A 57,469-nucleotide genomic window follows, 5' to 3' on the forward strand; every position below is an offset into this window, starting at 1 on the left:
CGCCACCATCAGCCCGCCCCCGCGCAGTACCCCGCGCCGGCGCCCTCCAAGACCGCGGTGGACGGCAAGCTGGTGGCGCCGTTCGGCCGCCATCTGGCGTTCGGCACCGACCCGAAGACCCGGATGAACGTCTCCTGGCAGGTCCCGTTCGCCGTCCGGCGCCCGTATCTGCGGGTCGGACTCAAGCCGTGGGAGCTGGACCGGAAGGTCCCGGCGGAGGTCCGCGCGCTGCGCACCCCCTCGCTCGGCCGTCGGCTGCCCGCCGTCGAGCAGCTCTATCTGCACGTCGGCCTGGACGGGCTGCGCCCGGGCACGACGTACTACTACGGCGTCGGACACGACGGCTTCGACCCCACCGCCGCCGAACGGCTGGGCACCGTGGGGTCGTTCACCACCGCGCCCGCCGACAGCGCGGAGCCGTTCGTCTTCACGGCCTTCGGCGACCAGGGCGTCGGCCCCGAGGCGCTGACAGGCGGCCAGGCGGTGCTCGGCCAGAATCCGGCGTTCCATCTGCACGCGGGAGACATCTGCTACGCCGACGACACCGGGCACGGCAAGAAGTCCGACACCTACGACGCGCGCCTGTGGGACCAGCTCCTGGCCCAGACCGAACCGGTCGCCTCCCGGGTGCCCTGGATGGTGACCACGGGCAACCACGACATGGAAGCCTGGTACTCCCCCGACGGCTACGGCGGCCAGACCGCCCGCTGGTCCCTGCCCGACACCGGCCCGGACCCCGACCGGGCGCCCGGCGTCTACACGTTCGAGTACGGGAACCTCGGGGTGATCGCCCTGGACGCCAACGACGTCTCCTACGAGATCCCCGCCAACCGGGGCTACACCGACGGGGCGCAGACGCGGTGGCTGGAGCGCACGCTCAAGCGGATGCGCGCCGCGCGGGGCATCGACTTCGTCGTCGTCTTCTTCCACCACTGCGCGTACTCGACCGCCACCCACGGTTCGGACGGCGGGGTGCGGGAGGCATGGGTGGCGCTGTTCGAGAAGCACCACGTCGACCTGGTGATCAACGGTCACAACCATGTGTACGAACGCACCGACCCGGTGCGGGACGGTTCGCCCACCCGGGCGCTGCGGCTGGGAGAGACGACCGATCCCGTGCGGGACGGCACCGTGTACGTCACCGCCGGCGGGGGCGGGAGGGAGCTGTACGACTTCTCGGCGCCGGACAGCTACGAGGGGCGCATCGAGGAGCGGGACAGCGTTCCCGGCATCCGCTGGGGGGAGGGCCGCCGCGAGGAGCGGGGCGAAGTGGAGTGGTCCCGTATCCGCTACACGGGCTTCTCGTTCCTCGCCGTGGAGTGCGAGGGCGGGCGGCGGCCGTCGCTCTCGGTGACCGCACTGGCCCGCTCGGGCCGCCGCGTCGACCACTTCATGGTGCGCCGCTGACGGGTGAGGGGCTGCCCCTTGCTGCGCGTTGCAGTCTGCGGGAGCACTGTGGTTGCTCGCGCCGTTCCCCGCGCCCCTGAAAGGGCCACCCCCGCAAGCTTGGGCAGTCTGCGCCCTGGGGTACTCCCGGCCGGAGGCTGGGGAGCAGGGTGGGCAAGCGCAGCCCCCCATGCGGGGTACGCGAGCTCCAAGGGCAACCCTTTGCAGCGGCTCGGCGCCCCGGAGGGGTCAGCGGCGGTCGAAGGCGCGCTGCAGCGCTTCAGCTGCCTTGCGGCGGTCCTCTTCGCGGAGGCGGGCGGCAGCACGGGAGCGGCGGACACGAGAGGCGGGAACGTGGGTGGCTGTGGGCGTGGCCATAGGAATGCAACTCCTTCTGCACGGCGCATGACGCTTGACGCAAGACGCGAGGAGAGATCTGCCGGACAGCCAACGGTGCGGGGACAACCGGTGCGGCAGGGATCACCTGCCTGGGACGCACGGGCGCCACATCCGCGAAGCGCTCGGTCGAGCGGGACGATCGGCTTCCTACAAAGATAGAAGGCCTCAGCCGTGATGTCTCGCCAAATAGTTGGGCTTCCTACTATCTGAGACGAGCCCCACATCCGAGCCGAACACGAGAACGGGCCCGGCCCCCTCCGTCCGTACGGCGGAGAAGGGGGCCGGGCCCTCATCGCACAGGGGCCACGGGGGGCATCAGCCCATGTGCGGGTACCGGTAGTCGGTCGGCGCGACCTGGGTCTCCTTGATCGCGCGCGGCGAGGACCAGCGGATCAGGTTGAACTTCGAGCCGGCCTTGTCGTTCGTACCCGAGGCCCGCGCGCCGCCGAAGGGCTGCTGGCCGACGATCGACCCGGTGGGCCGGTCGTTGAGGTAGAAGTTGCCCGCGGCGAACCGCAGCTTCTCGGAGGCCTCGGCCAGGACCGCCCTGTCCTTGGCGAGCACGGCACCGGTCAGCGCGTACGCCGAGGCGGATTCCATCTGGTCCAGCATCGCGTCCCACTTCTCGTCCTCGTAGACGTGGATCGCGATGATCGGGCCGAAGTACTCGGTCTTGAAGACCTCGTTCTCCGGGTCGGAGCAGACGATGACGGTCGGCGAGATGAAGTAGCCGACGCTGTCGTCGTAGGTGCCGCCGACCAGGATCTCGCAGGACGGGTCCGCCTTGGCACGCTCGATGGCGGCCTTGTTCTTGGCGAAGGCCCGGTCGTCGATGACGGCGCCGATGAAGTGGGACAGATCCGTCACATCGCCCATCGCCAGCCCCTGCACCTCGGTGGCCAGCGCCTCCTTGAAGCCGCCCTCCCAGATGGAGCGGGGCAGGTAGGCGCGGGAGGCGGCCGAGCACTTCTGGCCCTGGTACTCGAAGGCGCCACGGGTGATGGCGGTCTTGAGTACGGCCTGGTCGGCCGAGGAGTGGGCGACGATGAAGTCCTTGCCGCCGGTCTCGCCGACGATGCGCGGGTAGGACTTGTAGTTGGAGATGTTCTCGCCGACGCTCTTCCACAGGTGCTGGAAGGTGGCCGTCGAGCCGGTGAAGTGGATACCGGCCAGCTCCGGGTGCGGGATGGCGACCTCGGAGACCTCCTTGCCGTCACCGGTCACCAGATTGATGACGCCCTTGGGCAGCCCGGCCTCCTCCAGCAGCTCCATGAGCAGCACGGCGGAGTGGGTCTGGGTCGGGGACGGCTTCCAGACCACCACATTGCCCATCAGGGCCGGGGCCGTGGGCAGGTTGCCCGCGATGGCGGTGAAGTTGAACGGCGTGATCGCGTAGACGAAGCCCTCCAGCGGGCGGTGGTCCATGCGGTTCCAGATCCCGTTGGGCTGGACCAGCGGCTGCTCGGTCATCAGCTCGCGCGCGAAGTGCACATTGAAGCGCCAGAAGTCGATCAGCTCGCAGGGCGCGTCGATCTCTGCCTGCTGGGCCGTCTTGGACTGGCCGAGCATGGTGGAGGCGGCGATCGTCTCGCGCCAGGGCCCGGACAGCAGCTCGGCGGCCTTGAGGATGATCGCGGCCCGGTCGTCGAAGGACATCGCGCGCCAGGCCGGAGCCGCGGCGAGCGCCGCGTCGATGGCGTCCTGCGCGTCCTGCCGGGTGGCCGTCGCGTAGGTGCCCAGGACCTTCTGGTGGTTGTGCGGCTGCACGACGTCGACGCGCTCGCCGCCCCCCATGCGCTTGACGCCGTTGATGGTCATGGGCAGCTCACGCGGGTTGTCGGCCAGCTCCTTGAGCTTGGCCTCCAGACGCGCACGCTCGGGGCTGCCGGGTGCGTAGGTGTGCACCGGCTCGTTGTACGGGGCGGGGACCTGGGTCACAGCGTCCACGGTTGCTCCTTGTGTCGGGGTCGGGCGGTCGGTCGGTGCCGGCGTCTCGGCTGGGTGGTCGGCGGCGAGTGATCAGCTCCGGGTGATCAGTTCCGGGTGATCAGGGACCTCAGACTGGGTCCTTCCGGGGGACAACCCCCGGACCCCCAGCCGGAGACCTCCCACTGCCGGGTGATCAGCTCCGGGTGATCAGGGACCTCAGGAAGAAGGCCATGTTCGCCGGGCGCTCCGCGAGGCGTCGCATGAAGTAGCCGTACCAGTCGGTCCCGTACGGGACATAGACGCGCATCCGGTGACCCTGCGCGACCAGTCGCTCCTGCTCGGCTCCACGGATGCCGTAGAGCATCTGGAATTCGAAGTCGTCCCGCTTTCGACCGTAACGCTCGGCCAGGTCCTGGGCGATGGCCACCATGCGGGGATCGTGGGATCCCACCATCGGGTAGCCCTTGCCGGCCATGAGGATCTTCAAACAGCGCACATACGCCCGGTCGACCTCGCGCTTGTCCTGGTAGGCGACCGAGGCGGGCTCCTTGTAGGCGCCCTTGACCAGCCGGACCCGGGAACCGTCGCCGGCCAGCGCGCGGCAGTCCTCCTCGGTGCGGAAGAGATACGACTGGAGCACGGCGCCGGTGCCGGGGAAGCGTTCGCGCAGCTGCCCGAGGACGGCGAGCGTGGAGTCGATCGTGGTGTGGTCCTCCATGTCCAGGGTGACCGTCGTACCGGCGGCGGTGGCGGCCTCCACGACGGGCAGGACGTTCTGGTAGGCCAGGTCGTGCCCGCCCGGGAGCGCCTGCCCGAAGGCGGAGAGCTTGACCGACATCTCGGCGTGCTCCGCGAGCCCGGCGCCGGCCAGCGCGTCGCACAGCGCCAGGTAGGCGTCACGGTTGCGGAGGGCTTCCGACCGGTCGGTGATGTCCTCGCCGAGATGGTCGATGGTGACCTGCATACCGCGTCCGGCGAGCGTCGTGACGGAGGCCAGACACTGATCGAGCTGCTCGCCCGCCACGAACCGGTCCACCATCGGGCGGGTGACCGGAGCGGCCGAGACGAGGCGGCGGATGCTGTCGCTGCGCGCGGCGGCGAGGAGCACGGGTCCCAGCACGGGGCACCTCCACGGATTGTTCTTGTGGGCGGCTCGATGACGCGCGCGCAGCGAAGGCGTGACGCGGGAGCCACTACGAAGTTAAGGAGCGTTTCCCCGGCCGGACCATCGACAGGTGTCACGCGTCCGTGGCCCGGCTCTCAGACATCTGTATGAGAATGGTGGCGGCGGCACACCGGCCGCTCTGGCGCGCCGGGTGACGCCGGACGACATCGAGAAACACCAGCACCGGCTGCGGGAGGCCCACGGTATGCGCGAGGACTATCAGGCGCTGATCGACGAGGTCTCCCAACTGCTGGGTACCCCGGCCACGTTGGAGGGCCGGGACTTCTCGCTGATCGCCTTCGGCGCGCACGAGGGCGGCGACGACGAGGAGCAGGCCACCGGGCCCGCGCTGGACTCGGTGCGCACCCGCACCATCCTGCAGCGCCGCTCCACCCCGGCCGTGCGGGCCTTCTTCGAGAGCTACGGCATCGCCCGGGCCGACGGCCCCGTCCGGATCCCTCCCGACCCGGCGGCGGGGGTGGTGCACGGCAGGATCTGTCTTCCGGTGCGCGACCGCGGGGTCGTCCACGGCTACATCTGGCTGCTGGACGACGGCCGGCTGGAGCTGACCGACCCCCGGCTGGCCGCGGCGATGGCGGTCGCCGACCGCACCGGCGCCCAGCGCGCGGCGGACTCCCGCGCCGAGGAGCGGACCGCAGGGCTGCTGCACGCCGCGCTCGCCGAGCGCGGCGGGGCCGCACGGGACGAGGCGGTCGCCGGGCTGCGCACGGCACTGGGCGAGGCCGCGTCCGGGACGCTGGTGCTGGTGGCGGTGTTGCCGTGGCCCGAGGAAGAGGACCCGGCCGCGGCGCCGCCGCCCGCCGCGCTCCCCCGGCTCGCGGCGCAGTGCGTACGGGACGGCGCGCTGGCCGCGCTCGTTCGACTGCGTACCCCGCACGGTCTGGAGGCGGCCCGTACGGCGGCCGACCGGCTGCTGCGCTCCCCCGGCCGGCCCGCGACGCCCCCGGCGGAGTCCGAGCGCGCCGCCCGGCCGGGCCCCACCGCCGGGCTGAGCAGCCCCCGTACCGACCTGGCGGACCTGCCCGCCGCCTGGCGCGAGGCCCGCGCCGCGGCCCGGGCGGCAGCCGCCGCCTCCCGACCGGGCGCCCTCGCCGAGTGGGACACCATCGGCCCCTACCGCATGCTCACCGGCATCGCCCGCACCCCCGGCTCCCCACCCGACCCCGCCGTACGGGAACTGCTGCGCCCCACCCATCGCGAACTGACACGGACAGCGGAGGTCTTCCTCGACTGCGCAGGCCAGGCGGGGCGGGCCGCCGCCGTGCTCGGCATCCACCGGCAGACCCTCTACTACCGGCTCTCCCGGGTGGAGCGCCTCACCGGACTCGACCTGGACGAAGGCGAGGACCGGCTCCTTCTCCATATGGCGTTGAAGACCGAACGCCTGGGCTGAGGCCCCGGCCGCTGCCGCCGGCCCGTGCCGACCGACGGAGGGGGTACGGGGGCCAGGCCCCGTACCCCCTCCGTCACGACGGCGCGCAACCAGGCGCCTACAGGGTTCGGCGGAATCGGTGACCGGCGCGGCCACCGCGTTCGGCGGTCATCACTCCGTGAGGTTGACCGCTCGGGCGTGGGTGGCGCCGATCTCCTCGGCGATCTCGCCCAGCACCGTGGCGCCGATCGTGTCGTCGACGGTGAGCGCGACCAGCGCCTCGCCGCCCTCCTCCGCGCGGGAGACCTGCATACCGGCGATGTTGATGCCCGTCTCGCCCAGGATGCGGCCGACGGTGCCGACGACGCCGGGCCGGTCGCTGTAGCGCAGGAAGGCCATGTGGTCGGCGACGGCGAGGTCCACACCGTGCTCGTTGATGGCGACGATCTTCTGCAGATGCTTGGGACCGGACAGGGTGCCGGAGGCGGAGACCTCCTCACCGTTGGCCAGGGTGCCGCGTACGATCACCACGTTGCGGTGCTCGGCGGACTCGCTGGAGGTCGTCAGCCGCACCTCGACACCGCGCTCCTGGGCGAACAGCGGAGCGTTGACGTAGGAGACCGTCTCGTCCACCACGTCCTCGAACACACCCTTGAGCGCGGACAGTTCCAGCACCTTGACATCGTGCTGGGTGATCTCGCCGTACACCTCGACATCCAGCCGGACGGCGACCTCGCCGGCCAGCGCGGTGAAGATCCGGCCCAGCTTCTCGGCGAGCGGCAGCGCAGGGCGCACGTCCTCGGCGATGACCCCGCCCTGTACGTTGACCGCGTCGGGGACCAGCTCACCCGCCAGCGCCAGCCGCACCGATTTGGCGACCGCGATGCCCGCCTTCTCCTGCGCCTCCCCGGTGGAGGCCCCCAGATGCGGGGTGCACACGACCTGGTCGAAGGCGAAGAGCGGGGAGTCGGTGCACGGCTCGGAGGCGTACACGTCAAGACCCGCACCCGCCACGCGGCCCTCCTTGAGCGCCGCGGCCAGCGCCTCCTCGTCCACGATGCCACCGCGCGCCGCGTTGACGATGCGCACGCTGGGCTTGACCTTGTGCAGCGCCTCGTCACCGATCAGCCCGAGGGTCTCGGGGGTCTTGGGCAGGTGGACGGTGATGAAGTCCGCCACCTCCAGCAGCTCGTCCAGCGAGAGCAGCTTGACGCCCATCTGGGCGGCCCGTGCGGGCTGCACGAACGGGTCATAGGCGACGACCTTCATCCCGAACGCCGACATGCGCTGGGCCACCAGCACCCCGATCCGGCCGAGGCCGACGACGCCGAGCGTCTTCTCGCTCAGCTCGACCCCGGTGTACTTGCTGCGCTTCCACTCGCCGTTCTTGAGCGCGGTGTTGGCCTGCGGGATGTTGCGGGCCGTCGCGACGAGCAGCCCGCAGGCCAGCTCGGCGGCGGTGACGATGTTGGAGGTCGGGGCGTTGACCACCATCACGCCCGCCTTGGTGGCCGCGGGGACATCCACGTTGTCGAGCCCGACGCCGGCGCGGGCGACCACCTTGAGCTTCTTCGCCGCCGCGATGGCCTCGGCGTCGATCTTGGTGGCGGAGCGGACGAGGACGGCGTCCACATCGGCGAGAGCGGGGAGGAGTTCGCCCCGGTCGGCGCCGTCACAGTGCCGGATCTCGAAATCCGGGCCCAGCGCGTCGACGGTCGCGGGCGACAGCTCTTCGGCGATGAGTACTACGGGCTTGCTCACGTGGTCTCCAAATTCTTGGGACGGCGCGTTTTCCCTGCGGATTCCCTGCGGGGGCCGGGGGCTCCTCCCGGACGGAGGCCGGGGGAAGGGCGGGGGGCGGAGGGGCAGACGCACGACGCTGTGAGCCTGTGGCTCCGCAGTCTATCGAGGGTCCCGCCCCCGATGTGGGCGCTTTGCGTCCACATCGCTGTGGGCGGTCGGTCCGCCGGGCGTAACGACCGCCCACAACAGGGCGTGCGGGTTACTTGTCCTCGTCGACCCAGCTCATCAGACCGCGCAGCTTCTGGCCCGTGGTGGCCAGCAGGCTGTCCTCGTCGGCCTTCTTGTACTCGTTGTACTTGGGCAGGCCCGCGTTGTACTCGGCCATCCAGTTGTTGGCGAAGGAGCCGTCCTGGATCTCACCGAGGATCTTCTTCATCTCGGCCCGCGTCTGCTCGTTGATCACGCGCGGACCCGAGACGTAGTCGCCCCACTCGGCGGTCTCGGAGACGGACCAGCGCATCTTCTCCAGACCGCCCTCGTACATGAGGTCCACGATCAGCTTCAGCTCGTGCAGGCACTCGAAGTAGGCGATCTCCGGCTGGTAGCCGGCCTCAACCAGGGTGTCGAAGCCCGCCTTGACCAGCGCGGCCGTACCGCCGCACAGCACGGCCTGCTCACCGAACAGGTCGGTCTCGGTCTCCTCGGTGAAGGTGGTCTTGATGACGCCGGCGCGGGTGCCGCCGATGGCCTTCGCGTACGACAGCGCCAGCGCGAACGCGTTGCCGCTCGCGTCCTGCTCCACGGCCGCGATGCACGGCACGCCGCGGCCCTCCTCGTACTGGCGGCGGACCAGGTGGCCCGGGCCCTTGGGAGCGACCATGCACACGTCGACGGAGGCCGGGGGCTTGATGAACTCGTAGCGGATGTTCAGACCGTGGCCGAAGAAGAGGGCGTCGCCGTCCTTGAGGTGAGGGGCGATCGACTCCTCGTAGACCTTGGCCTGGACCGGGTCCGGAACCAGGACCATGATCACGTCCGCTTCCTGGACGGCCTCGGCGGGCGTGGTGACCCGCAGGCCCTGCTCCTCGGCCTTGGTCCGGGACTTCGAGCCCTCGTGCAGGCCGACCCGGACGTCGACGCCCGAGTCACGCAGGGACAGCGCGTGGGCGTGGCCCTGGCTGCCGTATCCGAGGACCGCGACCTTGCGGCCCTGGATGATGGACAGATCGGCGTCGTCGTCGTAGAACAGCTCGGCCACTTGGGGATTCTCCTTGTGCTGATGATTGGTGCTGCCCAACCTATGACGGCCGGGCGGACGGGGTCGGTCAGGGGCGCTCGATCACGCGGAGCGTTCCAGCGCGCGCAGGCTCCGGTCGGTGATGGAGCGGGCGCCGCGCCCTATGGCGATGGTGCCGGACTGCACCAGTTCCTTGATGCCGTACGGCTCCAGCATCCTCAGCATCGCCTCCAGCTTGTCGGCGCTGCCGGTGGCCTCGATGGTGACGGCCTCCGGGGAGACGTCGACGGTCTTGGCGCGGAAGAGCTGGACGATCTCCACGATCTGGGAGCGGGTCTCACCCTCGGCACGGACCTTGACGAGGACCAGCTCGCGCTGGACCGCGGAGGAGGGCTCCAGTTCGACGATCTTGAGGACGTTGACCAGCTTGTTGAGCTGCTTGGTGACCTGCTCCAGCGGCAGGTCCTCGACGTTCACCACGATGGTGATGCGCGAGATGTCGGGGTGCTCGGTCACGCCGACGGCGAGCGAGTCGATGTTGAAGCCGCGGCGGGAGAAGAGCGAGGCGATCCTGGCCAGGATGCCGGGGGTGTTCTCCACCAGCACGGAGAGGGTGTGCTTGGACATCGTTGGAGTGCCTTTCCGTTCCTGCGTTCCCGGTCAGTCGTCGCTGTCGCCGAAGTCGGGGCGGACGCCGCGGGCCGCCATGACCTCGTCGTTGGAGGTGCCTGCGGCCACCATCGGCCAGACCATGGCGTCCTCGTGGACGATGAAGTCGACGACGACGGGCCGGTCGTTGATGGCGTTGGCCTTCTCGATGACAGCGTCGAGCTGCGCGGGGTCCTCGCAGCGGATGCCGACGCAGCCCATGGCCTCGGCGAGCTTCACGAAGTCGGGGACACGGGTGCCCCGGCTCGGCTCGCCCTCCTCGCCGTTGTGCAGGACGGTGTTGGAGTAGCGCTGGTTGTAGAAGAGGGTCTGCCACTGGCGGACCATGCCCAGGGCGCCGTTGTTGATGATCGCCACCTTGATGGGCGCGCCGTTGAGGGCCGCGGTGACCAGCTCCTGGTTGGTCATCTGGAAGCAGCCGTCCCCGTCGATGGCCCACACCGTGCGGTCGGGCATACCGACCTTGGCCCCGAGGGCCGCCGGCACGGCGTAGCCCATGGTGCCCAGGCCACCGGAGTTGAGCCAGGTGGCGGGCTGGTCGTAGGTGACGTAGTGCGCGGCCCACATCTGGTGCTGGCCGACGCCCGCGGCGAAGATCGTGCCCTCCGGGGCCAGCTCGCCGATGCGCTGGATGACCTGCTGCGGGGACAGGGAGCCGTCCTCGGGCAGGTCGTAGCCGAGCGGGTAGGTCTTGCGCCAGCGGTCCAGCAGGGCCCACCAGTCGGCGTAGCGGTCGCCGGGCTCGCCGGGGTGCTCTGCCGCCTCGGCCTGGAGGGCGACGACCAGGTCGGCCAGCACCTCGCGGGCGTCGCCGACGATGGGCACGTCGGCCGCGCGGTTCTTGCCGATCTCGGCGGGGTCGATGTCGGCGTGCACGATCTTGGCGTGCGGCGCGAAGGAGTCCAGCTTGCCGGTGACGCGGTCGTCGAAGCGGGCACCGAGGGCGACGATCAGATCGGCCTTCTGCAGCGCGGTGACGGCGGCCACGGTGCCGTGCATGCCGGGCATCCCCAGATGCTGCGGGTGGCTGTCGGGGAAGGCGCCGATGCCCATGAGGGTGGTGGTCACCGGGGCTCCGGTCAGCTCGGCGAGCACCTTCAGCTCGGCCGTGGCGCCGGCCTTCAGGACGCCGCCGCCGACGTAGAGCACCGGGCGGCGGGCCTCGGTCAGCAGCTTGGCGGCCTCGCGGATCTGTTTGCCGTGCGGCTTGGTCACCGGGCGGTAGCCGGGCAGCTCGGCGGTGGGCGGCCACTGGAAGGTGGTCCGGCCCTGCAGCGCGTCCTTGGCGATGTCGACCACGACGGGGCCTGGGCGGCCCGTGGAGGCGATGTGGAACGCCTCGGCGATGGTCCTGGGGATCTCGTCGGGGTCCCTGACCAGGAAGTTGTGCTTGGTGACCGGCATCGAGATGCCGCAGATGTCGGCCTCCTGGAAGGCGTCCGTACCGATGGAGCCGGAGGCGACCTGACCGGTGATGGCGACCAGCGGCACGGAGTCCATATGGGCGTCCGCGAGCGGGGTGACCAGGTTGGTGGCGCCGGGGCCCGAGGTGGCCATGCAGACGCCGACCTTGCCGGTGGCCTGCGCGTAGCCGGTGGCCGCGTGGCCCGCGCCCTGCTCGTGACGGACCAGGACGTGCTTGACCCGGGAGGAGTCCATCATCGGGTCGTAGGCGGGCAGGATGGCGCCGCCGGGGATGCCGAATACGGTGTCGGCGCCGACTTCCTCAAGAGCACGGATGAGGGACTGGGCGCCCGTGATGCGGGGGGCTGCCTGGGCCGGAACGGAGTTGGACTGTCCGCTGTTGCGGGCCCGCGGCTGCGGTTTCGGGGCCCCGGTGGCCTGTTCGGTCATCGGCTTATCTCTTCTCGGAGAGTGAGGGTTGACGCTCGTTTTGGGCGGTTTTTTCCAGCTGCTGCTGGTTCGTGCTCAGGTGCTGATGCAACAAAAAACCCCTCGTGCCGTGAGGCAAGCGAGGGGAGCGCGCCGCTGGTGGTCGCGGGACGAGTGGGTCCCGCGGTCAGCCGACGCGCTGTCCAAGTACGAGAATTCGGGTGCGCATGGCACTGACCTTCTCCCCGTCAAGCCCCAGGTGTCAAGCGTGTGGGACGGCCGTCTCAGCATTTGGGCGACGCCGGCGAGTGCGTCAGCTGGTCCGCCACCCCCTCCTGCTGTGCGGGCAGCGTGCCGGCGCCCCGTGCGACGGGCAGCGCCCCCGCGACGGCCACGGCCGCGTCCCGGCCCTCGGGGTGCTCCTCGCCGTACCCGGAGACCCCACCACTGCGAGTGGACTCGGGCACCGCGTAGACCCCGCGGGCGAGCGCCCCACGCAGCCGGTGCTCGTCCAGCGGCCCGGAGAAGACCGCACCCTGACCATGGGTGCAGCCCATCTCACGCAGCAGCGTGGCCTGCTCCGGCAGGTCGACGCCCTCCGCGACGGTGGTCAGCCCCAGGTCCCCCGCGATCCGCAGCAGCCCGGAGGTGATCTTGCGCTGCCGGGTGGACTCCAGGATGCCGTCCGTCAGTCCCCGATCCAGTCGCAGAATGTCCACCGGGAGCCTGCGCAGCGCCGAGATCGCCGCATAGCCACTGCCGAAGCCGTCCAGCGAGATCAGCACCCCCAGCCGGCGCAGCGCGGTGAGCCGCCGCTCCAGCTCGTCCAGCGGAATGCGCGGATCGCTGTCCGACAGCTCCAGGATCAGCGCTCCGGGCGCCCCCGGCACCCCGGCGTTGGCCGCGGGGGCACCCAGCGCGGTACCTCCCGTGGGACCGGGTGCCGCCGCCAGCCCGTGCCGGGCCAGCAGCGCGCCGATGCTGCGCGGCTCCATGCCCGGCTCGGTCAGCCGCCGCGCGGGCAGCCGTACGGTCACCGGTGCGCCGTACCCGGCACGCTGCCGGGCGGCCGCTTGCTGAACCGCCTCCTCCAGCAGCCATCGGCTCACCTCGGCGGCCCGCTCGCCACCGGCCCCGCGCGCCTCCCGCGCCGAGGCGCCCTCGGTGCGCAGGAACTCCGCGGGAGTGAACAGGATGCCCTGGGCCGAGCGCCAGCGCGCCTCGGCCGCGACGGCGGTGATCTTTCCGCTGGCCAGCTCCACGATCGGCTGGTGCAGCAGTGCGAACTCGCCGTCGTGCAGCGCGCTGCGCAGCCGGGCCGCCAGCTCCGCCCGCTTGACCACCTCGGCCTGCATCTGCGGCGCGTACAGCTCCACCCGGCCCTTGCCCGCCTGCTTGGCGCGGTACATGGCCAGATCGGCGTTGCGCATCAGGGCGCTCGGCGTGATGCCGGGCTCCGCGAAGGCGATACCGATGGAGGCGGCGACCCGCAACTCCGTACCGTCGACGCGGTACGGGTCGGAGAGGGTGATCCGCAGCCGGTCGGCGATGTCGTGGATGCGCAGCTCGCGCTCGGCGTCCGGCATCCGTCCGGGCTCGCCGTCGCCGCGGATCAGTACGGCGAACTCGTCGCCGCCCAGCCGCGCCGCGGTGTCACCGGAGCGCACGGAGTCGTGCAGCCGCCGCGCCGCCTGCACCAGCAGCTCGTCGCCCGCCTGGTGGCCGACGGTGTCGTTGACCGCCTTGAAGCCGTCCAGGTCGATGAAGAGCACGGCCGTGCCGCAGTCGCCGCCGCGACGACCGCCGATGGCCTGCCGGACCCGCTCGGTGAACAGCGCCCGGTTGGGCAGGTCGGTGAGTGCGTCGTGCGAGGCGTTGTGCTGCAACTGCGCCTGCAGTCTCACCCGTTCGGTGACATCCCGGCTGTTGAAGATGAGCCCGCCCTGATAGCGGTTGACCGTGGACTCGACGTTGAGCCAGTGGCCGTCACCGTGCCGGAAGCGGCACTCGATACGGGTGCTGGACTCCTGGTCCGCCGAGGTGGCCAGGAAGCGGCGCAGCTCGTGGTTGACCTGGCCCAGGTCCTCGGGGTGGACGAGGGAGGACAGCTCGCAGCCCTCCATGTCCTCCGCTTCCCGCCCGTAGACCCCGGCCGCCGCCGGGGAGACGTAGCGGAGCAGGCCCGTGGCGGCGGTGATCATGATGACGTCGCTGGAGCCCTGGACGAGGGAGCGGAAGTGGTTCTCCTTCTGCGCCAGCTCCCGGGTCAGTGTGATGTTGTCCAGCAGCATGATGCCCTGGCGCAGCACCAGCGCGAGGACGACGGTGCAGCCGGTGTAGAGGACGACGGGGTCGATGTCGTGGCCGTCCACCGAGTTGTAGAGGATGCCCAGCGTGCACACGGCGGCCGCCAGATAGGGCGTCAGCGCGCTCAGCGAGCCGGAGATGGGCCGACTGGGGTGGGTGGCCCGCGCCTCGGCCTGCCGGTCCGTCGCGGCCATCGGCTGAGCGGGAACGGGGTCCGCCTTCCCCTTCTTGTCGTCGGTGGCGCTTCTGCTGCCCTTGCGGGTCTTGCCGACCCATGGCGCGTAGGCGAGGAGCAGCGAGCCCGCGAACCAGCCGGCGTCCAGCAACTGTCCGGAGGCGTAGTGCTCGCGCAGTATCGGCGAGGTGAACAGCGCGTCGCACAACACCGTGAGGGCGAGCGCCCCGATCGCGGTGTTGATGGCGCTGCGGTGCGCCGAGGAGCGCCGGAAGTGCAGCGCCAGCACCATGCTGACGAGCACGATGTCCAGCAGTGGATACGCCAGGTTCAGCGCCGCCCTGGCCACCGAGTCGCCTGCCCAGTAGGACGTGTGGGCCAGCGCCAGCGACCAGGAGAGGGTCAGCAGCGAGCCGCCGATCAGCCAGGCGTCGAGGCTGAGGCAGACCCAGCCGGCGCGGGTCACCGGGCGTTTGGCGAGCACCAGCAGTCCGACGATGGCGGGCGGCGCGAACAGCAGGAAGCAGAAGTCGGCGAGGGAGGGGCGCGGCACCTGCTGGCCGAGCACCAGTTCGTACCAGCCCCATACCCCGTTGCCGAGCGCCGCCATCAGCGAGGAGACCCCGAAGAGCACCCAGGCCGGGCGGCTGGCCTCCAGCCGGGCGCGTGCGGCCGACTCGTAGGCATCCGCCGCCTGGGCGGCCTCCCGCCGCTGAGTGCGCGCATACCACAGGCACGAGCCGCCGGCCAGCAGTGCGGCGGCGCTGAGTCCGAAGTCGCCCATGAAGACGGCGACGGTCTCGGAGCCCCAGCCGCAGGCGGCACCCACGGCGTAGGCCGCGCAGACCACGATGAGCGCCAACTGCGGCAGCACCACCACGCGTCCGCCGGTGTCGGAGCCTCCTCCGCACGGCTCCGACGAGCTCGGCCGTGTCGGCCTGGCAGATGTTCCGCTCCAGTACGGGCCCCGCCTGGGGGCCGTTTCATGGGTGATCATCGCGCCACCCCTGGAGACGGGGGCCACTTGACGGAGCCGGCCCGGCCGTTGCGGGACGCGCTCGGCAGGGTGCCGCAACGCGGGGGTTGTCCTTGGAAGTCGGGATGTCCGCAGGCGCTGTCCTTGCGTCCCGCGCGGCAGTTCGTCCGTTGATCGTGCATTCGCCCGTCGCCCCCCTCGTGTCCGGGTTTCGCCCCCCGATCGGGACGATACACCAGGTTCGTCACTCAGGGACATAGTCCCAATACAGACCGTAACCATAAGAGGGAAGCTCGGTACAGGGTGCAGTCGTACGCATCCGTAGAGTGGCCCCTGACGGCCCGAGGGTGTTTACCGGAACTACGCCACGGCCATCGTGTTCTCCAGCTCCTCACCGGCCGCCCAGCGCCTCAGCTGCGCGACGAGCAGCCTTCTGGCACGGGGGTGGAACGCTGAAGTGATCCCTCCGAGGTGCGGAGTGATCAGCACACCGGGAACCCGCCACAGCGGGTGGTCCTTGGGCAGGGGTTCCGGATCGGTCACATCCAGCGCCGCCCGCAGCCGTCCCGGAACGCCGTCTTCCGCGCCCAGGGCCGAGGCGGGGGTGCCGGTCTCGGCGAGCAGCGCCTCGGTGTCGACCACGGCCCCGCGCGCCACGTTGACCAGCAGTGCCCCGTCCTTCATCCGGGCGAGGAAGTCCGCGTCGACCAGACCGCGGGTCTGATCGGTCAGCGGGGTCGCCACTATCACGACATCGGCCAGCGGGAGCAGCTCGCCGATCTCGCTCAATGGCCGAACCGGACCCAGCGGAGCGTTTCGCGCCGAGCGGGCGACACGGTGCACGGCGGCCACCTCGAAGGGCAGCAGCCGCTTCTCGACGGCCTCGCCCACCGCGCCGTAGCCGACTATCAGTACCGTGCGGTCCGCGAGCGCCGGACGGAACCCCGGCAACCACTCGCCTCGGTCCTGCGCACGGACACATCCGGGCAGGTCACGCAGGGCGCCGAGGGTGAGCGCGAGGGCCAGTTCGGCGGTGCTCGCGTCGTGCACACCGCGGGCGTTGCACACCCGCGTTCCGGTGGGGAGGCGTGGGATGGCGGAAGCGATGTGGTCGATCCCGGCGGTGAGGGTCTGGACGACCCGCACACCCGTCATCCGCGCGAGCGGCCGTACGGCGACCTCGGCACCCGCGTAATAGGGGACGACGTAGAAGGCGCAGTCGGCCGGGTCCGCGGGGAACTCCTGCTCCCCGGCCCAGTAGCGGTACGTCAGGGTGTCGGGCAGGCCCTCGACGCTCTCGGGCGGGAGCGAGAGCCAGATCTCTGTCGCAGCAGCCATGGGGAGAGACTAGTCGGCGGACCGCACCGGCAGGTCCGGGGTGTCCCCCGGACCAGGTCCGGAGGACGGTGTGACAGAAGCAAACGTGTGTGGCACCGGGGGCAACCGTTACGTTGGGGGCCGTCCGGGAGGGAGCGGGAACCAGGTGGAGCGCAGGACAATCGGTGCGGCAGCTCTCGGCGTGGGCGCCGTGGGCCTCGGCTGTATGCCGATGAGCTGGGCGTACTCCACCTCCGAGCAGCACGGTGAGAGCTCGCTGCGCGCGGTGCACACCGCGCTGGACGCGGGGATGTCGCTGCTGGACACCGCGGACATGTACGGCCCCTTCACCAACGAGCTGCTGATCGGGCGGGCGTTGAAGGAACGGCGCTCCGAAGCGTTCGTCTCCACCAAGTGCGGACTGCTGGTCGGCGAACAGCACATCGTCGCCAACGGCCGGCCCAGCTATGTCAGACGCGCCTGCGACTCCTCGCTGCGCAGGCTGCAGACCGAGGTCATCGACCTCTACCAGCTGCACCGCGCCGACCCGGAGGTACCGGTCGAGGAGACCTGGGGTGCGATGGCGGAGCTGGTGACGGCGGGCAAGGTGCGCGCGCTGGGCTTCTGCGCGGTGGGCGCCCGCGCGGACCGAAGGGCGGGCGCCGGTATCCACGACGGGACCATACGACAGCTCGAACGTGTCCAGCAGGTCTTCCCCGTCAGCGGTGTACAGGCCGAACTGTCGGTGTGGTCCCGCGAGGCGCTGGAGACGCTGCTGCCCTGGTGCGAGGCGCGCGGCATCGGGTTCCTCGCCGCGATGCCGCTGGGCAACGGCTATCTGACCGGCGCGCTGACCACCGGGGGCGGTTTCGAGCCCGACGACGTACGGGCCCGGCACCCCCGCTTCACCGCCGAGATGATGGCCGCCAACCAGCCCATCGTCGCCGGTCTGCGCAGGGTGGCCCGCCGCCACGGCAACGCCACTCCCGCGCAGATCGCCCTCGCCTGGGTACTGACCCAGGGCCGCCATGTGGTGCCGGTTCCCGGTACGAAGAAGGCCCACTGGGTCGCCGAGAACGCCCGCGCCGCCGACCTGGCCCTGACCGCGGAGGACCTGGCCGAGATCGCCGGGCTCCCCGCGGCGCAGGGCTCCTGGGAGTGAGGGCCTCGCGGACCCGGGCAGCGCGGGGAACGGCCGGTCCCCGCGTCCCACGGGCGGGGACGGGGGCCGATGTGGTCCCCTGTGGGAGGGAGCCGCTTGCCGAGGATGAGGAGCCGCAGCGTGCGACGTAGGACGGGTGTGAGCATCGGGGTGGCCTGTGCGCTGGCGCTGAGCGCGGGATGTTCCGGCGGAGACGGGGACGGCGACGCGGGGGCGCAGCCCTCCCGGGGAGAAGGGCGCTCCAGCGCCGCCGCCACGCCCCCCGCCGCACCCGCCAAGGGCTCCGTGAAGGTCGACAAGACCCTCACGACCGGGCTCAAGTCCCCCTGGGGCCTCGCGCAGCTGCCCGGCGGCGATCTGCTGGTCTCCTCACGCGATACGGGAGAGATCCTGCGCGTCGACGGCGACAGCGGCAAGAAGACCGAGGTCGGCACCGTGCCGGGCGTGGAGCCCGGTGGCGAGGGCGGGCTGATGGGGCTGGCCGTACCGCCGGACGGGGCGCAGGCCGGGAAGATGGTGTACGCGTACTTCACCTCCGCGTCCGACAACCGCATCGTGCGGATGGTCTACGACGACAAGAAGGAACCCGGCGAGCAGCTCGGCGCCCCGGACACCATCCTCAAGGGCATTCCCAAGAGCCAGCTGCACAACGGCGGACGCATCGCGTTCGGCCCGGACAAGATGCTCTACGCCGGGACCGGCGACGCCGGCGACGGCGAACTCGCCCAGGACAAGGACTCGCTGGGCGGCAAGATCCTGCGGATGACGCCCGAGGGCGAGCCGCCCGGACGCGGCAACCCCGAGCCGGACTCGGTGGTCTACAGCTGGGGGCACCGCAATGTGCAGGGCCTGGGCTGGGACCGCGACAAGCGGCTGTGGGCCTCCGAGTTCGGCCAGGACACCTGGGACGAGCTCAACCTGATCGAACCGGGCGAGAACTACGGCTGGCCGGACGCCGAGGGCAAGAGCGACGACAAACGCTTCCGCAACCCGGTCGAGCAGTGGCGCACGGCCGAGGCATCACCCAGCGGACTGGCCGTCGCCAAGGGTTCGGTGTGGATGGCGGGACTGCGCGGGGAGCGGCTGTGGCGCATTCCGCTCAAGGGCGGGGAACCCGCGGCGGCCCCCCAAGCGTTCCTGAAAGGAAAATACGGACGGCTCCGGACGGTCGTCGCCGACCACGGCACCGGTGGTGGCGACGGACTCTGGCTGGTCACGAGCGAGACGGACGGACGTGGCTCACCGGAGAAGGGGGACGACCGCATCCTGCGTCTCCAGGTGCGCTGAGGGTGGTCGGATGTTCAACCTGATCGAGGAGCTGTTCTCGCCGAACAGCAAACACGCGGACGACGAGCAGCGACGGCTGGAGCACACCCGGGTGCAGGAGGGCAGCAACGACCCCGGCAAGGGGCCGATCGACCTGACCTCCGGCCAGGTGCTCATCCGTCCACCCGGGCAGCGGACCGAGCCGGCGCTGTGCCCCGGGCCGCGCCCGGAGCCGGAGCCGCCGCGGCCCGAGCGGCACTCGGCGCCCCCGGGGCGCTGAGCCCGCTCGCGCCGACCAGCCGCAGCCGGAAGGCCATCGCCGCCGCCTCACCGCGGGTGGCCACGCCCAGCTTGGCGAGGATGTTGGAGACGTGCACGCTCGCCGTCTTCGGCGCGATGTGCAGCTGTTCGGCTATCTGCCGGTTGCTGCGGCCCTCGGCGACGAGCTCCAGCACGCCGCGCTCACGCCGGGTGAGACCGAACGACTCGGCGGGGTCGGCGGACACGGGCGCCGTCGGCCGCGCCCGGTCGTGCTCCGCCGCTCCCCCGCGGTCCAGCGTGATCCGCGCGCGTACCGCGAGCTGTTCCGCCTCGGTCCGCAGCGGCGCCGCGCCCAGCCGTTCGGCAACCGAGTGGACCTGCCGCAGCAGCTCCTCCGGGCGCGGGGAGCCCTCGTGCGGTGTGCCCCCGCCCTCCAGCAGCGCCTCGGCCCAGCGCAGCCGGGCGCGGGCCAGCGGAAGAGGCCGGCCCACCGGTTCCAGAGCCAGCGCCGCGGCCTCCCACGGCTGCGGCTCGTTCCGCCCCTCCGCCCGCTTCAGCTCGGCCTCCAGCAGCAGCGCGTAGCCCTCCCACACCGGCGCGGGCCGGGGCAGCTGCCGGGCGGCGCGGCGCACCTCGGCCAGCACCGGGCCCCGCCCCTGCTCCGCGTCCGGCAGACCGCGCAGCTCCGCCTCCCAGGACGCTGCGGCGTACAACAGGGCCCAGGCGTGCGGGTGGGCGCCCGGCGGGAAGCCCTCCCGCAGTGCCGAGGCCAGCTCGGCGCGTGCCGTGCCCAGTTCACCGCGCTCGGCCGCCAGCACCATGGTGAAGTACCGCAGCGCGACCACCTTCTGCGGCTCGTTGGCCGGGGAGCTGCCCATGGTGGCCACCGCTTCCGCCACGGCGGTCTCCAGCCCCGGCAGGTCCCCGCGGTCACGGGCCAGCCGGGCGTGCAGCAGCGCGACCCAGGCGCGTACGTCGGCGACGCGCGCCGCGTCCCTGGCCCGGTCGAGGAGTTCGGCCGCCCGCTCCCACTCCCCCGTCGACAGCAGTGCCTCGGCCTGTCCGGCGAGGGCTCCCGCATAGGAGTTGGGGCGTCCGCGCTCATGGGCGACGCGGGCCGCGCGGGCCGCTTCCTCGGCCGCCTGCGCCGAGCGGCCCACCGCCTCCAGTTCGACGGCGATGTTGATGGCGGCGCAGGTCATCACGGAGGTGACCCCCGCCTCGCCCGCCTCGTCCCGCGCCCGGGCCAGCTCGGCCAGGCCTTCCTCCAGATCGCCGGATTCGGCGAGCAGGGTGCCGAGGGTGACCCTGGCCTCCAGTTCGATGGCGGTCGCACCGACGACCCGGGCCAGCTCTACCGCGCGCACGGCCGTGGCCAGCGCCTCCCGGCCGGGACGGTGGACCATGCCCCAGCTCGCGGCGCTGGAGAGTACTTCCGCGTGCACGGCCGACGGCGGAAGCCCGCGGACCAGCTCCTGGGCCTTGGCGATCTGCTCCCATCCGTCGCCCTTGCCCATCTCCTCCAGCAGCAGCCCCCGCTTCAGCTGGAACCAGGCGGCGCTCAGCGGGTCCTTCGCCTCGTCCAGCCGGGCCAGCGCACGGCGGGCGAGCACCTTGGCACGCGCCACATCGCCGCTGATCCGGGCGGCGACGACCGCCTCGGCCAGCACCTCGACGAAGGACGGCGGCCGGGAGAAGGGCTGGGTACCGTCCCCCGCCCGAGCGGACGGGAACGTCCGCGGGACGCGCAGCGCCGGCAGCGCGGCCCTGGCCTCCTCGGGCACCTCGTCCCACAACTCGATGACCCGCTCCAGCAGTTGGTGCTCCTCGGCGTACGCGTGCCGGTGCCGGGCCGCGACCGAGGCGGAGAGCGCGGCCGGCAGCGCCCGGGCCGCGTCCCGGCTGCGGTGCCAGTAGTGCGCCAGGCGCGCCAGCCGCTCCTCGGCCCGCACCAGCGACGGGTCCGCCTCCAGCGCCTCCGCGTAGCGGCGACTGATCCCGGCCAGCTCGCCGGGGAGCAGGTCCTCCCGTACCGCCTCGCGCAGCAGGGCGTGCCGGAACAGATAGCCGGAGCCGTCCTCGGTCGGGCGCAGCACATTGGCCTCGACCGCCGAACGCAGGGCCTCCAGCAGCGCGTCCTCGCCGAGCCCGGCGACGGCGGCCAGCAGAGCGTGCTCGACGGTCGATCCCCCGCCCGCGGCGAGCCGCACAACGCGCTGCGCCGGCTCGGGCAGCGCTTCGAGGCGGACGAGCAGCAGGTCGCGCAGCGAGTCGCTGATCGCGCAGGCGGCCTCGGTGGCGGTCAGCTCCTCGACGAAGAAGGGGATGCCCTCGGAGCGGCGGAAGATCTCCGCGGCCAGTTCGCTCGCTGGCTCGGTGCCGTTGATACCGGTGATCTGGTCGCGCACCTCGGCCCGGGTGAGCCGGGGCAGATCCACACGCAGGACGGTACGCAGCCTGTCCTGCTCGGCGAGGAACGGGCGCAGCGGGTGGCGGCGGTGGATGTCGTCGGTGCGGTAGGTGGCCAGCAGCACCAGCCGGCAGGCGCGTACGGAGCGGAAGAGGTAGCCGAGCAGTTCGCGGGTGGAGCGGTCGGCCCACTGCAGATCTTCGAGGGCGACGACCAGAGTGCGGTCGGCGGCCAGCCGTTCCAGCAGCTGGGCGGTCGCCTCGAACAGCCGGGCACGTCCGCCGTCGGCGCCGTCGTCGTACTCCTCGCGCAGCGGCGCCGTCGGCCCCGGCACCGCCAGGTCCGGCAGCAGCCGGGCCAGTTCGGCTTCCCGGCCCTCCGCGGCGGCTGCCAGCGCGGCGGGCGGCACGGCGCTGCGCAGACCGCGCAGCGCCGTGGTGAAGGGCGCGAAGGGGAGGCCGTCGGCGCCCAGTTCGAGACAGCCGCCGAGGGTGGTGACACCGCCGGACGCGCGGGCCCGGGCCAGGAACTCCTCCAGGAGCCGGGTCTTGCCCACACCCGCCTCGCCACCGAGGAGCAGCGCCTGGGGCGCGCCCTTGTCCGCTACCGCGAGGGCCTCGGTGAGCGCGGCGAGTTCGGCGGTGCGGCCGACGAAGACGGGGCTGACTGTGGTTTGCAGGGGCACGTCACTCAGCATGGCATCCGGCACCGGCCCAGGGCACCTGTCTTGTCTGCGGGCGAACACCTGCCGGCGGTGCGGACGGCCCCGCTCATGCCGCCCGGACCCACACCGGTTCGTTCTCGTCCCGGCCGCGGCGGCTGCGACGGAGCCAGGAGCGCGCGGTGCCCCGCTGCTCCCGGCGGGCGGCCCTGGCCATACGGACCAGCCGCTCGTGCTCGGCCTCGCGGCGCAGGTCGTCCATGCGGTAGTGGTGCCGGCTGTTGCTGAGGTCGTACAACATGACGGTGGCCCCCTCGGGGAGTGGTGCGGAATGGCGTACTCCCACACTGCTTCCTGAGGGGGCCCCGGCACATCGGGCAACTGCCCCGTCCTGGCGGCCCGGAAGCCTTAGGCCGGCCCGCTGCCGGCCCTAGACGAGTAAGTCCGAAGTCTCCGGGGGCATGAAGCGAGGGTCTCGTTGGTTCGTTTGTGACGACAAACCTCGAGACCCTCGCGACAGCACTGTACGTGAAGATCGATGACGCTCTGGTCCGAACGCGGCGAGGGGGCCGCCCACCCAGGCTGACGGATGCCGAGCTGTTGACGCTCGCGGTGATGCAGGCCCTGCTCGGTTTCGTCTCCGAGGCCCGCTGGCTGCGCTTCGCCCGCACCCACCTGGCCGCCGAGTTTCCCTACCTGCCCGGGCAGTCTGGCTACAACAAGCGCCTGCGAGCTGCGGACACGCTGATCAGCACATTCATCCGCACACTCGCCCGGGACAGCGACCTGTGGCACGACGATGTGTGGATCGTGGACTCCACCCCAGTGGAGTGCGCCCGCTCACGGCCCACCGTGAAGCGTTCCGACCTGGCCGGCTGGGCCGGGTACGGCTACTGCCCCTCACACTCCCGGTACTTCTGGGGCCTGCGGCTCCACCTGGTGTGCACCCCCGGCGGCCTACCGATCGCCTGGGCCCTGGCCAACCCCAAAATCGACGAACGCGAGGTGCTGGCCGGCATGCTCACCGGCGACCAGGACCTGCTGGCCACACACCCCGGGCAGACGATCGTCGGCGACAAGGGCTACGTATCCAAACACCTCGACGCTTTCATGGCCGAGCACGGTCTGACCCTGCTGCGGCCCAGCTACCGCTCCCTCAAGCCGCGGGCTGGCGAACACCTGCTCAAGCCCATCCGCCAACTCATCGAGTCGGTGAACGACACCCTCAAAGGCCAGCTCGACCTCGAGCGTCACGGGGCGAGAACCCCCGCCGGCGTCCTCGCCCGTGTCGGCCAACGGATCCTGGCCATGACGGCCGCGATCTGGCACAACCGCACCACAGGCCGATCCATCACACGATCACTGATCGCCTACGACCACTGACCAAGCCTTCGGACTTACTCGTCTAGACCACCGGGCAGGGTGCGTAGGTACCCTCGCCCGCCCTCACTGGCCGGCGGAGGAGGGCACCTCGGGCTGCGCAGCGAACAGGTCGAAGTACATGCCGCCCGCGACGACGAGGCCGATCAGGCCGAGCACCACTCCGCCCAGCGCGACGGCCTTGACCCAGCCGCGCGCCTCGGGCCGGCCGCTGAGCGTCGCCAGCAGCAGACCGCCCACCACGAGCGCGAGGACGGCGAAGATCCCGTTGACCACGGCGGCCGTGTGCCAGGGTGCGCCGTACAGAGCGTTGACCTGATCGGCCGCCGAGCCGCCGGAGCCCTGGGAGTTGCTCTTGATCTGCCCAAGGAGGCTCTTGCGCTCGCGCAGCATCTCGCTGAAGGAGGTGCCGGTCAGCGAGGCCAGGCCGAGACCGGCGCTGACGACGGCGAAGGCGCCGCCGGCCCAGTCGCTGCGCCGGCCCGCCGCCCGGTCCTGGGCGTCGAGTCCGGCCTCCTCGTCGCCGTCGCCGTCATAGGCATCGTCGGCGTTGTCGGCGGCGTCGGCGTTGTCGGCGTCGGCGGAGTCCTTGCCGCGCAGGTCGTCGGCCGGTCGGGCAGGTGTCTCCTTCTCCGCGACCGCCTCGTCGGCCGGCTCGTCGGCGGGGGACTTCTCAGTCGTGGTCTGCGTGGTCTTCGTGCTTTCGGTAGCCATGGGCGGCCACCGTAGGGGCGGTTTCTGAGAGACCGATGAGAGACCCGGTGCGCTGTCCCACCAGCGGTACGTCCACGCTCACCGGGGCCTCGGCGTCGCCGTCTTCATGGCCGCTGGTGTCCGGCTCGATGCTCAGGCGCGGCAGCCGTCGATCCAGCCACTGCGGCAGCCACCAGTTGGCGCCGCCCAGCATGTGCATCAGGGCCGGCACCAGCAGCGTACGCAGCACGAACGCGTCCAGCGCCACAGCAGCCGCCAGGGCGATGCCGAACATGGCGATGAGCCGGTCACCGCTGAGCACGAAGCCACCGAAGACGGAGATCATGATGACCGCCGCGGAGTTGATCACACGGCTGGTCTCCGAGAGGCCCACCCGCACGGCGCGTCTGTTGTCACCGGTCAGCCGCCATTCCTCGTACATCCGGCTGACCAGGAAGACCTGGTAGTCCATGGACAGCCCGAAGAGCACCGAGATCATGATGACCGGCAGGAAGGGCTCGATGGGCCCCGCGCTGCCCAGCCCGAGCAGTTCGCTGCCCCAGCCCCACTGGAAGACGGCGACCACGACGCCGAAGGCGGCGGCGACGGCCGCGATGTTCATGACCGCGGCCTTGACCGGGATGCCGATGCTGCGGAACGCCAGCAGAAGCAGCAGACAGCCGAGCCCGATGACCACACCGGCGAAGAGCGGCAGCTTGCCGACGATGATGTCGGCGAAGTCGTCGTGGCCCGCGGTGGTCCCGCCGACCAGGACCTCCATGGTCGAGCCCTCCTCGGCCTGCGGCAGCACGTCGCTGCGGAGCCGGTCCACCAGATCCGAGGTCGAACGGGACTGCGGGGAGCTGTCGGGCACGACGGTGATCACACCGGTGTCGCCGCTGCCGTTGAACTCGGGGCCGCTGACCTGAGCGACACCCGGGGTGTCCCGGATCTCGCCCCGCAGGTGGTCGAAGGCCAGCTTGTCGCCGGCCCCGTCCAGCTCGCCCACCAGTGTCAGCGGACCGTTGGTGCCCGGCCCGAAACCGTCCGCGAGCATGTCGTAGGCCTGGCGGGTGGTGCTGGCTGCCGGGTCGTTGCCCTGGTCGGAGGTGCCCAGGTGCAGCCCGAGCGCGGGCAGCGCGAGCACGGCCATCAGTACCGCGGCGACCGCACCCAGCAGCCTGGGATGCCGCTCCACGAAGGCCGACCAGCGCATGGCGAAGCCCGTGGGCCGGTCGGGGCGCGGACCGTGCTCGGTCAACTGTCGCCGCTCACGGCGGCTGAGCGCCCGCATCCCGATGAAGCCCAGCAGGGCGGGCAGCAGCGTGATGGAAGCGGCCACGCTGAGCAGGACGGTCAGACAGGCGGCGATCGCCACTCCGTTGAGGAAGTCGAGCCGCAGGATGAACATACCCAGCAGCGCGATGCAGACCGTGGCCCCCGCGAAGACCACCGCGCGCCCGGAGACCGTCACCGCGCGACGCGCGGCCTCGACCACCGGCAGCCCGGCCCGCAGCCCCCGTCTGTGCCGGGTGACGATGAACAGCGCGTAGTCGATACCGACGCCCAGCCCGATGAGCATGCCCAGCATCGGCGCGAACTCCGCCACGGTCATCACCTGGCTGAGCAGTCCGATGCCGGCCGCCGCCGTACCGACCGCGACGACGGCCGTGATCAGCGGCAGAGCGGTCGCGGCGAGCGAGCCGAAGGCGAGGAAGAGGACGATGGCGGCCGCCGCCAGCCCGATGGCCTCGGCCAGGTGCGCCTTGGGGGCCTCGGCCGCCGCCACGCCGGAACCGCCCGCCTCGGCCTGCAGGCCGATATCCGCGTCGGAAGCGTCCTGGATGGTCGCCACGACGCGCTGGACCTTCTCCTTGCCGAGCTCGTCGGTGGGCTTGTCGAAGGTCAGGTCGGCGTAGGCCGTGTGCTCGTCCTCGCTGATCTGTCCCCCACCCTGCGGGCTGTAGGGGGACTGGACGGAGGCGACGCCGGGCAGCTGCTCGACCTCGCGCAGCGTCTCGGCCATCCGCTCCTGGACGGCGGCGGCGCGCACGGTCGTCCCGTCCGTGTGCCACACGATCGTGTCACTGCCGCCGGCCCGGTCGGGGAAGGCGCTCTCCAGGCGCTGCGCCGCCTGGCCCGACTCGGTGCCCTGGGCACCGTAGTCGTCGGAGTAGGAGCTGCCGATGAGTGACGAGGCCGTCACGGCGCCGCCGAGCGCGGCGAGCCAGAGCAGCAGGACGATAAGGCGGCGCCTCAGGCACCAGCGGGCAAGTGCGGTCACGGGCGGTCGCCTGCTCCCGGGTGTCGTACGGGCACGGGGTGGGGGGTTGCGGCGACCCCTGTCCGCCGCAGCTGGATCTCCCGGTCGAAAGGTGCCGGGAGGAGCGGGGTCCGAGGCAATCGAACGCCTCGCCTCAAGGACCGCTTTCCTGCAGAGTGCCACCCCGAAAAGATCGACTGCGGCCTTTGTGGCGATACCCACAATGCCCGTGGCCCGGCATCTCCCCGTGTAACCGCCCCCTCACCACATGGCGGCCGGGCCGGTGTGTTCAGCCCGTGTCGCACCGTTACGCCGATACGCGGACTTCGGCTCGCCCTGCGGGTGAGCGGTCACCCCGGCGCGGTCACCGGGCAGCGTGCGCGGCGTCCGTACAGACCGCCGGGGAACACTCCTGGTCCCACGGTCGTAGGTACCCATTAGCCTGTGGGAGCCGTCCCGCGACCGCACCGCGGTGGTGGAACGGCCGAACGCAGGCCGCATGGTCGAAGCACGCACCGCACGGGATGGGGGACGGTCGTTACGTATGCCCAGGGAATTGCAACGCGGCCACAAGGCCAAGATCAGTGATCTGACGGCGGGCACGGATCTGTACGTGGGCGTACAGATCGCCGGAGCCGGACTCTCCTTCGACATCAGCTGTTTCGGGCTGGATGAGCAGGAACGGCTCTCCGACGACCGCTATTTCATCTTCTTCAACCAGCCCAAGTCGCCGGAGGAGTCCCTGCAGCTCCTCGGGGCGCAGGCCGGGGACACCGAGTCCTTCCGGGTGACGCTGGAGCGCATCCCGCAGCAGGTGCAGCGGCTGTCGTTCACCGCGACGATCGACGGCGCGGGCCAGATGTCGCAGGTCGGACCCGGTTACATCCGGCTGGTGGCGGGCGGCGAGGAGGTGGCCCGCTACCCCTTCGACGGCTCGGAGTTCTCCACCGAGCGCGCCGTGATGCTGGGGGACATCTACCGGAAGAACGACGTCTGGCGGTTCGCCGCGCTCGGGCAGGGCTTCGACGGTGGCCTGGACGCGCTGCTGAAGCACTTCGGCGGCGAGGTGCTGGAGGAGGAGCAGCCACCCGAACCGCAGGCCGCGCCCGGTTTCGCGCCACCGGGAGGGGGCGCGCCGCCGCAGCAGCCCGCGCCTGGCTTCGCCCCTCCGCCGGCTTCCGCGCCGGAGCCCCAGGCGGCTCAGCCCCCGGCTCCCGCCCCGGCGCCTGCACCGGCTCCGCCAGCCCCGGCCCCGCAGGCCCCGGCCCCGCAGCCGCAGGTGGCCCAACAGCCGCAGGTGCCGCAGCAACCGCAGCAGCCGTACACGCCCCAGCAGCCGCAGCCGCAGCCGCAGCCGGCGGCGCCGGACGTCCATGGGGCGCCCACCATGACCGGCCCCGTCCAGCCACCCCAGGCCCCACAGCCGCCGCAGCAATACCAGCAGCACCAGCCACCCCAGCCCCAGCAGCCCGGGCCACCCGGACCTCCCGGACCCCCCGGGCCTCCCGGTGGGCAGCAGCTCTCCAATCCGTTCGCCCAGCAGGCGCCGGGCGGCGGCTACGCCGCCCCGCAGATTCCGCAGGGCCCGGCGGCGGGCATGGGCGCGGTGCTGCAGAAGTACCACGAGCTGCCGACCGGCCAGCGCTGGACGCTGCAGAACCCCTCCCTCGTCCGTGCGGACATCGGCGTCGACGGCCAGCCCGTGCTCGCCAAGCAGGGCAGCATGGTGCTCTACCAGGGGAAGGTCGACTTCTCCTACAAGGGCGCCGGGTTCACCGGCCGCGTGGTCGGCAACGCGACCGGCCAGGAGATGCAGCTGATGCGCTGCAGCGGCCGCGGCCAGGTGTTCTTCGCCGAGAACGCGGCGCACGTCCACCCCGTGGAACTGCAGGGCGACGCGATCTGTGTCTCGGCCGACAACGTGCTCGCCTTCGACGAGTCGCTGCAGCACGAGGTCCGCCGGATCGAGGGCCACGGCATCCCCGGTGGTGCGCTGTTCACGATGCAGTTCACCGGTACCGGCACCGTGGTGGTCAAGACGCAGGGAACCCCTGTCGTCCTCCCCGTCACCCCCACCACGTTCGCCGACGCCCAGTCGGTGGTGGCGTGGTCGGCGGCGGCGCAGGTCATCGTCACCAGCCAGGTGCGACTGCACCGCAACGCCTACCCGGGGCACAGCGGGGAGACCGTGAACCTCCAGTTCCGCGGTGCGCCCGGCAACTTCATCGTCGTCCAGCCGTACGAGGTCTAGGGGGAGCCCGTCATGAACCAGCCGGCACCACTCGCGGGCTACGCACCCGCTCCCGTGGCAGCACGTATGCAGAACCACGGGTCCCACATGGTCAAGGTGGCCATGCAGTCGGGCCAGGACCTGTTCGCCCGGCCCGGCTCGATGGTCGCCTACGAGGGCTTCGTGCAGTACGAGGCCAATCCGCCCGCCGTCCGCCAGATGGCCTCGCAGTGGCTGACCGGCGAGCAGAACCCGCTGATGCTCTGCCGCGGCGACGGCCTGCTCTATCTGGCCGACTACGGCGCCGACGTGGTGTGCGTCAACCTCAACGAGGAGTCGCTGTCGGTCAACGGCACCAATCTCCTCGCCTTCGACGCCCACCTGCAGTGGGGCGTCGAACGGGTCAAGGGGCTCGCCAAGTTCGCGGGCCAGGGGCTGTTCAACGTCGGCATCCGCGGTACCGGCTGGGTCGCCCTGACCTCGCGCGGCACCCCGGTGGTCGTCGACTGCGGGCGCGGTGAGGACGAGACGTATGTGGACCCGGACGCGCTGGTGGCCTGGTCCAGCGGTCTGAAGATGAAGGGCAAGCGCAGCATGAAGGCCGGGGCACTCATCGGCCGGGGCAGCGGTGAGGCGTACCAGATCGCGTTCTCCGGGCAGGGCTTCGTGGTCGTCCAGCCGAGCGAGGACAGCACGGACCGCATCCGGGTCCGGGGCTGACGGGAAGCCGACGGGGAAAGGGAGAACAGCCGTGCAGAGTACGCTCTTCGGATACGCCGAGGTCCAGACGCAGGACCGCTACGCGGCGCAGAATCCGCAACTGCTGCGGGTGCAGCTGACCGGTCACGACGATGTGCTGGCCCGCAAGGGCGCCATGGTCGCCTACCAGGGGCTGCTGGAGTTCGACGCCGAGTTCCAGGGGCAGGGCCGGCGCCGGGGCCCGGCCCGCGAGCAGCTGCCGCTGATGCGCTGCTCCGGTCAGGGGACGGTCTTCCTCGCCAATCTGGCGCAGTACGTGCATGTGGTCGACGTCGACCGCGACGGCCTCACCGTCGACGCCTCGTACGTCCTGGCCATGGACTCCACCCTGCACCACGAGATCATCTCCGTGGACAGCCAGTTCGGCATCTCCGGCACCGGTGCCTACAACCTCAACATCACCGGTCAGGGCAAGGTGGCGCTGATGACCTCGGGCCAGCCGCTGCTGCTGGACGTCACCCCGGACACCTACGTCAACGCCGACGCGGACGCGGTCGTCGCCTGGTCCACCGGTCTGCGCGTCCAGATGCAGGCCCAGACCTCCTCCCAGGGCGTCTGGCGCCGCCGCGGCAGCACCGGCGAGGGCTGGGAGCTCTCCTTCATGGGCCAGGGCTACGCCCTCGTCCAGCCCAGCGAGCTGCTTCCCCCGCAGAACGCCGACATCGGCGGGGGCCCGCGCGCCCAGTACGGCATGGGCTCCCAAGGCGCCCGGGGCCAGAACCAGGGCAACATCTTCAGCAACTGAGGCCCGACAGGTTTCAGGTCACAGATACCGAGGCCTCAGCGCCTCTTCGGTGGCCTCCCGCCAGGCCCGATAGGACGGCACCTTGTCCAGCACGGTCAGGTCGGTGTGCTGGACAAGGATGTCGGCGTCGTCCTGGAGCACGCTGTGCGCGTTCCGGCCCAGAAGCTGGTCCCACACCTGCTTGGGGCCCAGCTTCAATTTCCCTTTGCCCTTGCCCTTCTCTGAGGACGTCACCCGCTTCTCCACCTCGGCAGGTGTGCTGTAGGGGTAACGGCTGATGTCCAGTCCGGGGACGACGGCTGCGAGAGCGGCCTTGTCGGCGAGCATCCAGGACTCGGTCATCAGAACGGGTACGAGGGCTACGGACTCCCCTGCGCGTTTCTCACTCTCGGCCCACTGCCTCAAATGTGCGACGTAGTCGTGTGCCTTGTCCGCAGCGTCCCAGTCGCAGTGGACGAAGAGTAAGTCGCAGTCGCGGGCGAGTGATTTCGCTTCGGCGAGCACGTCGGCTGCTGACTTGTTCGTCCACACGTCCGGAGAGGTGTCGCAGGAGTAGACCTCGACGTACCGGTCGGAGTGTTCCACAAGCGCGGCCAACTGTTTCCGGATCAGCGCTTCCAGATACCGGCTGTCACTGTTGCCCTCGACCAGCAGCCCCGGTCGCAGCGGAAGCTCCTTCACGCCGCCTCCTGCCCGAGGCGTCGCAGCATCCTGGCAACCTGGTCCGGGGAGACGGACTCCTCCGGCACGTCGTCCCCGGCCCGCAGCGGCAGCGCTCGTGTCACACGGGAGACCGTACGGTCCTGCGGATTCGTCCGGTGGACCTGCATCAGGAAGACAAGGCTGCCGCTGAGATCTGTGCGGAGGGCCGCGAGCAGGGCCGGCGAGTGTGTCGTGGCGATCAACTGCCGGTACGGCTCGTGGAGCCGATCTGTCGGGACACCAGCTCCACGCCGCAACCTGCGCACCAGGTCGGCAACGTGTGCGGGATGCATCCCGTTCTCCAACTCTTCGACGCACAGGGTGCCCGGCCGCAGCGGATCAACACTGGCGGCGAGCAGACCCAGCATCCGCAGTGTCCCGTCGGACAACAGCGAGGGGACCATCCACCCGGTGTGCTCGAACTCGACCTCGAAGTCGAACTCGCCCCGCCGTTCGATCAGATACGGCCGCACGTCGCTGAGCCCTTCGATCAACCCGGCGCAGTCGGCGACGAACCGCCGCCAAACTGCTGGATCACCGCGCTCCAGCCGTGCGAGGGCCAGCGCGAGATGATCCCCGTGCGGCCCCAGCGGGGCCTCTGGCCCGGCGGGCGACAGTTGCCGCATGATCTCGGGGCGGAGCTGTAGCGGCTCCCAGCCACGGCATTCGCGGGCCAGGAGGTGGAGCAGTTCCTCCGCTCCCGCTCCGGGAGAATATCTGTACCCCACCCGCGCGATCTCCGTGCTGTCCCGCGCCAGAAACCGCTCCCTGGCCTCCCGCATCGCAGACAGCACCTCGGCGCCCAATCCCGCATTCCCCGTCCAGTCGGTCGACTGAAGGCTGCTGACCCAGACAGCGCTCTTGTGCGGGACAAGCACCGGAACGTCGGGCAGCCCCCCGCCCTGATCCCGGCGCTCCACAGTCACCCGCACCCGCAACGGCAAGGGCCCCTCGGGAACGGCAACCACCATCCCCACCTCGACCGAGAACTCACGTCGCTGCGACTGCCCGGCGACGCCGCTTCGATGAAACAACCCCTTCGGCGAGAGCCGGGGGTCGTTTGCGACGGTGGCCTCGAACCCGCTCAGCACAGTCCCGGCAACCAACCGCAGCGCGTCGAACAGGTTCGACTTCCCGGCGCCATTCGGTCCCAGCATGATCAGTGACGGCGGCACGTCGAGATGGAAGTCGACGAACGACTTGAAGCCGTCCACTCGGATCTGCGTGATCATCTCTCCACCTTCCGCCATACCGACCTGCGACCGCGTCCCGCAGTGGCCACACTAGTCGCGCAGCCCACAAGCCGCCGTCGCAGAAAACGCTGCTGCTCCATCGCCACACGCAGATCGCAGACCCAGCGGCGGTACGCGGAGACCTTGGCGAGGCTCTCCAGACATACGGTCTGCCCCAACCGGTCGAAATCCCGTTCCGCGTCGCGGCGACGGCCGAGAGCGTCGTTCAGAACGGCCTTCGGGTCGGCGACCCTTTCCACATCGTGCGGAACCTGCCAGGCGGTGTCCCGCATGGGAGTGGCTTCGCGCAGTGCCTCTAGGTCCGTCAGCATCCACGCCTCGGTTTCCCGTACCGGCACGAGCGGAACGATACGGGCGGCGTACGCCGCGAGCGCTTCTCGCACCGCTTCCGCTTTCCCTCGTTCGTTGTGATCGTGGTGGATCAGGACGATGTCGAAGTACCGAAGCAGTTCCATCACCTCTCGCACGACCGAGTCGCGAGGGGCCACAGTGAAGCATTCGCCGGTGACCACTCCCGAGTAGTCGAACCCGACCGCTCACTCGCAGGCCAGTGCAGCAACCTGCCGGTCGATGAGAGGGCAGAGAAACCACTGGTCGCTGCGCCCTTCGGTGAGCAGGGCCAGGGTGAAGTACCTACGCGCCACGGCTGAACCGCCCAACGCGATCGAGGTACTTGCGTACTTCCACAGGCGTCACGAAGGTGCCCCGCTCGCCTTCCTGGGCGACTGGCCGGGCACGCGTCACTCGACGTGGCGACTGCCCGTCGCCGAACCGGGTTACGGAGTCCAGAAAGATCACTGAATCGGGGGCCTCTTCCAAGGCCGCAGCGAGAGCCACGGGCGAGTGCGTGGTGACGAGCGTCTGCCTGCCGTGTCCTTCCGTCAGCGACTTGAGGTCGCTCACCCTGCCGCGCAGCCGCGACAGCAGCGTGGGGACCCTGCTGGGGTGGAGCCCGTTCTCGGGTTCTTCGACGTGTAGCACCGCCTCTGGGAGCTGCGGAAAAGGTTCGTCGTCCCCGGGATGACGGTAATCGCGGGCATTCTCGACCACGACACTCACCCGCAACGGATCAGGCGGGTCCGTGTACTGGACCGTGGCCGTCACCCGGAGCTCGCCGTCCACGATGACATCGGCCGCGATGCGCATCATGTCAACCGGCTCGCCGTCCGGGCCGCGCCGGAACAGGTCTTTCGGTCCTCCGCGCCGTGCGTGGTCGACCAGCGTCTGTCCCGTGGGTTCCCTGATGAGATGCGCCAGCAGATCCACCGCTTCCAGCATGTTGGACTTGCCGGAGGCGTTCGCTCCCACCAGGACGGTGAAAGGGGGCAGCTCAAGAGCGAAGTCCTCGAAGGACTTGAAGCCGTCGATCTCGATGCGGTGATCATCGCCCAGCCCTCCTACCGGCCAAGGCCGTCCGCTGCCGTCGTCCGCTGCCGTCGTCCGCCGCCACAGTATCGGGCGGTCAGCTCTGAGTGCTGCCGCCGCTGCGTACGGCAAGGGTTGTGGCCGCCGGGACCCGCAGGGCCCGGCCCTCGTCCAGGCCGATGACGAGGGCGAGGCCGCCGGTGGCGTACGGCTCGCTGCGTACGGTGCGGACTGTGCGCCAGGCGCCATGGGCGTGGACCCGCTGGCCGGGCCGCACGGTGAGGGCGGCGGCCGTCGCCTCGGATGTCGGCTCGCTCTCGGACGCGGGCAGTTGGGCCCACACCGTCTTGCCGACGCCGCACGCGCGGCGCTCGGTTCCCCAGCGGCGGGCGAGTGCGTCGACGAGGAGCAGCCCGTACCCGCCCTCGTCGCCCGGCGCGGGGTCGCGCCGCTGTGGCTCGGCGGCATTGGTGTCGCTCACCTCAACGCGGAGCGCGGCGTCGTGCTGGCACTCGACCCGGATGCCGACCTGGCGGTCGCGCGGGGCTCGCGCCCGCACCGCGTTGGTGACCAGTTCGGACAGCACGAGCTCGGCGTCCGCCGCCATGTCCGGGGCGATGCCCCAGGCCCCCAGTACGGCCCGCACCATCGCCCGTGCTCGGGGCACGCTCCGCCGCGCACGCGGGACACGGAAGCTCAGCTCGTAGGTGTCGGTGGTGTTGATGGATTCGTCAGCCATTGCGGCTCCTTGGAGTACGACGGCACCCGGTCGAGGGCGATCCCAGCAGGTGCTTCACGGTGCCGGGGACTCCAGACGCTCGCAACGTTTCGAGTTGAATCCGGATAGAATTTCACTCTTCCGAGGAATCGAGTGGCTGCCGCGAACTCTCGTCTGCTACAAGCAGGTTCATGGCCATGGACCGACCCTCCACCGCGCTCGCCCGCCGTCTCGGTATCGAACTGCGGCAGCACCGCGAGTCAGCAGGGCTCTCCACCACGCAGGCAGCGGAGGCGCTGGACTGCACCAAAGGAAAGATCAGTCGGATGGAGAACGGGCGGGTTCTGATCCGCACTCCTGATGTGACTGCCCTGCTCCAGGCGTACGGCATCTCGGACGCGGGAACCCACCGGCGCCTGAGCACGCTTGCCAGGACCGCCCATCCGAAGCGGGAGCAGCGTTGGTGGGACGAGTACGCCGGCGTGCTGACCCCCACCTACCGCGACTACATCGCCACCGAGTCACTTGCCGAACAGATCGACACGGCGCACCTGGGGCTCATCCCGGGGTTGCTTCAAACCAGGGAGTACGCCCGCGCCGTGGCCGACACTCCACGGACGAAGCGCAGCCCGCAAATGCTCGACCAATTCGTGGAGGTGCGAGCCATTCGGCAGCGTCGCCTCACCGATCCAGACTCACCGGTCACCTTCTGCGCCGTGATCTCAGAAGCCGCGTTGCATCAACAGGTCGCCAGCAAGGCCACCATGGCACGCCAGTTGGAACACATCGAACAACTCGCCACCGACCAGCCGAATGTCACGGTTCAGGTGTTGCCTTTCACCAGCGGCCCACATCCTTGCTTGCTGGGCTCATTCCTCATCCTGACGCTGAGTGAAGAGTCGGGCATAGTAGTCGCGCTGCATGAAAGTCCGGTGGGCAACATGCTGCGCGAGCGCGATGAAGACGTCCACGCCTTCCAGGAAGTCTTCGCCGACGCCCGGAACTGCGCCCTGTCGTCCGAGGCTTCCCTCGCCTTGGTCCATCGAGTAGCACAGGAGTACCGATCATGACCCAACTCGCCCCCGCACCCGCCTGGCGCACCAGCACCTACAGCGACGACCGGGAGGAGTGCGTCGAGGTCGCCACCAACCTCCCCCGCACCGTCCCCGTACGGGACACCAAACAGCGGCTGGACGCGGACCGGCCCACGCTCGTGTTCGGGTACGAGGCGTGGGCACGGTTCGTCGGTCACATCAGGTAGGGCCTGACGGAGTCACCGGCGCAGACGGCGGAGAAGTTGGGCGGTGTGGGCGCGGCGGGACCGGGCGATGTAGGCGAGCACGACGCTCAGGAGGACGGTCGTGATCACGGCCTCAGGGGCTTCGAGCACGGTCAGGTTGAAGACGGTGGCGCCGGCCATCAGTCCGATGAAGGCCAGCGCGGCGGCCCCGGAGAGGATCGGGACCAGCAGGGCGACGGCCCCCAGCACCTCCAGCGAGCCGACGGTGTACATGAACCAGTCGCCCCAGCCGATCTTGTCGAAGGGCTCCACGGCGGCCTCGGCCCGGAACAGCTTGGGCGCTCCGCTGGCCACACCGAGGAAGAGGGCGAGCAGCACGGTGAGGACCTTCGCCGCGATCTCGCTGCGGCGGCTGCGGGTGCCCTCTCCTGCGGCGGCAACGGGCGCGGCGGCACAGGTCTCGGTCATCGCGGTCTCCTTCATGGGGTGTGATGCGGCTCTTGCTAGGACAGACCGCCCTCGGCGCAGGAACTCATCGGTGCTGACCGAACTCCGCACTGGATAATCGAACGCATGGCGCTCTCTCCCTCCTCCCTTCGCGCACTCGGTGACGGTCTCCATCTTTGGAAGCCGCCGCGGCGGGGATGGGGGCTGGCCAACTGCGGGTTGCTGGTGGGGAACGACGGAGAGGGGCTGTGGATCGATACGCCGTACGACCGGCCAATGGCCGAGGCGTTCCTCGCGGCGTCCCGGGAAGTGCTGGGCGGTGGTGAGATAGCGCGGATCGTCGTGACGCACGCCAACGGGGACCATCTGTGGGGCGCCGATGTCGTGCCCGGGGCCGAGGTGATCACCACGCGGGAGGCGCGGCACCACATCGAGATCGAGCCGAGCCCGCAGCAGATGCGGGAGATGATCGAGGGGGCGGGGGCCGGGTCACCGGTCGGCAGGTATCTCGCCACGCACTTCGGGCACTTCGACTGGTCCCGGACGCACGTCGTCGCGCCGACGACCGTGTTCGAGGGCGAGCTGGAACTGACAGTGGGCGGGCATCCCGTGCTGCTGACCAGTCTGCCGTCCGCGCACACCACGGGTGACCTCGTCGTCCATCTGCCCGACCACGGCACCGTGTTCACCGGCGACATCGTCTTCGCCTCGACGCCCGAGGAGCCCGGCGACCACGCGGTGCACTGGGCGGGGCCGCTGGAGAACATCATCGGGGCGTGCGAGGCGGTGCTGCACAGCGGGGCCGAGACCATCGTCCCGGGTCATGGGCCGGTGCTCGACCGGGCGGGGCTGCGCTCCCACATCGACTACCTCGGACATGTGCGAGAGCGGGCGCACGCCCTGCACGCGCGCGGCATGTCCGCCGTCGAGGCCGCCCACGCGATGGTCGGGGAGGGCCGCTGGCCCGAACTGGGGCTGCCCGAGCGGCTGGTGGTGACCATCGGGACCGAGTACCGCCACCTGGACGGTGCGGACCCCGAACCGATAGCCGCCGTGCTGCCCGAGATGGCGGCGTTCGCCGCAGGCAGTTGATTTCGTAACCGGCCAGACCGGTGACGAAACTGGACCACCGGCGCGGCGGGACAGACCACCCCCGCATGGGCGCCGAGCGCGCAGTTCCGCACGACAAGGGGCGGGACACCCAGCCCTGGTGCCCCGCCCCTCAGCGGCCGCTTCACAAAGGCGGCGTCACAAAGGCGGCGTCAACAAACGTGGCGTCACAAACGTGGCGTCAGCCCTCCACACCCAGCTTCTCCAGGATCATCTGGCGGGCGCGGCCCGCGTCCGCCTGACCCCTGGTGGCCTTCATGACGGCGCCGACCAGCGCACCGGCAGCCTGGATCTTGCCGCCGCGCACCTTCTCGGCGATGCCCGGGTTGCCGGCGATGGCCTCGTCCACGGCCGTACCGAGCGCGCCCTCGTCGGAGACGATCTTGAGGCCGCGCTTCTCGACGATCTCGTCCGGGCCGCCCTCACCGGCCAGCACACCCTCGATGGTCTGCCGGGCGAGCTTGTCGTTCAGCGAGCCCTCGGCGACCAGCGCGCAGATCCGGGCGACCTGCTCGGGGGTGATGGGCAGCGCGGTCAGCTCGACGCCGTCCTCGTTGGCACGGCGGGCCAGCTCGCCCATCCACCACTTGCGTGCCTGGTCGGCGGGCGCGCCCGCGTCCACGGTGGCCACGATCGGGTCGACCGCACCCGCGTTGAGCACCGACTGCATCTCGTGCTCGGAGATGCCCCACTCCTCGCGCAGCCGCATCCGCCGCACCCGGGGCAGCTCCGGCAGCGTGCCGCGCAGCTCCTCGACCCACTCGCGCGAGGGCGCGACGGGCACCAGGTCGGGCTCGGGGAAGTAGCGGTAGTCCTCCGCCTCCTCCTTGACCCGGCCCGAGGTGGTGGAGCCGTCGTCCTCATGGAAGTGCCGGGTCTCCTGGATGATCGTGCCGCCGGACGAGAGCACGGCGGCGTGCCGCTGGATCTCGAACCGGGCCGCACGCTCGACGCTGCGCAGCGAGTTGACGTTCTTCGTCTCGCTGCGGGTGCCGAACTTCTCGGTGCCCTGGGGGCGCAGCGAGAGGTTGACGTCGCAGCGCATCTGGCCCATCTCCATCCGGGCCTCGGAGACGCCGAGCGCCTTGATGAGCTCGCGCAGCTCGGCGACGTACGCCTTGGCGACCTCGGGGGCCCGCTCACCGGCGCCCACGATGGGCTTGGTGACGATCTCGATGAGCGGGATGCCGGCGCGGTTGTAGTCCAGCAGCGAGTGCGAGGCGCCGTGGATACGCCCGGTCGCCCCACCCACGTGGGTGGACTTGCCGGTGTCCTCCTCCATATGCGCGCGCTCGATCTCGACGCGGAAGACCTCGCCGTCCTCCAGCTGGACGTCCAGATAGCCGTCGAAGGCGATCGGCTCGTCGTACTGGGAGGTCTGGAAGTTCTTCGGCATGTCCGGATAGAAGTAGTTCTTCCGGGCGAAGCGGCACCAGTCGGCGATCCGGCAGTTGAGCGCGAGGCCGATACGGATGGCGGACTCCACGCCCGCCTTGTTGACGACGGGCAGCGCGCCGGGCAGGCCCAGACAGGTCGGGCAGACCTGGCTGTTGGCCTCGGCGCCCAGCTCGGTCGAGCAGCCGCAGAACATCTTGGTCCTGGTGCCGAGCTCGACGTGGACCTCGAGGCCCATCACGGGGTCGTAGGAGGCCAGCGCCTCGTCGTACGACACCAGTTCGGTGACGGTCACGGAAAACTTACCTTTCTGCCCTCTGCCCCGCGTCAGTCGGAGAGGATGTCGTCGCTGTCCAGGCGCCGCAGCTCGCGTACGAGCAGCACCACACCCGTGACGATGCCTGCCGCGGAGACCGCCACATCGATCAGCTGCAGCGTGTCCCCTTCCTTCTTGGCCTCCTTGGCGCGCTTGACGGTGCCGGGGACGCCGATGAGCGACGTGGCGATCGAGAAGTAGAGCCCGGTCCTGGACTTCTTGAACCCCTTGGCCTTCTGCAGCTTCGAACTCACAGCGACGGTGCCTCCTCTAGCAGCGGGTGACCCCAACGTGCCTGGAAGGCGGCTTCCAGAGCCGCACCGACACGGTAGAGCCTGTCATCGGCCATGGCGGGGGCGACGATCTGCAGCCCCACCGGGAGCCCGTCCTCCGGCGCGAGCCCGCACGGGATGGACATGGCGGAGTTGCCCGCCAGGTTGGACGGGAGTGTGCATACGTCGGCGAGGTACATCGCCATCGGGTCGTCGACGCGCTCGCCGATCGGGAAGGCGGTGGTGGGCGTCGTCGGCGAGACCACCACGTCCACCTGCTCGAACGCCTTCTCGAAGTCCCGGGTGATCAGGGTACGGACCTTCTGCGCCGAGCCGTAGTAGGCGTCGTAGTAGCCCGAGCTGAGCGCGTAGGTGCCGAGCATGACGCGGCGCTTGACCTCGTCGCCGAAGCCGGCCTCGCGGGTCAGTGCCGTGACCTCCTCGGCCGAGTGGGTGCCGTCGTCCCCGACGCGCATGCCGTAGCGCATGGCGTCGAACCGGGCCAGGTTCGAGGAGCACTCGGACGGGGCGATCAGGTAGTAGGCCGCCAGCGCCTTGGTGAACGACGGGCAGGACAGCTCCACGATCTCGGCGCCCAGCTCGCGCAGCAGCTCCACCGACTCGTCGAAGCGCTGCATCACCCCGGGCTGGTAGCCCTCGCCGCGGAACTCCTGCACGACGCCGACGCGCATCCCCTCGGCGGAGCCGTTGCGGGCCGCCGCCACGATGTCGGGCACCGGCTGGGCGATGGACGTCGAGTCCTTCTCGTCGTGGCCCGCGATGACGCTGTGCAGCAGCGCCGTGTCCAGCACCGTGCGGGCACACGGTCCGCCCTGGTCCAGGGAGGAGGAGAAGGCGATCATGCCGTAGCGGGAGACGCCGCCGTACGTCGGCTTCACACCGACCGTGCCGGTGACCGCGGCCGGCTGGCGGATCGAGCCGCCGGTGTCCGTACCGATGGCCAGCGGTGCCATGTGCGCGGCGAGCGAGGCAGCCGAGCCACCGCCGGAGCCGCCCGGGATCCGGGTCAGGTCCCAGGGGTTGGCCGTCGGTCCGTACGCGCTGTTCTCGGTGGAGGACCCCATGGCGAACTCGTCCATGTTGGTCTTGCCGAGCAGCACGACGTCGGCGTCCTTGAGGCGCTTGGTGACCGTCGCGTCGTACGGCGGGATCCAGCCCTCCAGGATCTTCGACCCCGCGGTGGTCGGCACGCCCTCGGTGGTGAACAGGTCCTTGAGCGCGAGCGGTACGCCCGCCAGCGGGCCCAGCTTCTCGCCGCGCTCCCGCTTGGCGTCGACCTCGCGGGCCTGCGCGAGCGCCCCCTCGCGGTCGACGTGGAGGAAGGCGTTGACCTTCTCGTCCACGGCCTCGATCCGGGCCAGGTGGGCCTCGGCCGCCTCGACGGCGGTGACCTCACCGCTTGCGATCTTCGCCGCCAGCTCGGCGGCGGTCAGCTTGATCAGTTCGCCGGCCATCCCGGTCACTCCTCTCCCAGGATCTGCGGCACCTTGAAACGCTGCTGCTCCTGCGCCGGGGCGCCGGAGAGCGCCTGCTGCGGGGTCAGCGACGCACGGACCTCGTCCGGCCGCATGACGTTGGTGAGCGGGAGCGGGTGGGAGGTCGGCGGTACGTCAGCGTCGTCGGCGACCTCGGAGACGGCGGCTACCGCGCCGATGATGTCGTCGAGCTGTCCGGCGAAGTGATCGAGCTCTTCGTCCTTCAGCTCCAGGCGCGCCAGCTTCGCGAGGTGGGCGACCTCCTCGCGCGAGATGCCAGGCATGCAGCGGTCCTCTGGGTGAGTGTCGAATGGTCCGCCCCAATCCTATGGGGCGCCTCCGACTGCCCGGGACCGGCTTTCGCGCCCGGGTCCCCCGACCCCGGACACACCGCCGTTTGCGCCGGGACGGGCGCGTCGCGCCTGGTGAGAGGCGTTGCCTCCTGCCCAGGAGGCCCCGAATTGCGCACTTATGGGTAGACACTCACGATGGAGGCTGTTCCCGAGAGGAAAAGGAGTGATCGTATGCCTATGGATCGCACTGTCCAGCCCGACACCTCGGCGCTGGCCGCCGAAGTGGAAGACCTGATGAGCGCCCCCGAGCCGGACGGCGTCTTCCGCGACTCCCGCGAGTGCGCGGGCGCGGTCCTGCTGCTCGGCCTGCTGCTCGCGGCGCCTCCGACCCCCCGCCCCAAGACGGACACCAAGTAAGGGGGCCGTCTTGACGGATCAGGCACAGGGAGCAGCCGCCTTGAGCGCGGTCATCGCTGATGCCGCATCCGAGATCGCCCTTGCCCTCCGCGGCGAGGGCGATCCCTATGCGCTCTCGAGGATCCTGCGGCAGGAGGACGCCCTGGCACCCGCCGCGGTACGGGTGCTGGGCGCCGACGCGCTCGCCCCGTACGCGCTGGACGGCCACCCCGGCGCCGACGGCGCGGGGAACGCGGACGCGGCCATGGTGCGCGAAGCCCTCTCCGCGTTCCCGCCCACCGGTGACACCTCGGCGGTTTCGGCCTGGAGCTACCACGGACTGGTGGAAGCCTCCCGCGCGTTCCTGCCCGCCCACACCACGCGCTGGCCGTCCCCGGCCGAGCCGGGGGACGACTGGCTCGACACCGAACCCTGGCCCCGGCTGTCCCACCGGGTCTCCCAGCTGGCGTCGCTGGCGCTGCCCGGACTCGCCCTCGACCTCACCGACCGGCTGGCCGGCCGCACCGAGGACCTGGCCCGCGGCTTCGTCCGCGCGGTGCGCCGCCGCGACTGGCACCAGTCGGCCGGACTGGGCCGGTGGCTGGCCAGACTGCCGCAGACGCCGCCCACCCTCGGGCTGGACAGCGGACTGCGCTTCGTACGGCAGATGAGCGACGACCCCCGGGTCGCCGTCCACGTCACCGCCGCCCAGCGCTTCTTCGGACGGGGCCGGTGACCACCGCGCGCCAGGCGGTCCCACAGCGGCGTCCGACAGCCGGGGCAGGAGGGGACGCGGACGCGGAACTCCTCGACGCCCTGGTGCGCGAGGCCCTGGGCTGGGTGGAGCGCAACCGCGAGCGCTTCCGCCTGCCCCCGGACGCCTCCACCACCGCCGACCCGAACCTGACCCTCAAACCGCTCGGCGAACTCGCCGAACTGTCGGCGCTGATCGCGGCCTGCCATCCGCTGCCCGCCCTGCGCGCCCAAGCGGAACGGCTGTTCTCCCACGCCTGGGAGGAGACCCGCGAGGGGGACCTGTTCACCGAGCTGATCAGGGGCGAGCCGCAGGCCGCCTACCCCGTGGAGCTGTACGGCGTCTTCGCCCGGGCCGGGCTGCGCAACACCGCCGTCGACGCACTGGTGCGGACCACGACCGCGCTGCGCGGCTGGCGGGTGGCGCGCGAGGACCACACCCGGACGCTGTCCGTGCTCAACGCCGAGACCCGGATCGGGCTGCCGCCGCACGCCGACTTCGACGCGGTGCTGGCCCACACCGGGCTGGGCAGGCTGCCGGAGCCCTGGCTGCTGGAGTGCAGGACCGCCTACGGCCTCACCCACGACGTCTTCCACCTCACCGACTGGGGCCGCGACCGGGCCCGGCTCTCCCCTGCGTCGGCGGAGTATCTGCGGCTGTGGCTGCCGGCGTGGGTGGACAGCTGGCTGGACGAGCGGGTGTGGGACCTGGTGGGCGAGCTGCTGGCCGTGACCGCCTGCCTGCCCGACGCTCCGTTCGACCCGGTGGCCTGGCAGCGGCTGGCCGGGGCCAGGACGGCGGACGGCGCCCTCCCCGAGCAGGGCGATCCGCCCCCGCCCGGCACCGGCGCCGGCGATGTCTTCTTCGCCTGCTACCACTCCACCCTGGTGCTGGCCTTCGCCGGCACCCTGGCTCGCAGCGCGAACGCGGCGACGAACACGAGCGCGACCGCGAACGCGAGTGCGAGTGCGAACCCCGAGAGCGAGGCCACCGGATGACCGTGACGACTCCCGCTCCCCCCGCGCTGCTGCACACCGTCGGCGACCGCGCGCTGAGCTGGCTCGACGCCCACCGCGACCACTTCCGGCTGACCGAGACGGACCTGGCGCGGGGAGACGCGCTGGTCGAACGCCTCAAGCCGATCGGCGAACTGGCGATCAACATGCGGATGCTCTTCCGCGAAGGAGTGGCGGGCAGCAGACAGCGCGCACGTGCCGGATCGCTGCTGGACTTCGCCTGGCGGGAGTTGCTGGACGGCGGCGGCGTGCTGGCCATGCACCAGCACAACGAGCCCTTCTCGCCCGTGTCCCTGGAGATCTACGCGGTCTTCCACGAACTGGGCTACCGGCACCCCGGCCTGGAGGCCGCGCTGGAGACACCCCGGCGCACCGCCACCTGGCAGGCGCTGGAAATGGCCCCGACACGCCGGCTGGGCGTCCTCAACGCGGAGCGCAGGATGGGTCTGACACCCAGCGGCGACTTCGCCGAGGCGCTCGCAGCCACCTGGCTCGGCCGACGCCCCGAGCCGTGGACGGTGCATCTGCACATCGCCTACGACATCACGCACACGGTCTTCCACCTCACCAACTGGGGCGAGAACCCGGAGGGCATCCCCACGCCGCTCGCCGAGTACCTGGAGCTGTATCTGCCGGCCTGGGCGGCGGACTGGGCCGAACTCGAACACTGGGACCTGCTGGGCGAGCTCCTCATCGTCGACGCCTGTCTGCCGCGCCCCGGGCTGGACGGGCAGCTGTGGGAGCGGTACGCGGCGGCGCAGACCGAGTCCGGGGCGGTGCCGGTGCACGGCCGGATGCCCCAGGGCGACCCGTCCGACGTCTTCGACATCGTGCACCATCCCACGCTGGTCGCCGCGTTCGCATCGGCCATGGCCACCTCCCGCTCGCTGTCGGCGGGCGGCGTATGAAGACGCTGCTGCCGGTGCGGACGTCCGGCTCCGAGGCGGCGCTGCGGGACCGGATCACCCTGGAGGCGGCCCGCATCGAAGCGCCCGACGTGGTGCTCGGCGTCACCCGCGGCGGCAGGCGCACCGTGGTGACCGGTGGCCGGGCACCCGAGCCCGCGACCCCTCGCGAGGCGCTGCGCTACGAGTTGGGCTCGCTGTCCAAGACGTTCACCGTGCTGCTGATGGCCGCACTGGCCGCCGAGGGGCTGCTGACCCAGGACGACCGGCTGACCGCCCATCTGCCGCGCACGCTGGGACTGCCGCACCCGGCCTCCGGCCGCATCGCACTGCGCCATCTGGCCACCCACACCTCGGGGCTGCCCCGGATTCCGCGCGACCTGATCCCCGGGGCGCTGCTGCGTCCGCGCCACAGCGGCTACGCCCGTTACGACACCGAGCGCCTGCTCCGTGCCTTCGCCACCACCCGGCCCCGGCACCCGGCGGGGCGCCGCTGGAACTACTCCAACTTCGGCGTCGCGCTGCTGGGCTCCGCGCTGGCCCGGGCGGGCTCGGCCGCCTATCCGGCGCTGCTGGGCACCCGGGTGCTGCGGCCCCTCGGGCTGACCGGCACCACGCTGGGGCCGGGCCCGGTGGGTGCGGACGCCGTGGGGCACCGCGCGAACGGCCGCACCCCGCTTCCCCCCACCGACATGGGCGCGTTCGCCGCCGCCGGGGCCGTCCGAGCCACTCCGCACGACATGCTCAGCTATCTGGAGGCCCATCTGCACCCCGCGGGCACCCCGCTGAGCGGGCCGCTGAACGAGGTGCAGGTGCCGCAACTGCACCGCGGCGGCAGACGTGGCGAGACACACACCCTCACCTGGTTCCAGCACCCGGCGCCGGGCGGGCCGATCCTCTTCCACGCCGGCGCGACGTTCGGGCAGCAGGCCTTTGCCGGATACCACCCGGCATCCGGCGTCGGCGTCGCGGCGGTGGCCACCCGCTGGTCCCGGGCCTGCCGACTGGTGCCGGTCGCGTATGAGTTGCTGTACGCGTTGGCTGAGGAGGACCGCTGAACGGTGCCCCCTCTCGTGTGCTGAGAAGGGGCTGCCCCTCACCGCCGTCCGCAGGCTGCGGGCGGCCCGCGCCTCTTCGGGGCGCGGGGACGCTACGGGGTCCGGGCGGGCGGCCCGGACGATACGGAGCGGGCCGCCGGCACCTCCCGCGCCCGCAGCCACGCGGTCGTCTCGCCGGGCGGCATGGCCGCGGCCACCAGCCAGCCCTGCACCGCGTCGCACCCCAGGTCCCGCAACCGCTCCCACGTCTCGTCGTCCTCGACGCCCTCGGCGACCACCAGCAGCCCCAGCGAGTGCGCGAGGTCGACGGTGCACCGCACGATCTCCGCGTCCTCGGTGTCCACCGCCAGCCGCGCCACGAACGACCGGTCGATCTTCAGCTCGCTCACCGGGAGCCGCCGCAGGTGGACCAGCGAGGAGTAGCCCGTCCCGAAGTCGTCCAGCGACATCTTGACGCCGTGCCCGGTCAGCCCGGCCAGGGTGTCGGCGGCCTGCTGCGGGTCCTCCAGCAGCACATGCTCGGTGATCTCCAGCTGCAGCGCGCCGGGCGGCACCCCGTGCCGGGCCAGCCGGGCGGCAACGGCGCCTGCGAAGCCGGGCGAGTGGACATCGCGCGGCGAGACGTTGACGGCGACCGGCACCGTCAGCCCGCCCGAACGCCAGACGGCCACCTGGGCGAGTGCGGTCTCCAGCACGTACTCGGTCAGCCGCGGCATCAGTCCGGAGGTCTCGGCGATGGCGATGAACTCGTCCGGGGGCACCCGGCCCCGCTCGGGGTGCGCCCACCGCACCAGCGCCTCCAGCCCGGAGACGGTGCCGTCGAAGCCGACCTTCGGCTGGTAGTGCAGCTCGACCTCGCCCGCGTCGAGCGCGCGCCGCAGGTCGGCCAGCAGCCCGAGGCGGTCGGGGGTGTTGCCGTCCCGGGTGGCCTCATAGACCTCCACGGCCGTGCGGTCGCGCTTGGCCTCGTACATGGCCACATCGGCCCGGCGCAGCAGCCCCTCGGCCTCGGTGGCGTGCTCGGGGAAGACGGCGACGCCCGCGCTGGCCTCCAGCACCAGCGTCAGCCCGTCCAGGTCGAGCGGGGAGCTGAGCGCGGAGACCAGGCTGCGCGCGATCCGCTGGGCGCTGGTCGTGGAGTCGGCGACGGGCAGCAGCACGGCGAACTCGTCCCCGCCGAGCCGGGCCGCCTCGGCGCCGCGCGGCAGTGCGGCCCGCAGCCGCTCGGCGATCTGGAGCAGCAGCCGGTCGCCTGCCAGGTGGCCGAGGGTGTCGTTGACGGAGCGGAACCGGTCGAGGTCGATCAGGACCAGCGCGGAGCGGGTCGAGGTGCGTTCGGCCTCGTCCAGCGCCGCCCAGGCGCGCTCCAGCAGCCACAGCCGGTTGGGCAGCCCGGTCAGCGGGTCCCGCAGCTGTTCCTCGGCACGGGCGCGGGCGATGCGCAGTGTGGAGTCGAGCGCGATCAGCGGAATCGCGAACAGCGGGAGCAGCGGCGGCTTGTGGACGGCGACGACGACGATGAGCGGCGCGATGCCCAACAGCGCCACGGCCACCAGCCCCTGCCGGACCAGCGCGGTGCGCAGCGCGGAGGGCAGCCCACGGGTGCGCGGGGCGAAGCAGAACCACTGGAGCGCCCGGGTCACCAGCAGATAGACGGCGGCCGCCAAGGGCACGGCCGCGGCTGCCGCCGCCGACCAGGTGTCGGGCCGCCACGGGTGCTCGACCGACGGGTGCACGCCGCACAGCGTGAGAGCCAGCCCGGCGGCGCCGATACCGAGGATGTCGACGGCGCCGTGCACGCATGCCTGCCGCCACTTGGTCCGGCGGGCCGCACCGACCAGGACGACGACGGCAAGGCTGACGAGCAGCGCGGGCACCCAGCCGTGCAGCAGCAGGATCGCCAGCGTGAGCGCGGGCCCCGAGCCCGTGCCGCCCCACCACCGGTCCCGGCTCATGGTGACCAGGTGCGCCACCACGCAGCCGGTGAGGAGCGCGAACGACCAGCCGGCCGCGCCACCGGGGAAGAGCGCGTGGCCCCGCGACAGCACCCGAGCGATACCTGCGGCCAGCGCCAGCGCGGCGGCGGCCACGGCCAGCACGGGCAGCAGCGGCGGGCGCAGCGCGACCAGCCGGTGGAGCCAGTGGGTTTCTTCGGTCCCGCCGGATCCGCCGCCGCCCGCCCCGTCGCCGGGCCCGCTGCCGGTGCCCCCGCCGCCGGGCGCACGAGCGCCCCTGCTCGCCACCCTGCCCCCGGACCTGCCCGCCCTGGCGTCTCGCCCAACCCCGCCCCGGGTGCCGTCCGAGGGCAGGCGGGAGAACGGGGGCCTGGATCCCCCGGAGAAATCCAGCATCCTGGTCCCTCTCGCAGCCGTCCACGCCTGCCCTCGCCACGACAGGCGTCCATGTCAACAGTAGGCCGCTGCCTGGGCGGAGGGGCAGCGATCGGCCGCTGTTGCCCTGAATGCGTCTATGCCGATCGTGCCCAACTCCGGTGTGCCGTAAGGGCTCCGGTACCCGACGCCCGGGGCCCGGCCACGTGAGCGGCGGGGCTCGGGTGGCTGGATGTGGTCTGTGCGTGAACAGCCGTGCGAGGGGGGAACGTTGGGGCTTGTCCCGGACTCACCCCTGGTGGCCCGCTCCGCCGTCAGGCGTCCGCTTCCTCCTCTTCCCCAGTGGCAAGGGCGGCCTCCCGGGCTGCTTCCGGCCCCTCGGCCAACAGGACGGCGAACCCGTCGTCGTCCAGAATCGGCACCTTCGCCTGCACCGCCTTGTCGTATTTCGAGCCAGGGTTCTCCCCCACGATGACGAAGTCCGTCTTCTTCGACACCGATCCGGTGACCTTGGCGCCCCGCTCCTGCAGCGCGGCCTTGGCGCCGTCCCGGGTGTAGGAGGCCAGGGTGCCGGTGACGACCGTGGTCAGCCCCTCCAGCGGGCGCGGGCCCTCCTCGCCGGTGGACTCCTCCTCCATCCGGACTCCGGCCGCTGCCCACCGCTGAACGATCTCGCGGTGCCAGTCCTCGGCGAACCACGCCTTGAGCGAGGCGGCGATCGTCGGCCCCACGCCCTCGGTGGCGGCCAACTCCTCCTCCCCGGCTTCGGCGATCCGCTCCAGCGAGCGGAACTCGCGGGCCAGCGCCTCCGCGGCGACCGGCCCGACGTGCCGGATGGAGAGTCCGGTGATGATCCGGGCGAGCGGACGGTCCTTGGCCGCCCGGATGTTCTCCAGCATCGCCAGGGTGTTCTTCCGGGGCTCGCCCTGCTTGTTGGCGAAGAGGGTGACCGTCTTGTCCTCACCGGTCTCCGGGTCGCGCTTGGGCAGCCCGCTGTCCGGGTCGACGACGTAGGCCACGATGGGCAGCAGGTCCTCGACGGTCAGGTCGAACAGCCCGCCCTCGTCGCGCAGCGGCGGCTCCTTGGGCTCCAACGGCTGGGTCAGCGCGCTGGCGACGACATAACCGAAGTGCTCGATGTCCAGCGCCTTGCGGCCCGCCAGGTAGAACAGCCGCTCGCGCAACTGGGCCGGGCAGGAGCGGGCGTTGGGACAGCGCAGGTCGACATCGCCCTCCTTCATGGGCTGGAGCGGCGAGCCGCACTCGGGGCACTCGGCGGGCATCACGAACTCCCGCTCGCTGCCGTCCCGAAGATCGGCGACCGGGCCGAGGATCTCGGGGATGACGTCGCCCGCCTTGCGCAGCACGACCGTGTCCCCGATCAGCACACCCTTGGCCTTGACGACGTCCTGGTTGTGCAGGGTGGCGAACTCGACCTCGGAGCCGGCGACCGTGATCGGCTCCACCACGGCGTACGGCGTCACCCGGCCGGTGCGGCCCACGCCGACGCGGATGTCGACCAGCTTGGTGTTGACCTCCTCCGGCGCGTACTTCCACGCGATGGCCCAGCGGGGTGCCCGGGAGGTGGCACCGAGCCGTCCCTGGAGGCGGATCTCGTCGAGTTTGACGACGACACCGTCGATCTCGTGCTCCACCGAATGACGGTGCTCGCCGTAGTAGGAGATGAACTCGCGTACGCCCTCCAGCCCGTCCACCACCTTGGCGTGCGCGGAGGTCGGCAGCCCCCATTCGTGCAGCAGCTGGTAGACGTTCGAGAGGCGGGCGAAGTCCTCCTTGGCGAAGCCCTCCAGGGCTCCGATGCCGTGCACCACCATGTGCAGCGGGCGGGTGGCCGTCACCCGCGGGTCCTTCTGCCGCAGCGAGCCGGCCGCGGCGTTGCGCGGGTTGGCGAACGGCTTGTCGCCCGCCTCCACCAGCCGGGCGTTCAGTTCCTGGAAGCGCTCCATGGGGAAGAACACCTCACCGCGCACCTCGACCAGTTCCGGCAGCCGCTCGCCGCTCAGCCGCTCGGGGATGTCGGCGATGGTGCGGATGTTGGGCGTGATGTCCTCACCGGTGCGGCCGTCGCCGCGGGTCGCCGCGCGGGTCAGCCGCCCGTGTTCGTAGGTGAGGTTCACCGCGAGGCCGTCGACCTTCAGCTCGCACAGGAAGTGGTAGTCCACCCCTTCCAGCTCGCGGGCCACGCGGTCCGCCCACTCGCCCAGTTCCGCGTCGTCGAAGGCGTTGTCCAGCGAGAGCATCCGCTCCCGGTGGGCGACCTCCGTGAACTCCGTCTCGTAGCGCCCGGCGACCTTCTGGGTCGGGGAATCCGGAGTGCGCAGGGAGGGGTACTCCTCCTCCAGCGCCTCCAGTCCGCGCAGCAGCCGGTCGAACTCGGCGTCGCTGACGACCGGTGCGTCCTTCACGTAGTACCGGAAGCGGTGCTCCTCGATCTGCTCCGCGAGGCGCTGGTGCTCCTCCCGCTTTGGCGCGGGGACCGCCACGTCCTGCCGCGTCTCGGCGGAGACCGTTCCGTCCTGTTCGCCGGCCACCGTTGGTCCTCCCGTCACTGAGGGTTGTCAGCGAGTGCTCGTGCCGCCCGGGCGCAATGGGTGAGTGCCCCCCGCGCGTACGCGGGCGAGGCTCCCGCGAGCCCGCACGTGGGGGTGACCACGACGGACTCGGTCAGCAGCCCCGGGGACAGCCCGAGCCTGCGCCACAACGACCTGACACCCCCGACGCTACCGGCAGGGTCTGACAATGCCCCGCCGTCCGGCTCGGTGCCCGGCACGACACCCGCGAACAGCGTGCCGCCGCCCTCCACCAGTTCCCCCACCGCCTCGTCGTCACGCTCGGTGAGCAGCGAGAGGTCCAGGGAGATGCCGTCCGCACCGGCCCGGCGCAGCAGCCCCAACGGCACGTCGGGAGCGCACGAGTGCACCACGGTGGCACCGTCGTGGACCGCGAGCAGCTCGCGCAGCGTCGATTCGACCACCGCCCGGTCCACGGCCGGATGGGTGCGGTAGCCGCTGGCCGTGGGCACGCTGCCGCGCAGCACGGCGGTCAGCGACGGCTCGTCCAGCTGCAGGACCGGGGCGGCGCCCGGCACCCGGCGGCGGACGTCGGCCAGATGCCCGGCCAGCCCCTCGGCGAGCGAGGCGGCCAGGTCGCGGACGGCACCGTGGTCGCCCAGCATGGCCTCTCCGTTGCGCCGCTCCAGGCCGGCGGCGAGCGTCCAGGGACCGACCGCCGAGACCTTGATGCCGCGCGGGCCGTCCCCTTCGCCGTATCCCTGGGTGAACTCCTCCAGCGCGTCGAGGTCCTCGCCGAGCCAGGCCCGGGCCCGGCGGGTGTCCCGCCCGGGCCGGTCGCTGATCCGCCACCCGCTGGGTTCCAGGTGGACGTACATCTCGGCCAGCAGCCCGGCCGTGCGGCCCAGCATGTCGGCGCCGGGCCCCCGGGCGGGGAGCTCCGGGAGGTAGGGAAGGTGCTGGGGTTCCTCCAGGGCGCCGAAGACCGTCCTGGCGGCCTCACGGGCGTCGGTGCCGGGCATGGACCCGACACCGGCGGCCGCGGCGGGCCCCCAGGGGTTGGCGCGGTTGTCGTCGCTCACCTGGTCAGCCTCCCGGCTTCACGCTCAGGTCCGTGACCTCCGCGCCCCTGGGCAGGTCCAGGGCCGTCAGCACGGTGGTCGCCACCGCCTCGACGGGGATCCACCGGCCGGGGTCGTACTCCTTGCCCTCCTGGCGGTGCACCTTCTCCTGCATCGGGGTGGCGGTGCGGCCCGGATAGACGGAGGTGACCCGGACCCCGTTGCCGCCCTCCTCGCCACGCAGCGCGTCCGCCAGCGCCTTGAGGCCGTGCTTGCTGGCCGCGTAGGCGCCCCACTCCGGGTTGGTCCGCAGCCCGGCGCCCGAGTTGACGAAGACGACGTGGCCGCGGGAGCGGCGCAATTGCGGCAGCAGCAGCCGGGTCAGCTCGGCGGGCGCCACCAGGTTGGCGGCGAGGGTGGTCTGCCACAGTTTGGGGGTGGTCTCGCCCACGGACCCCAGTTCGACGACGCCGGCGATGTGCAGCAGCGAGTCGACGTCCTCGGGGAGTGTCTGGTGCTCGAACGCCCAGGAGAGCCGTTCCGGTTCGGCCAGGTCGCCGACGAGCGTGTGGGCGCCGTCGAACCGGCGGGCCAGCTCCTTGGCTCGGCCGGCGTCCCGGGCCAGCAGGTAGAGGGTGTCGCCGCGGTCCTGGAGGCGGCGCGCCACCTCGGCACCGATACCGGAGCCCGCGCCTGTGATCACGTGTGTTGCCATGCCCCCATGATCCCGCAGTGGGGTGGCCCGCCGGGCCGGCGGGCCCGGCCGGGGGCGCCGGGTGGGGCGCGGTGGGCCGGGTGGCTCACGCCGCGAAGATCGACTCCAGCCTGTCGTACTCCTCCAGGCAGCGGCCGGTGCCCAGGGCCACGCAGCCCAGCGGTTCGTCGGCCACCGTCACCGGCATACCCGTCTCCCTCGTCAGCCGCTCGTCCAGGCCGTGCAGCAGCGCCCCACCGCCGGTCAGCACCATGCCACGCTCCATGATGTCGCCGTACAGCTCCGGCGGGCACTCCTCGAAGGCCGCCTGCACGGCCGCCACGATGGAGCGCACCGGGCGCTCGACGGCCTCGCCGATCTCCTCCGGCGACAGCTGGACAAGTTTGGGCATACCGGTGTGTTTGTCCCGGCCGCGCACGGGGACGAACTCACCGCTGCCGAGGGACATCTTGATCTCCTCGGAGGTCCGCTCCCCCACCGCGATGGTGTACTCCCGCTCGATCCAGGAGGCGATGGCCGCGTCCAGCGCATCGCCCGCCACCCGCGCGGAACGGGCGACGACCATGCCGCCCAGCGAGATGATGGCGATCTCCGTACTGCCTCCGCCGATGTCCACGACCATCGAGCCGCGCGCCTCGTGCACCGGCAGCCCGGCGCCGATCGCCGCCGCTATCGGCTCCTCGATCAGCCGCACCGAGCGGGCCCCCGCCCGGCTGGCGGTCTGCAGCACGGCGCGCCGTTCGACGCCGGTGACGCCGCTGGGTACGCACACCACCACGCGCGGCGACCTGCCGCGGCCCTTGCCGTCGCGGGCGGCGCGGATGAAATACCGCAGCATGCCCTCCGTGGCTTCGAAATCGGTGATCACACCGCCCTTGAGGGGCCGGGTGGCCCTGATCGAACCGGGAGTCCGGCCCACGGCCTGGCGTGCCTGGGCGCCGACCGCGAGCACCTTGCCGGTGTTCGTGTCGATCGCGACGACGGAGGGTTCGTTCAGGACCACGCCGCGACCGCGCTCGTACACCAGCGTGTTGGCCGTGCCGAGGTCTATGCCGATGTCGCGGCCGCGGAACGAGGAAGCGGCGGCGGAGAGGGCGGAGTGGTTGCGCTTAGCCATGTGTACTCGCCATGTTCGGTGCTGTGTTGTACGCGGTTGCACGAGTCGTACGGAATTGTGGTGCTGCCAGCCGCAGCATACCCAACTGTCCCGTTTGCTGCGGCAGGTGGGCCCCACCGGCCCGCCGACAATCTGGAATCGAATAAACGCTGGTCGGAGCGCGTTTTCCGGACAATCGCATGCGTGCGCCAGCGAGTTGGTGGCATAGATCTCCGGGGGGTGGATAGCTATGCACCGGAGACCACGCGCGGTTCACCGAGCCCGAAGCCTGGTGCGTCCTCGGCGACCGCGCCATGGGCCACCGTCTCTACCACTGGAGGTTTCGTCATTTCCGCGCGACCGGCTCAGGAATTCGGAGACAACCCCGTAGAGGTTCGAGAAACCGGACACTACACAGAGGAATACGTCCCCAGCTTCGTGGAGAAGTGGGATTCTCTCATAGACTGGGAGAAGCGAGCGGAGAGCGAGGGAAATTTCTTCATCGACCTGTTGCGGAAGCGAGGCGTAAGGAGCGTCCTCGACGTCGCGACAGGTACCGGGTTCCACTCGGTACGGCTGTTGGAAGCCGGGTTCGAAACCGTGAGCGCGGACGGCAGCGCCGATATGCTGGCGATGGCGTTCGAAAACGGAATGAAGCACGGCGACCATATTCTGCGGGTCGTCCAAGCCGACTGGCGATGGCTCAACCGGGACGTTCACGGTGAGTACGACGCCATCGTCTGCCTCGGCAACTCCTTCACGCATCTCTTCTCGGAACGCGACCGGCGCAAGGCGCTGGCCGAGTTCTACGCGATGCTGAAGCACGACGGAATCCTCATCCTGGATCAGCGCAACTACGACGCGATCCTGGACCGCGGCTACTCCAGCAAGCACACGTACTACTACTGCGGCGAGGACGTCGCGGTGGAACCGGAATACATGGACGAGGGGCTGTGCCGCATGCGGTACCGCTTCCCGGACAGCTCGGTCTACCACCTCAACATGTTCCCGCTCCGCAAGGACTACACGCGGCGCCTCATGACCGAGGTCGGGTTCCAACGCGTCGAGACGTACGGTGACTTCCAGCACACCTACCGGGACGAACAACCGGACTTCTTCGTGCATGTCGCGGAGAAGGAATACCGAATGGAGGATCAGGAAGAAGGGGCCTACGGCACTGCCGTGAACACGGCGCGGAGTTATTACAACTCCCCCGACGCCGACGCCTTTTATTCCTCTGTTTGGGGCGGCGAGGACATTCACGTCGGCATCTATGCCGACGCCCGGGAGCCCATCGCCGACGCCAGCCGCCGCACCGTCGAGCGCATGGCCTCCGGGCTGGAGCTCACCAAGGAGTCCCGCGTCCTCGATCTGGGGTCCGGCTTCGGCGGCTCGGCCCGCTACCTCGCCGAGACGTTCGGCTGCACGGTGCAGGCCCTCAACCTCAGCGAGGTGGAGAACCAGCGGCACAAGGAGCTCAACGCGGCCCGCGGTCTCACCGACCGCATCGAGGTGGTGGACGGCTCCTTCGAGAGCGTGCCGTTCCCCGACTCCAGCGTGGACGTGGTCTGGTCGCAGGACGCGTTCTTGCACAGCGGGGACCGCATCCGGGTGCTGGAGGAGATCCGGCGCGTCCTCAAACCGGGCGGAAAGCTGGTCTTCACCGACCCGATGGCGGCCGACGGCACCGACCTGGGCGCCATCCAGCCCATTCTGGACCGCATCCACCTCGACGACATGGGCTCGCCCGGCTTCTACAAGCGGGAGCTCGGCCGCCTCGGCTTCACCCCGTCCGAGCACGAGGACTCGCGTGCGGGGTTCGAGGACCTGCGTGAGCAACTCGTCACGCACTACGGGCGGGTGCTGCAGGAGACCGAGCGGCAGGAGGCCGAAGGGCTCGCCGCGAAGGTCAGCAGCGACTATCTGAGCCAGATGAAGAAGGGGCTCACCCACTGGGTCGACGGCGGCGAGAAGCACCGTCTCACCTGGGGCATCTTCCGCTTCACCCTGACCAAGGGCTGAGGCTTCCGCAGGGCCGGCCCGACAGCGGGCCGTACGTCCTCCCCGGCCCACGCCGGGGAGGACGTACGGCCTGTCCGCCTGCCGTCGGGCAAGGCTCACTCCACGTACGCGCAGTCCGTCAGAGTGGAGTTCGGCTCCATGGTGAAGTCCGGCGCACCGGGTTGCTCGGTCGGCGGCTGGTGCTGCCGGTCGCGTGCGTGGTGCTCCTCGTCCGGTGGGTCGGTCGGCGGCACGGACGGGCAGCCCCCGTCATGGCCGGCCGGTGGGGCGGGCGCGAAGGACGGCGAACCGTCGCGGGGCACGGCGTCGCCGGACCCGCCGTCCATGTCGCGCCGGCCGAAGGTGGGTCCCGGCTCCTCCTGCAGACCGAGGGTCACGGCGCCGCCCGCCACCACCAGCACCGCCCAGATCGTGCCGATCCACGTCCAACGTCGCCGCTGCGCGTTCAACTCCACTCCCCCGGCCGTTGTTTCGACGGCCCCCGTATCCCGGTGACCGACCCGCCGTAGTGTGCCACGGCACATCCGAACCGGCGTGCGACTTCGCCGCCGCCCGGCTGCTCAGGGCCGGAATGCGGCCGTAAGCTGACGGTCATGGCCTCTTCCGCACCCATGAACATCTGCGTCTTCTGCTCGGCCGCCGAGCTCGACAGCGTCTACACCGACGCGGCCCGCGAGTTCGCCGAGCTGCTCGGCAAGCGCGGGCACAGCCTCGTGTGGGGCGGCTCGGACTCCGGGCTGATGAAGGTGGTGGCCGACGGTGTGCAGGAGGCGGGCGGCCGGCTCATCGGCATCTCGGTGGAGTTCCTGCGCGATGTCGCGCGGCCGAACGCCGACGAGATGGTCGTCACCGCCGACCTCGCCGAGCGCAAGGCGCTGATGCTGGACCGTGCGGACGCCGTCGTGGTTCTGGTGGGCGGCACCGGGACGCTGGACGAGGCGACCGAGATCCTGGAGCTGCGCAAGCACGGCATGCACGCCAAGCCGATCGTGGTGCTCAACACGGCGGGCTTCTACGACGGCCTTCGGCAGCAGATGGCCCGGATGGAGGCCGAGGGCTTTCTGCCCATCCCGCTGGCGGACCTGATCACCTTCGCGGACGACGGCCCGCAGGCACTGGAGCTGCTGGGCGCCTGACCCCTGCGCGGCCCCGCCCGGCCCACGGCCCGGCCGACCCGCCCACGGCCCGGCCGGCCGCGACCGGGCGCATCAGGGCCGCTCGGAGCCCTCAGGCCGCCGGGACCGCCCGCTCCGTCCGGTCGATCGTCGCCGAGCCGACCACCCGGGTGCCGTCGTACAGCACGATCGCCTGGCCCGGGGCGACTCCGCGCTCCGGCTCGGCGAAGCGGACCCGCAGCTCACCATCGGTCAGCTGGGCCTCCACCGGTGTCTCGGCGCCGTGCGCGCGCAGCTGCGCCGTGTACCGCCGGGGGCCGTCGGCCGGGGGCTCGCCGCACCAGCGGGGCCGTACGGCGGTCAGCGCGGCGACGTCCAGGGAGGCGGCGGGGCCGACCGTGACCGTGTTGTCGACCGGCGAGATGTCCAGGACGTAGCGCGGCTTGCCGTCCGGGGCCGGACGGCCCAGTCGCAGCCCCTTGCGCTGGCCGATCGTGAACCCGTACGCGCCCTCGTGGGTGCCCACCTTGGTGCCGGACTCGTCGACGACGTCGCCCTCGGCCCGGCCCAGCCGGGCGGCGAGGAAGCCCTGGGTGTCGCCGTCGGCGATGAAGCAGATGTCGTGGCTGTCGGGCTTCTTGGCAACGGCCAGCCCCCGCCGCTCGGCCTCGGTCCGGATCTCTTCCTTGGTGGTGAGGGTGTCGCCCAGCGGGAACATCGCGTGGGCCAGCTGCTGCTCGTCCAGCACGCCGAGCACATAGCTCTGGTCCTTGGCCGCGTCACTCGCGCGGTGCAATTCCCGGCGGCCGTCCGCCCGTGTCACGACGGTGGCGTAGTGGCCGGTGCACACGGCGTCGAAGCCCAGCGCGAGCGCCTTGTCCAGCAGCGCCGCGAACTTGATCTTCTCGTTGCAGCGCAGACAGGGATTGGGCGTACGACCTGCCTCGTACTCCGCGACGAAGTCCTCCACCACGTCCTCACGGAAACGTTCGGCCAGGTCCCACACGTAGAAGGGGATGCCGATCACATCGGCGGCGCGGCGTGCGTCGTTCGAGTCCTCGATGGTGCAGCAGCCGCGCGCACCCGTACGGAACGACTTAGGGTTGGCGGAAAGAGCCAGATGCACGCCCGTCACGTCGTGTCCGGCCTCGGCGGCCCGGGCTGCCGCGACAGCCGAGTCGACGCCGCCGGACATGGCGGCCAGGACACGCAGCGGGCGCGCGGAGGCTGTCCCCCGCGAGGATGCAGTAGTCATAGCGCCCTCCAGGGTAGACGGAACCACCCGGTGACCCGAACGCGTTAGGGAGCGCATGGGACAGGCGGCGGATGAAGGACGGACGGGCGGCCCGGCGGACGGCGCCGGGGACGGGCCCGGAGCCGGTGACGGCCGGGGCTCGGGCGACGGCAAGAGCCGGCCCGAGGAGACCGGGCCCGAGCGCGGTGTGGCCCGGCGCAGACTGCTGATCGCGAGCAGCACGGTCGTGGGCCTCGGCGTGCTCGGGGT

The 57,469-nt window shown here is 71.2% G+C and carries 50 protein-coding genes (1 of these 50 cut by a window edge); 20 read left to right on the top strand and 30 right to left on the bottom strand.

The genetic code is table 11. The annotated features are described in order from the left end of the window. Positions 1–1,407, top strand: a 1,407-nt coding sequence (locus KBY19_RS16955; protein ID WP_210966069.1) for a metallophosphoesterase family protein, incomplete at its 5' end; no start/stop codon positions are given. A 228-nt stretch (positions 1,408–1,635) separates the two neighbouring features. On the opposite strand, the gene KBY19_RS37240 is transcribed toward KBY19_RS16955, so the two are convergent. From KBY19_RS37240 to KBY19_RS16965, 3 genes are all read right to left on the bottom strand, one after another. Further along, positions 1,636–1,764: a hypothetical protein gene (locus KBY19_RS37240; RefSeq protein ID WP_019355765.1), complete on the bottom strand. Its 129-nt coding sequence runs from the start codon at positions 1,762–1,764 to the stop codon at positions 1,636–1,638. Between the two features lie 336 nt (positions 1,765–2,100). Continuing rightward, positions 2,101–3,732: an L-glutamate gamma-semialdehyde dehydrogenase gene (gene pruA, locus KBY19_RS16960; RefSeq protein WP_099884522.1), complete on the bottom strand. Its 1,632-nt coding sequence runs from the start codon at positions 3,730–3,732 to the stop codon at positions 2,101–2,103. A gap of 175 nt (positions 3,733–3,907) precedes the next feature. Continuing rightward, on the bottom strand, positions 3,908–4,834 hold the full coding sequence (locus KBY19_RS16965; RefSeq protein WP_185018218.1) for a proline dehydrogenase family protein: 927 nt from the start codon (positions 4,832–4,834) through the stop codon (positions 3,908–3,910). Between the two features lie 250 nt (positions 4,835–5,084). Here KBY19_RS16965 and KBY19_RS16970 point away from each other — a divergent pair, with 250 nt between their 5' ends. Further along, entirely contained in the window at positions 5,085–6,293 is a 1,209-nt protein-coding gene (locus KBY19_RS16970; RefSeq protein ID WP_210966085.1) for a CdaR family transcriptional regulator, read from the top strand. A 150-nt stretch (positions 6,294–6,443) separates the two neighbouring features. Here KBY19_RS16970 and serA read toward each other — a convergent pair whose 3' ends face one another. The 6 genes from serA to KBY19_RS17000 form a co-directional block, all read right to left on the bottom strand. Further along, a complete protein-coding gene (gene serA / locus KBY19_RS16975; RefSeq protein ID WP_185018217.1) occupies positions 6,444–8,033 on the bottom strand; it encodes a phosphoglycerate dehydrogenase in 1,590 nt (529 codons plus the stop codon). Between the two features lie 241 nt (positions 8,034–8,274). Continuing rightward, positions 8,275–9,273, bottom strand: a complete 999-nt coding sequence (gene ilvC / locus KBY19_RS16980; RefSeq protein ID WP_185018216.1) for a ketol-acid reductoisomerase — start codon at positions 9,271–9,273, stop codon at positions 8,275–8,277. An 81-nt stretch (positions 9,274–9,354) separates the two neighbouring features. Beyond that, the gene (gene ilvN / locus KBY19_RS16985; protein WP_099884516.1) at positions 9,355–9,879 is read right to left on the bottom strand and encodes an acetolactate synthase small subunit; all 525 of its coding nucleotides are present in this window, start codon (positions 9,877–9,879) and stop codon (positions 9,355–9,357) included. Positions 9,880–9,912: 33 nt separating this feature from the next. After that, positions 9,913–11,775 carry an acetolactate synthase large subunit gene (locus KBY19_RS16990; RefSeq protein WP_099884514.1) on the bottom strand — a complete coding sequence of 621 codons (1,863 nt, stop codon included), beginning with the start codon at positions 11,773–11,775 and terminating at the stop codon, positions 9,913–9,915. Positions 11,776–12,038: 263 nt separating this feature from the next. Next, on the bottom strand, positions 12,039–15,116 hold the full coding sequence (locus KBY19_RS16995) for an EAL domain-containing protein (RefSeq protein ID WP_307843530.1): 3,078 nt from the start codon (positions 15,114–15,116) through the stop codon (positions 12,039–12,041). A 456-nt stretch (positions 15,117–15,572) separates the two neighbouring features. Next, complete coding sequence (locus tag KBY19_RS17000; protein WP_210956235.1) at positions 15,573–16,550, bottom strand: 2-hydroxyacid dehydrogenase; 978 nt, start codon at positions 16,548–16,550, stop codon at positions 15,573–15,575. Between the two features lie 145 nt (positions 16,551–16,695). On the opposite strand from KBY19_RS17000, the gene KBY19_RS17005 reads away from it, so the two are divergent. From KBY19_RS17005 to KBY19_RS36540, 3 genes are all read left to right on the top strand, one after another. Next, positions 16,696–17,691: an aldo/keto reductase gene (locus KBY19_RS17005; RefSeq protein ID WP_099884509.1), complete on the top strand. Its 996-nt coding sequence runs from the start codon at positions 16,696–16,698 to the stop codon at positions 17,689–17,691. 105 nt (positions 17,692–17,796) lie between these two features. Beyond that, complete coding sequence (locus tag KBY19_RS17010) at positions 17,797–18,978, top strand: sorbosone dehydrogenase family protein (protein ID WP_099884507.1); 1,182 nt, start codon at positions 17,797–17,799, stop codon at positions 18,976–18,978. A gap of 10 nt (positions 18,979–18,988) precedes the next feature. Continuing rightward, positions 18,989–19,237 (top strand): DUF6191 domain-containing protein, encoded by a 249-nt coding sequence (locus KBY19_RS36540; RefSeq protein WP_099884504.1) that lies wholly within the window; start codon positions 18,989–18,991, stop codon positions 19,235–19,237. On the opposite strand, the gene KBY19_RS17015 is transcribed toward KBY19_RS36540, so the two are convergent. Further along, entirely contained in the window at positions 19,131–22,325 is a 3,195-nt protein-coding gene (locus KBY19_RS17015; RefSeq protein ID WP_185018212.1) for a helix-turn-helix transcriptional regulator, read from the bottom strand. The genes KBY19_RS36540 and KBY19_RS17015 overlap by 107 nt on opposite strands. A 73-nt stretch (positions 22,326–22,398) precedes the next feature. Beyond that, complete coding sequence (locus KBY19_RS17020) at positions 22,399–22,590, bottom strand: hypothetical protein (RefSeq protein ID WP_210956233.1); 192 nt, start codon at positions 22,588–22,590, stop codon at positions 22,399–22,401. Between the two features lie 188 nt (positions 22,591–22,778). Here KBY19_RS17020 and KBY19_RS17025 point away from each other — a divergent pair, with 188 nt between their 5' ends. Then, a complete protein-coding gene (locus tag KBY19_RS17025) occupies positions 22,779–23,672 on the top strand; it encodes an IS982 family transposase (RefSeq protein WP_210966070.1) in 894 nt (297 codons plus the stop codon). 63 nt (positions 23,673–23,735) lie between these two features. On the opposite strand, the gene KBY19_RS17030 is transcribed toward KBY19_RS17025, so the two are convergent. Beyond that, entirely contained in the window at positions 23,736–24,383 is a 648-nt protein-coding gene (locus tag KBY19_RS17030; protein ID WP_099884500.1) for a hypothetical protein, read from the bottom strand. Next, positions 24,343–26,646 carry an MMPL family transporter gene (locus tag KBY19_RS17035; protein ID WP_099884498.1) on the bottom strand — a complete coding sequence of 768 codons (2,304 nt, stop codon included), beginning with the start codon at positions 26,644–26,646 and terminating at the stop codon, positions 24,343–24,345. Before KBY19_RS17035 ends, KBY19_RS17030 begins: the two co-directional genes overlap by 41 nt. Before the next feature lie 523 nt (positions 26,647–27,169). Between KBY19_RS17035 and KBY19_RS17040 the strand changes: the two genes are divergently transcribed. Genes KBY19_RS17040 through KBY19_RS17050 form a run of 3 tightly spaced genes read left to right on the top strand, consistent with a single transcriptional unit; the run spans position 27,170 to position 30,359 of the window. After that, positions 27,170–28,876 carry a TerD family protein gene (locus KBY19_RS17040; protein WP_210966071.1) on the top strand — a complete coding sequence of 569 codons (1,707 nt, stop codon included), beginning with the start codon at positions 27,170–27,172 and terminating at the stop codon, positions 28,874–28,876. A gap of 12 nt (positions 28,877–28,888) precedes the next feature. After that, positions 28,889–29,575 carry an AIM24 family protein gene (locus tag KBY19_RS17045; RefSeq protein ID WP_099884494.1) on the top strand — a complete coding sequence of 229 codons (687 nt, stop codon included), beginning with the start codon at positions 28,889–28,891 and terminating at the stop codon, positions 29,573–29,575. 31 nt (positions 29,576–29,606) lie between these two features. Beyond that, on the top strand, positions 29,607–30,359 hold the full coding sequence (locus KBY19_RS17050) for an AIM24 family protein (RefSeq protein WP_210966072.1): 753 nt from the start codon (positions 29,607–29,609) through the stop codon (positions 30,357–30,359). A gap of 18 nt (positions 30,360–30,377) precedes the next feature. Here KBY19_RS17050 and KBY19_RS17055 read toward each other — a convergent pair whose 3' ends face one another. The 5 genes from KBY19_RS17055 to KBY19_RS17075 all read right to left on the bottom strand — a co-directional run bounded on the left by KBY19_RS17055 (position 30,378) and on the right by KBY19_RS17075 (position 34,418). Then, positions 30,378–31,040 carry a DUF4276 family protein gene (locus KBY19_RS17055; protein ID WP_210966073.1) on the bottom strand — a complete coding sequence of 221 codons (663 nt, stop codon included), beginning with the start codon at positions 31,038–31,040 and terminating at the stop codon, positions 30,378–30,380. Further along, a complete protein-coding gene (locus tag KBY19_RS17060; protein ID WP_210966074.1) occupies positions 31,037–32,293 on the bottom strand; it encodes an AAA family ATPase in 1,257 nt (418 codons plus the stop codon). The genes KBY19_RS17055 and KBY19_RS17060 overlap by 4 nt, the downstream gene beginning before the upstream one ends. Further along, complete coding sequence (locus KBY19_RS17065; protein ID WP_247691061.1) at positions 32,290–32,769, bottom strand: DUF4276 family protein; 480 nt, start codon at positions 32,767–32,769, stop codon at positions 32,290–32,292. The genes KBY19_RS17060 and KBY19_RS17065 overlap by 4 nt, the downstream gene beginning before the upstream one ends. 178 nt (positions 32,770–32,947) lie before the next feature. Then, positions 32,948–33,706: an AAA family ATPase gene (locus tag KBY19_RS17070; protein ID WP_210966087.1), complete on the bottom strand. Its 759-nt coding sequence runs from the start codon at positions 33,704–33,706 to the stop codon at positions 32,948–32,950. A gap of 70 nt (positions 33,707–33,776) precedes the next feature. After that, positions 33,777–34,418, bottom strand: a complete 642-nt coding sequence (locus KBY19_RS17075) for an ATP-binding protein (protein WP_210966075.1) — start codon at positions 34,416–34,418, stop codon at positions 33,777–33,779. Between the two features lie 170 nt (positions 34,419–34,588). Between KBY19_RS17075 and KBY19_RS17080 the strand changes: the two genes are divergently transcribed. Further along, positions 34,589–35,467 (top strand): helix-turn-helix transcriptional regulator, encoded by an 879-nt coding sequence (locus KBY19_RS17080; protein WP_210966076.1) that lies wholly within the window; start codon positions 34,589–34,591, stop codon positions 35,465–35,467. Next, a complete protein-coding gene (locus tag KBY19_RS17085; RefSeq protein WP_210966077.1) occupies positions 35,464–35,658 on the top strand; it encodes a DUF397 domain-containing protein in 195 nt (64 codons plus the stop codon). Before KBY19_RS17080 ends, KBY19_RS17085 begins: the two co-directional genes overlap by 4 nt. Before the next feature lie 12 nt (positions 35,659–35,670). Here the strand turns inward: KBY19_RS17085 and KBY19_RS17090 are convergent, their stop codons facing one another. Further along, the gene (locus KBY19_RS17090; protein WP_210966078.1) at positions 35,671–36,105 is read right to left on the bottom strand and encodes a DoxX family protein; all 435 of its coding nucleotides are present in this window, start codon (positions 36,103–36,105) and stop codon (positions 35,671–35,673) included. A 105-nt stretch (positions 36,106–36,210) separates the two neighbouring features. Between KBY19_RS17090 and KBY19_RS17095 the strand changes: the two genes are divergently transcribed. After that, positions 36,211–37,176 carry an MBL fold metallo-hydrolase gene (locus KBY19_RS17095; RefSeq protein ID WP_210966079.1) on the top strand — a complete coding sequence of 322 codons (966 nt, stop codon included), beginning with the start codon at positions 36,211–36,213 and terminating at the stop codon, positions 37,174–37,176. Positions 37,177–37,375: 199 nt separating this feature from the next. Here KBY19_RS17095 and gatB read toward each other — a convergent pair whose 3' ends face one another. From gatB to gatC, 4 genes are read right to left on the bottom strand one after another with little or no spacing between them, the layout of a single operon-like run. Next, positions 37,376–38,884, bottom strand: a complete 1,509-nt coding sequence (gatB, locus tag KBY19_RS17100) for an Asp-tRNA(Asn)/Glu-tRNA(Gln) amidotransferase subunit GatB (protein WP_210966080.1) — start codon at positions 38,882–38,884, stop codon at positions 37,376–37,378. A gap of 32 nt (positions 38,885–38,916) precedes the next feature. Continuing rightward, a complete protein-coding gene (locus KBY19_RS17105) occupies positions 38,917–39,159 on the bottom strand; it encodes a hypothetical protein (protein ID WP_099884477.1) in 243 nt (80 codons plus the stop codon). Next, positions 39,156–40,652, bottom strand: coding sequence for an Asp-tRNA(Asn)/Glu-tRNA(Gln) amidotransferase subunit GatA (gatA, locus tag KBY19_RS17110; RefSeq protein WP_099884475.1), 1,497 nt, complete (start codon positions 40,650–40,652; stop codon positions 39,156–39,158). The genes KBY19_RS17105 and gatA overlap by 4 nt, the downstream gene beginning before the upstream one ends. Before the next feature lie 5 nt (positions 40,653–40,657). Further along, positions 40,658–40,957, bottom strand: a complete 300-nt coding sequence (gene gatC, locus KBY19_RS17115; RefSeq protein ID WP_099884473.1) for an Asp-tRNA(Asn)/Glu-tRNA(Gln) amidotransferase subunit GatC — start codon at positions 40,955–40,957, stop codon at positions 40,658–40,660. 240 nt (positions 40,958–41,197) lie between these two features. Here gatC and KBY19_RS17120 point away from each other — a divergent pair, with 240 nt between their 5' ends. The 5 genes from KBY19_RS17120 to KBY19_RS17140 are packed head-to-tail and all read left to right on the top strand — an operon-like array spanning position 41,198 to position 45,095. Then, a complete protein-coding gene (locus tag KBY19_RS17120) occupies positions 41,198–41,383 on the top strand; it encodes a hypothetical protein (protein WP_180289768.1) in 186 nt (61 codons plus the stop codon). Positions 41,384–41,393: 10 nt separating this feature from the next. Next, the gene (locus KBY19_RS17125) at positions 41,394–42,098 is read left to right on the top strand and encodes a hypothetical protein (RefSeq protein ID WP_247691062.1); all 705 of its coding nucleotides are present in this window, start codon (positions 41,394–41,396) and stop codon (positions 42,096–42,098) included. Further along, complete coding sequence (locus KBY19_RS17130) at positions 42,095–43,114, top strand: hypothetical protein (RefSeq protein ID WP_210966081.1); 1,020 nt, start codon at positions 42,095–42,097, stop codon at positions 43,112–43,114. Before KBY19_RS17125 ends, KBY19_RS17130 begins: the two co-directional genes overlap by 4 nt. Beyond that, positions 43,111–44,040, top strand: coding sequence for a hypothetical protein (locus KBY19_RS17135; RefSeq protein ID WP_185018201.1), 930 nt, complete (start codon positions 43,111–43,113; stop codon positions 44,038–44,040). The genes KBY19_RS17130 and KBY19_RS17135 overlap by 4 nt, the downstream gene beginning before the upstream one ends. Next, the gene (locus KBY19_RS17140; RefSeq protein WP_210966082.1) at positions 44,037–45,095 is read left to right on the top strand and encodes a serine hydrolase; all 1,059 of its coding nucleotides are present in this window, start codon (positions 44,037–44,039) and stop codon (positions 45,093–45,095) included. Before KBY19_RS17135 ends, KBY19_RS17140 begins: the two co-directional genes overlap by 4 nt. 92 nt (positions 45,096–45,187) lie before the next feature. Here the strand turns inward: KBY19_RS17140 and KBY19_RS17145 are convergent, their stop codons facing one another. The 5 genes from KBY19_RS17145 to KBY19_RS17165 form a co-directional block, all read right to left on the bottom strand. Then, a complete protein-coding gene (locus KBY19_RS17145) occupies positions 45,188–47,446 on the bottom strand; it encodes a bifunctional diguanylate cyclase/phosphodiesterase (protein WP_185018200.1) in 2,259 nt (752 codons plus the stop codon). 293 nt (positions 47,447–47,739) lie between these two features. Continuing rightward, complete coding sequence (gene ligA / locus KBY19_RS17150) at positions 47,740–49,977, bottom strand: NAD-dependent DNA ligase LigA (protein WP_307843531.1); 2,238 nt, start codon at positions 49,975–49,977, stop codon at positions 47,740–47,742. 14 nt (positions 49,978–49,991) lie between these two features. Further along, positions 49,992–51,038: a methionine synthase gene (locus tag KBY19_RS17155; protein WP_307842524.1), complete on the bottom strand. Its 1,047-nt coding sequence runs from the start codon at positions 51,036–51,038 to the stop codon at positions 49,992–49,994. A gap of 4 nt (positions 51,039–51,042) precedes the next feature. Continuing rightward, complete coding sequence (locus tag KBY19_RS17160) at positions 51,043–51,732, bottom strand: SDR family oxidoreductase (RefSeq protein WP_099884465.1); 690 nt, start codon at positions 51,730–51,732, stop codon at positions 51,043–51,045. 85 nt (positions 51,733–51,817) lie between these two features. After that, entirely contained in the window at positions 51,818–52,849 is a 1,032-nt protein-coding gene (locus KBY19_RS17165; RefSeq protein ID WP_099884463.1) for a rod shape-determining protein, read from the bottom strand. Between the two features lie 489 nt (positions 52,850–53,338). On the opposite strand from KBY19_RS17165, the gene KBY19_RS17170 reads away from it, so the two are divergent. Then, positions 53,339–54,850, top strand: a complete 1,512-nt coding sequence (locus KBY19_RS17170; protein WP_099886803.1) for a class I SAM-dependent methyltransferase — start codon at positions 53,339–53,341, stop codon at positions 54,848–54,850. A gap of 95 nt (positions 54,851–54,945) precedes the next feature. Here KBY19_RS17170 and KBY19_RS17175 read toward each other — a convergent pair whose 3' ends face one another. Continuing rightward, positions 54,946–55,299: a hypothetical protein gene (locus tag KBY19_RS17175; protein WP_210966083.1), complete on the bottom strand. Its 354-nt coding sequence runs from the start codon at positions 55,297–55,299 to the stop codon at positions 54,946–54,948. Positions 55,300–55,461: 162 nt separating this feature from the next. On the opposite strand from KBY19_RS17175, the gene KBY19_RS17180 reads away from it, so the two are divergent. Then, positions 55,462–55,986, top strand: a complete 525-nt coding sequence (locus tag KBY19_RS17180) for a TIGR00730 family Rossman fold protein (protein WP_099886802.1) — start codon at positions 55,462–55,464, stop codon at positions 55,984–55,986. A 91-nt stretch (positions 55,987–56,077) separates the two neighbouring features. On the opposite strand, the gene mnmA is transcribed toward KBY19_RS17180, so the two are convergent. Then, entirely contained in the window at positions 56,078–57,220 is a 1,143-nt protein-coding gene (gene mnmA / locus KBY19_RS17185) for a tRNA 2-thiouridine(34) synthase MnmA (RefSeq protein WP_099884460.1), read from the bottom strand. A 55-nt stretch (positions 57,221–57,275) separates the two neighbouring features. Here mnmA and KBY19_RS17190 point away from each other — a divergent pair, with 55 nt between their 5' ends. Beyond that, positions 57,276–57,469, top strand: partial view of an N-acetylmuramoyl-L-alanine amidase gene (locus tag KBY19_RS17190; RefSeq protein ID WP_099884458.1) — the beginning only. 592 nt of this gene lie beyond the right edge of the window; 194 of the gene's 786 nt are visible here — the first part of the coding sequence; it begins with the start codon at positions 57,276–57,278; the stop codon falls past the right edge of the window.

This window comes from Streptomyces sp. B15, assembly GCF_018070605.1.
In the GTDB taxonomy this organism is placed as follows: Bacteria; Actinomycetota; Actinomycetes; order Streptomycetales; family Streptomycetaceae; genus Streptomyces; species Streptomyces smyrnaeus.

Excerpts from the sequence above, each read along its gene's own strand:
- KBY19_RS37240 (WP_019355765.1), bottom strand. The coding sequence starts at position 1,764 with ATGGCCACGCCCACAGCCACCCACGTTCCCGCCTCTCGTGTCCGCCGC.
- KBY19_RS16970 (WP_210966085.1), top strand. The coding sequence starts at position 5,085 with ATGCGCGAGGACTATCAGGCGCTGATCGACGAGGTCTCCCAACTGCTG.
- ilvN (WP_099884516.1), bottom strand. The coding sequence starts at position 9,879 with ATGTCCAAGCACACCCTCTCCGTGCTGGTGGAGAACACCCCCGGCATC.
- KBY19_RS16990 (WP_099884514.1), bottom strand. The coding sequence starts at position 11,775 with ATGACCGAACAGGCCACCGGGGCCCCGAAACCGCAGCCGCGGGCCCGC.
- KBY19_RS17000 (WP_210956235.1), bottom strand. The coding sequence starts at position 16,550 with ATGGCTGCTGCGACAGAGATCTGGCTCTCGCTCCCGCCCGAGAGCGTC.
- KBY19_RS17010 (WP_099884507.1), top strand. The coding sequence starts at position 17,797 with ATGAGGAGCCGCAGCGTGCGACGTAGGACGGGTGTGAGCATCGGGGTG.
- KBY19_RS36540 (WP_099884504.1), top strand. The coding sequence starts at position 18,989 with ATGTTCAACCTGATCGAGGAGCTGTTCTCGCCGAACAGCAAACACGCG.
- KBY19_RS17015 (WP_185018212.1), bottom strand. The coding sequence starts at position 22,325 with ATGCTGAGTGACGTGCCCCTGCAAACCACAGTCAGCCCCGTCTTCGTC.
- KBY19_RS17020 (WP_210956233.1), bottom strand. The coding sequence starts at position 22,590 with ATGTTGTACGACCTCAGCAACAGCCGGCACCACTACCGCATGGACGAC.
- KBY19_RS17030 (WP_099884500.1), bottom strand. The coding sequence starts at position 24,383 with ATGGCTACCGAAAGCACGAAGACCACGCAGACCACGACTGAGAAGTCC.
- KBY19_RS17040 (WP_210966071.1), top strand. The coding sequence starts at position 27,170 with ATGCCCAGGGAATTGCAACGCGGCCACAAGGCCAAGATCAGTGATCTG.
- KBY19_RS17045 (WP_099884494.1), top strand. The coding sequence starts at position 28,889 with ATGAACCAGCCGGCACCACTCGCGGGCTACGCACCCGCTCCCGTGGCA.
- KBY19_RS17060 (WP_210966074.1), bottom strand. The coding sequence starts at position 32,293 with ATGATCACGCAGATCCGAGTGGACGGCTTCAAGTCGTTCGTCGACTTC.
- KBY19_RS17065 (WP_247691061.1), bottom strand. The coding sequence starts at position 32,769 with ATGGAACTGCTTCGGTACTTCGACATCGTCCTGATCCACCACGATCAC.
- KBY19_RS17075 (WP_210966075.1), bottom strand. The coding sequence starts at position 34,418 with ATGGCTGACGAATCCATCAACACCACCGACACCTACGAGCTGAGCTTC.
- KBY19_RS17080 (WP_210966076.1), top strand. The coding sequence starts at position 34,589 with ATGGCCATGGACCGACCCTCCACCGCGCTCGCCCGCCGTCTCGGTATC.
- KBY19_RS17085 (WP_210966077.1), top strand. The coding sequence starts at position 35,464 with ATGACCCAACTCGCCCCCGCACCCGCCTGGCGCACCAGCACCTACAGC.
- KBY19_RS17090 (WP_210966078.1), bottom strand. The coding sequence starts at position 36,105 with ATGACCGAGACCTGTGCCGCCGCGCCCGTTGCCGCCGCAGGAGAGGGC.
- KBY19_RS17095 (WP_210966079.1), top strand. The coding sequence starts at position 36,211 with ATGGCGCTCTCTCCCTCCTCCCTTCGCGCACTCGGTGACGGTCTCCAT.
- gatA (WP_099884475.1), bottom strand. The coding sequence starts at position 40,652 with ATGGCCGGCGAACTGATCAAGCTGACCGCCGCCGAGCTGGCGGCGAAG.
- gatC (WP_099884473.1), bottom strand. The coding sequence starts at position 40,957 with ATGCCTGGCATCTCGCGCGAGGAGGTCGCCCACCTCGCGAAGCTGGCG.
- KBY19_RS17120 (WP_180289768.1), top strand. The coding sequence starts at position 41,198 with ATGCCTATGGATCGCACTGTCCAGCCCGACACCTCGGCGCTGGCCGCC.
- KBY19_RS17135 (WP_185018201.1), top strand. The coding sequence starts at position 43,111 with ATGACCGTGACGACTCCCGCTCCCCCCGCGCTGCTGCACACCGTCGGC.
- KBY19_RS17140 (WP_210966082.1), top strand. The coding sequence starts at position 44,037 with ATGAAGACGCTGCTGCCGGTGCGGACGTCCGGCTCCGAGGCGGCGCTG.
- KBY19_RS17145 (WP_185018200.1), bottom strand. The coding sequence starts at position 47,446 with ATGCTGGATTTCTCCGGGGGATCCAGGCCCCCGTTCTCCCGCCTGCCC.
- KBY19_RS17160 (WP_099884465.1), bottom strand. The coding sequence starts at position 51,732 with ATGGCAACACACGTGATCACAGGCGCGGGCTCCGGTATCGGTGCCGAG.
- KBY19_RS17165 (WP_099884463.1), bottom strand. The coding sequence starts at position 52,849 with ATGGCTAAGCGCAACCACTCCGCCCTCTCCGCCGCCGCTTCCTCGTTC.
- KBY19_RS17180 (WP_099886802.1), top strand. The coding sequence starts at position 55,462 with ATGAACATCTGCGTCTTCTGCTCGGCCGCCGAGCTCGACAGCGTCTAC.
- mnmA (WP_099884460.1), bottom strand. The coding sequence starts at position 57,220 with ATGACTACTGCATCCTCGCGGGGGACAGCCTCCGCGCGCCCGCTGCGT.